Annotated in this window: 48 protein-coding genes and 1 pseudogene (2 of these 49 cut by a window edge); 26 read left to right on the top strand and 23 right to left on the bottom strand. The window is 65.7% G+C overall.

Annotation, left to right across the window (positions count from 1 at the left end):
* Both leuS and GGR62_RS04145 read right to left on the bottom strand, forming a co-directional pair.
* Positions 1–2672, bottom strand: the 5' portion of a protein-coding gene (gene leuS, locus GGR62_RS04150) for a leucine--tRNA ligase (RefSeq protein ID WP_184406712.1). Its footprint begins 97 nt before the window's first position; 2672 of the gene's 2769 nt are visible here — the first part of the coding sequence; the start codon lies at positions 2670–2672; its stop codon lies off the left edge, out of view.
* A gap of 72 nt (positions 2673–2744) precedes the next feature.
* Positions 2745–3356, bottom strand: a complete 612-nt coding sequence (locus tag GGR62_RS04145) for a DUF998 domain-containing protein (protein WP_184406711.1) — start codon at positions 3354–3356, stop codon at positions 2745–2747.
* 248 nt (positions 3357–3604) lie between these two features.
* Between GGR62_RS04145 and trxA the strand changes: the two genes are divergently transcribed.
* The 5 genes and pseudogenes from trxA to GGR62_RS21400 all read left to right on the top strand — a co-directional run bounded on the left by trxA (position 3605) and on the right by GGR62_RS21400 (position 9105).
* On the top strand, positions 3605–4462 hold the full coding sequence (trxA, locus tag GGR62_RS04140; RefSeq protein ID WP_184406710.1) for a thioredoxin: 858 nt from the start codon (positions 3605–3607) through the stop codon (positions 4460–4462).
* Between the two features lie 504 nt (positions 4463–4966).
* Positions 4967–5416: a DUF4442 domain-containing protein gene (locus GGR62_RS04135; RefSeq protein ID WP_184406709.1), complete on the top strand. Its 450-nt coding sequence runs from the start codon at positions 4967–4969 to the stop codon at positions 5414–5416.
* A 404-nt stretch (positions 5417–5820) separates the two neighbouring features.
* Positions 5821–6726 (top strand): peptidylprolyl isomerase, encoded by a 906-nt coding sequence (locus GGR62_RS04130; protein WP_184406708.1) that lies wholly within the window; start codon positions 5821–5823, stop codon positions 6724–6726.
* Positions 6727–6973: 247 nt separating this feature from the next.
* A complete protein-coding gene (locus GGR62_RS04125; RefSeq protein ID WP_184406707.1) occupies positions 6974–7612 on the top strand; it encodes a hypothetical protein in 639 nt (212 codons plus the stop codon).
* Between the two features lie 293 nt (positions 7613–7905).
* Positions 7906–9105 (top strand): annotated as a pseudogene (locus GGR62_RS21400) (XVIPCD domain-containing protein).
* Between the two features lie 222 nt (positions 9106–9327).
* Here the strand turns inward: GGR62_RS21400 and GGR62_RS04115 are convergent.
* Positions 9328–10215 (bottom strand): DMT family transporter, encoded by an 888-nt coding sequence (locus tag GGR62_RS04115; RefSeq protein WP_184406706.1) that lies wholly within the window; start codon positions 10213–10215, stop codon positions 9328–9330.
* 170 nt (positions 10216–10385) lie between these two features.
* Between GGR62_RS04115 and GGR62_RS04110 the strand changes: the two genes are divergently transcribed.
* The 4 genes from GGR62_RS04110 (at position 10386) to GGR62_RS04095 (ending at position 13806) form a co-directional block, all read left to right on the top strand.
* A complete protein-coding gene (locus GGR62_RS04110) occupies positions 10386–11348 on the top strand; it encodes a LysR substrate-binding domain-containing protein (RefSeq protein WP_184406705.1) in 963 nt (320 codons plus the stop codon).
* A gap of 321 nt (positions 11349–11669) precedes the next feature.
* Positions 11670–11984, top strand: a complete 315-nt coding sequence (locus GGR62_RS04105) for a metalloregulator ArsR/SmtB family transcription factor (protein WP_184406704.1) — start codon at positions 11670–11672, stop codon at positions 11982–11984.
* A 117-nt stretch (positions 11985–12101) separates the two neighbouring features.
* Positions 12102–13436, top strand: coding sequence for a DUF2867 domain-containing protein (locus GGR62_RS04100; RefSeq protein WP_184406843.1), 1335 nt, complete (start codon positions 12102–12104; stop codon positions 13434–13436).
* Positions 13437–13512: 76 nt separating this feature from the next.
* Positions 13513–13806 carry a hypothetical protein gene (locus GGR62_RS04095; RefSeq protein ID WP_101361512.1) on the top strand — a complete coding sequence of 98 codons (294 nt, stop codon included), beginning with the start codon at positions 13513–13515 and terminating at the stop codon, positions 13804–13806.
* Positions 13807–14000: 194 nt separating this feature from the next.
* On the opposite strand, the gene GGR62_RS04090 is transcribed toward GGR62_RS04095, so the two are convergent.
* Complete coding sequence (locus GGR62_RS04090; protein WP_184406842.1) at positions 14001–14840, bottom strand: DUF4349 domain-containing protein; 840 nt, start codon at positions 14838–14840, stop codon at positions 14001–14003.
* A gap of 425 nt (positions 14841–15265) precedes the next feature.
* Between GGR62_RS04090 and GGR62_RS04085 the strand changes: the two genes are divergently transcribed.
* A complete protein-coding gene (locus GGR62_RS04085; protein ID WP_184406703.1) occupies positions 15266–17071 on the top strand; it encodes a DUF885 domain-containing protein in 1806 nt (601 codons plus the stop codon).
* Between the two features lie 263 nt (positions 17072–17334).
* Here the strand turns inward: GGR62_RS04085 and GGR62_RS04080 are convergent, their stop codons facing one another.
* From GGR62_RS04080 to GGR62_RS04055, 6 genes are all read right to left on the bottom strand, one after another.
* On the bottom strand, positions 17335–19167 hold the full coding sequence (locus GGR62_RS04080) for an ABC transporter ATP-binding protein (RefSeq protein ID WP_184406841.1): 1833 nt from the start codon (positions 19165–19167) through the stop codon (positions 17335–17337).
* Between the two features lie 427 nt (positions 19168–19594).
* Positions 19595–20191, bottom strand: coding sequence for a plasmid pRiA4b ORF-3 family protein (locus GGR62_RS04075; RefSeq protein WP_184406702.1), 597 nt, complete (start codon positions 20189–20191; stop codon positions 19595–19597).
* Between the two features lie 219 nt (positions 20192–20410).
* Positions 20411–23482, bottom strand: coding sequence for an efflux RND transporter permease subunit (locus GGR62_RS04070; protein ID WP_184406701.1), 3072 nt, complete (start codon positions 23480–23482; stop codon positions 20411–20413).
* Positions 23479–24585, bottom strand: coding sequence for an efflux RND transporter periplasmic adaptor subunit (locus GGR62_RS04065; protein ID WP_184406700.1), 1107 nt, complete (start codon positions 24583–24585; stop codon positions 23479–23481). Before GGR62_RS04065 ends, GGR62_RS04070 begins: the two co-directional genes overlap by 4 nt.
* A 22-nt stretch (positions 24586–24607) precedes the next feature.
* Positions 24608–25444 (bottom strand): MipA/OmpV family protein, encoded by an 837-nt coding sequence (locus GGR62_RS04060; RefSeq protein ID WP_184406699.1) that lies wholly within the window; start codon positions 25442–25444, stop codon positions 24608–24610.
* Positions 25445–25462: 18 nt separating this feature from the next.
* Positions 25463–26917 carry an efflux transporter outer membrane subunit gene (locus tag GGR62_RS04055; protein WP_184406698.1) on the bottom strand — a complete coding sequence of 485 codons (1455 nt, stop codon included), beginning with the start codon at positions 26915–26917 and terminating at the stop codon, positions 25463–25465.
* Between the two features lie 106 nt (positions 26918–27023).
* Between GGR62_RS04055 and GGR62_RS04050 the strand changes: the two genes are divergently transcribed.
* Positions 27024–27713 (top strand): response regulator, encoded by a 690-nt coding sequence (locus GGR62_RS04050; protein WP_184406697.1) that lies wholly within the window; start codon positions 27024–27026, stop codon positions 27711–27713.
* Positions 27710–28903: an ATP-binding protein gene (locus GGR62_RS04045; RefSeq protein ID WP_184406696.1), complete on the top strand. Its 1194-nt coding sequence runs from the start codon at positions 27710–27712 to the stop codon at positions 28901–28903. Before GGR62_RS04050 ends, GGR62_RS04045 begins: the two co-directional genes overlap by 4 nt.
* A 51-nt stretch (positions 28904–28954) precedes the next feature.
* Here the strand turns inward: GGR62_RS04045 and GGR62_RS04040 are convergent, their stop codons facing one another.
* The 3 genes from GGR62_RS04040 to rraA form a co-directional block, all read right to left on the bottom strand.
* Positions 28955–30220 carry a cation:proton antiporter gene (locus GGR62_RS04040; RefSeq protein WP_184406695.1) on the bottom strand — a complete coding sequence of 422 codons (1266 nt, stop codon included), beginning with the start codon at positions 30218–30220 and terminating at the stop codon, positions 28955–28957.
* Between the two features lie 290 nt (positions 30221–30510).
* Complete coding sequence (locus GGR62_RS04035) at positions 30511–32106, bottom strand: serine hydrolase (RefSeq protein ID WP_184406694.1); 1596 nt, start codon at positions 32104–32106, stop codon at positions 30511–30513.
* 22 nt (positions 32107–32128) lie between these two features.
* Positions 32129–32635, bottom strand: a complete 507-nt coding sequence (rraA, locus tag GGR62_RS04030) for a ribonuclease E activity regulator RraA (protein ID WP_184406693.1) — start codon at positions 32633–32635, stop codon at positions 32129–32131.
* Positions 32636–33222: 587 nt separating this feature from the next.
* Between rraA and GGR62_RS04025 the strand changes: the two genes are divergently transcribed.
* Positions 33223–34056 (top strand): DUF72 domain-containing protein, encoded by an 834-nt coding sequence (locus tag GGR62_RS04025; RefSeq protein WP_184406692.1) that lies wholly within the window; start codon positions 33223–33225, stop codon positions 34054–34056.
* A 174-nt stretch (positions 34057–34230) separates the two neighbouring features.
* Positions 34231–35178: a DMT family transporter gene (locus tag GGR62_RS04020; protein ID WP_184406691.1), complete on the top strand. Its 948-nt coding sequence runs from the start codon at positions 34231–34233 to the stop codon at positions 35176–35178.
* A gap of 90 nt (positions 35179–35268) precedes the next feature.
* Here GGR62_RS04020 and GGR62_RS04015 read toward each other — a convergent pair whose 3' ends face one another.
* From GGR62_RS04015 to GGR62_RS04000, 4 genes are all read right to left on the bottom strand, one after another.
* Positions 35269–36339, bottom strand: a complete 1071-nt coding sequence (locus GGR62_RS04015) for a sensor domain-containing diguanylate cyclase (protein ID WP_184406690.1) — start codon at positions 36337–36339, stop codon at positions 35269–35271.
* Between the two features lie 127 nt (positions 36340–36466).
* Positions 36467–37189, bottom strand: a complete 723-nt coding sequence (locus GGR62_RS04010) for a pseudouridine synthase (RefSeq protein ID WP_184406689.1) — start codon at positions 37187–37189, stop codon at positions 36467–36469.
* A 166-nt stretch (positions 37190–37355) separates the two neighbouring features.
* A complete protein-coding gene (locus tag GGR62_RS04005) occupies positions 37356–39764 on the bottom strand; it encodes an EAL domain-containing protein (protein ID WP_184406840.1) in 2409 nt (802 codons plus the stop codon).
* A gap of 258 nt (positions 39765–40022) precedes the next feature.
* Positions 40023–41948 carry a DEAD/DEAH box helicase gene (locus GGR62_RS04000; protein WP_184406688.1) on the bottom strand — a complete coding sequence of 642 codons (1926 nt, stop codon included), beginning with the start codon at positions 41946–41948 and terminating at the stop codon, positions 40023–40025.
* A 172-nt stretch (positions 41949–42120) separates the two neighbouring features.
* Here GGR62_RS04000 and GGR62_RS03995 point away from each other — a divergent pair, with 172 nt between their 5' ends.
* The 5 genes from GGR62_RS03995 to GGR62_RS21085 all read left to right on the top strand — a co-directional run bounded on the left by GGR62_RS03995 (position 42121) and on the right by GGR62_RS21085 (position 44257).
* Positions 42121–42621 carry a sigma-70 family RNA polymerase sigma factor gene (locus GGR62_RS03995; protein WP_184406687.1) on the top strand — a complete coding sequence of 167 codons (501 nt, stop codon included), beginning with the start codon at positions 42121–42123 and terminating at the stop codon, positions 42619–42621.
* Positions 42622–42646: 25 nt separating this feature from the next.
* Entirely contained in the window at positions 42647–43294 is a 648-nt protein-coding gene (locus tag GGR62_RS03990; protein ID WP_184406686.1) for a hypothetical protein, read from the top strand.
* Between the two features lie 161 nt (positions 43295–43455).
* Positions 43456–43698, top strand: a complete 243-nt coding sequence (locus tag GGR62_RS03985; RefSeq protein ID WP_042598248.1) for an RNA-binding S4 domain-containing protein — start codon at positions 43456–43458, stop codon at positions 43696–43698.
* Positions 43695–44015 (top strand): hypothetical protein, encoded by a 321-nt coding sequence (locus GGR62_RS03980; protein WP_184406685.1) that lies wholly within the window; start codon positions 43695–43697, stop codon positions 44013–44015. The genes GGR62_RS03985 and GGR62_RS03980 overlap by 4 nt, the downstream gene beginning before the upstream one ends.
* Before the next feature lie 107 nt (positions 44016–44122).
* Positions 44123–44257, top strand: a complete 135-nt coding sequence (locus GGR62_RS21085) for a hypothetical protein (RefSeq protein ID WP_260287895.1) — start codon at positions 44123–44125, stop codon at positions 44255–44257.
* Positions 44258–44447: 190 nt separating this feature from the next.
* Here GGR62_RS21085 and GGR62_RS03975 read toward each other — a convergent pair whose 3' ends face one another.
* The 4 genes from GGR62_RS03975 to GGR62_RS03960 form a co-directional block, all read right to left on the bottom strand.
* Entirely contained in the window at positions 44448–44849 is a 402-nt protein-coding gene (locus GGR62_RS03975; protein WP_184406684.1) for an MAPEG family protein, read from the bottom strand.
* Positions 44850–44874: 25 nt separating this feature from the next.
* Positions 44875–45387, bottom strand: coding sequence for a DUF4019 domain-containing protein (locus GGR62_RS03970; RefSeq protein WP_184406683.1), 513 nt, complete (start codon positions 45385–45387; stop codon positions 44875–44877).
* Between the two features lie 112 nt (positions 45388–45499).
* The gene (locus GGR62_RS03965; RefSeq protein WP_184406682.1) at positions 45500–45748 is read right to left on the bottom strand and encodes a hypothetical protein; all 249 of its coding nucleotides are present in this window, start codon (positions 45746–45748) and stop codon (positions 45500–45502) included.
* Between the two features lie 65 nt (positions 45749–45813).
* Positions 45814–46980, bottom strand: coding sequence for a hypothetical protein (locus GGR62_RS03960; RefSeq protein WP_184406681.1), 1167 nt, complete (start codon positions 46978–46980; stop codon positions 45814–45816).
* A gap of 144 nt (positions 46981–47124) precedes the next feature.
* Between GGR62_RS03960 and GGR62_RS03955 the strand changes: the two genes are divergently transcribed.
* The 3 genes from GGR62_RS03955 to GGR62_RS03945 are packed head-to-tail and all read left to right on the top strand — an operon-like array spanning position 47125 to position 50468.
* Positions 47125–48588, top strand: coding sequence for an AlkA N-terminal domain-containing protein (locus GGR62_RS03955; protein ID WP_184406680.1), 1464 nt, complete (start codon positions 47125–47127; stop codon positions 48586–48588).
* A complete protein-coding gene (locus GGR62_RS03950; protein WP_184406679.1) occupies positions 48585–49130 on the top strand; it encodes a methylated-DNA--[protein]-cysteine S-methyltransferase in 546 nt (181 codons plus the stop codon). Before GGR62_RS03955 ends, GGR62_RS03950 begins: the two co-directional genes overlap by 4 nt.
* A gap of 36 nt (positions 49131–49166) precedes the next feature.
* Positions 49167–50468, top strand: a complete 1302-nt coding sequence (locus tag GGR62_RS03945) for an ectonucleotide pyrophosphatase/phosphodiesterase (protein ID WP_184406678.1) — start codon at positions 49167–49169, stop codon at positions 50466–50468.
* Between the two features lie 142 nt (positions 50469–50610).
* On the opposite strand, the gene GGR62_RS03940 is transcribed toward GGR62_RS03945, so the two are convergent.
* Together GGR62_RS03940 and GGR62_RS03935 are read right to left on the bottom strand one after the other, a co-directional pair.
* Entirely contained in the window at positions 50611–50793 is a 183-nt protein-coding gene (locus tag GGR62_RS03940; RefSeq protein ID WP_184406677.1) for a 30S ribosomal protein THX, read from the bottom strand.
* Positions 50794–51016: 223 nt separating this feature from the next.
* The gene (locus GGR62_RS03935) at positions 51017–51433 is read right to left on the bottom strand and encodes a MerC domain-containing protein (protein ID WP_184406676.1); all 417 of its coding nucleotides are present in this window, start codon (positions 51431–51433) and stop codon (positions 51017–51019) included.
* A gap of 157 nt (positions 51434–51590) precedes the next feature.
* Here GGR62_RS03935 and GGR62_RS03930 point away from each other — a divergent pair, with 157 nt between their 5' ends.
* The 4 genes from GGR62_RS03930 to GGR62_RS03915 all read left to right on the top strand — a co-directional run.
* Positions 51591–53657: a TonB-dependent receptor gene (locus GGR62_RS03930; protein ID WP_184406675.1), complete on the top strand. Its 2067-nt coding sequence runs from the start codon at positions 51591–51593 to the stop codon at positions 53655–53657.
* A gap of 868 nt (positions 53658–54525) precedes the next feature.
* Entirely contained in the window at positions 54526–56301 is a 1776-nt protein-coding gene (locus GGR62_RS03925; protein WP_184406674.1) for a S8 family serine peptidase, read from the top strand.
* A 1-nt stretch (position 56302) separates the two neighbouring features.
* Entirely contained in the window at positions 56303–56914 is a 612-nt protein-coding gene (locus GGR62_RS03920; RefSeq protein WP_184406673.1) for a hypothetical protein, read from the top strand.
* A gap of 134 nt (positions 56915–57048) precedes the next feature.
* Positions 57049–57671, top strand: partial view of a S8 family serine peptidase gene (locus GGR62_RS03915; protein ID WP_260305494.1) — the beginning only. The gene runs 1162 nt beyond the window's last position; only the first 623 of its 1785 coding nucleotides appear in the window; the start codon lies at positions 57049–57051; its stop codon lies beyond the right edge, outside the window.

Genomic DNA, 57671 nt, shown 5'->3' with positions numbered 1-57671 from the left:
GCCAGCGCTTCGATCTGCTCGCGTCCGGCATCGGCGGCCACCTCGATGGTGCCGCGCAGCTTGCCGTTGATCTGCACCGCCAGGGTCAGCGCATCGCGCACCAGCGCGGCGGCATCGACCTGCGGAAACGCCACGTTTTCCAGCAGCGTCTCGCCACGGCCCAGCACCTGCCACAGCGCGTGGCTGGCATGCGGGGTGATCGGGTTGAGCAACAGCACCATCGCTTCCAGCGCTTCCTGCCGCACCGCCCTGCCCTGGTCGCTGGCGTCGTCGAACTTGGCCAGCGCGTTGGACAACTCCATCACCGCGGCAATGGCGGTGTTGAAGCTGTGGCGGCGGCCGTAGTCGTCGCTGACCTTGCCGATGGTCTCGTGGGTCTTGCGGCGGATCGCCTTCTGCTCGGCGCTCAGCGCGGCGGCATCCAATGCAGCGGCAGCGCCTTCGCCCACATGCTTGTGCACCTGCACCCACAGCCGGCGCATGAAGCGCGCCATGCCGTCGACGCCGGCCTCGTTCCATTCCAGCGACTGCTCCGGCGGTGCGGCGAACATCGAGAACAGGCGCACGGTATCGGCGCCGTACTTGGCCACCATCGACTGCGGGTCCACGCCGTTGTTCTTGGACTTGGACATCTTCTCGGTGCCGCCGATAACTACCTGCCGTCCGGCAAATAAGAACTTTCCTGGCTCACCTTTTGCGTTTTTAGTCGAAACCATATTTAGGTTTGCTGCAAAAACGCCAACCTTATTAAGGTTTCCTTTACCTTCGACCAAATTCCCATCTAAATCCAAACTTCCTTCAGGGATCCACGCCGTTTTACTTCCATCAGCGTGAGTGTGAACACTTACTTCCGAGGGATTGATCCACTCTTTGTTCCCATCGGCTAATTCGATGTAGTACGACGGAGCGATGACCATGCCCTGGGTGAGCAGGTTGGTCACCGGCTCGTCGCTGTCCACCAGCCGCGCGTCGCGCATGAGCTTGTGATAGAAGCGGAAGTACATCAGGTGCAGGATCGCGTGCTCGATGCCGCCCACGTACAGGTCGGCCGGCATCCAGTAATTGGCGCGGCGGTCGACCATGTCGCGGGCATTGGGGCTGGTGTAGCGCGCCACGTACCAGCTCGACTCCATGAAGGTGTCGAAGGTGTCGGTCTCGCGCTCGGCCGGGCCGCCGCACTCCGGGCAGGTGGTCTGGCGCCAGCTCGGGTCGGTCTTGATCGGCGAACCGGTACCGGCAAATTCCACGTTCTCCGGCAGCACCACCGGCAACTGGTCTTCCGGCACCGGCACCGCGCCGCACTTGGCGCAGTAAATCACCGGAATCGGGCAGCCCCAGTAGCGCTGGCGGCTCACGCCCCAGTCGCGCAGGCGGTAATTGATCCGGCGCTGGCCCTGGCCCTTGCGCTCGAAGCGCTCGGCCAAGGCCTCGAACGCGCCACCGAAATCCAGCCCGTCGAACTCGGCCGAATTGATCAGTTCCAGCGGGCGGCTCTTGTCGGTGTACCAGTCGCGCCACTCGGTGGCGTCCCAGCGCTGCTCGTCGTCGTTGCGCGGCTCGCGCAGCTTGACCACCTGCACGATCGGCAGGGCGTACTTGTTGGCGAACTCGAAATCGCGCTGGTCGTGGCCCGGCACCGCCATCACCGCACCGGTGCCGTAGCCCATCAGCACGAAGTTGGCCACCCACACCGGCACCTGTTCGCCGCTGATCGGATGCACCGCGGTCAGGCCGGTGGCCATGCCGCGTTTTTCCTGGGTTTCCAGCTCGGCTTCGGAGACGCCGCCGTGCTTGAGCGTTTCCAGCAGCGCGGCCAGCTCCGGGTTGGATTTGGCCGCATGCAGCGCCAGCGGGTGCTCGGCGGCGATCGACACGAAGGTCACGCCCATCAGCGTGTCCGGGCGGGTGGTGAACACACGCAGCGGATCCAGCGTAGCGCCGTTGGTGTCGCGCACGTCGAACTGGATCTCCAGCCCTTCCGAGCGGCCGATCCAGTTGCGCTGCATGGTCTTGACCGAATCCGGCCAGCCGTCCAGCTGGTCGAGACCGTCGAGCAGTTCCTGCGCGTAATCGGTGATGCGCAGGAACCACTGCGGAATCTCGCGTTTTTCGACCAATGCACCGGAGCGCCAGCCGCGGCCGTCGATGACCTGCTCGTTGGCCAGCACGGTCTGGTCGATCGGGTCCCAGTTCACCACCGCGTTACGGCGATAGGCCAGGCCCTTGCGCATCAGCCGGGTGAACATGCGCTGCTCGTGCACGTAATACTCGGGCGTGCAGGTGGCGAACTCGCGCGACCAGTCGATGGCGTAGCCCAGCGACTTGAGCTGACCGCGCATGTGTTCGATATTGGCATAGGTCCACTTGGCCGGCGCGGTCTTGTTCTTGATCGCGGCGTTTTCCGCCGGCAACCCGAATGCGTCCCAGCCCATCGGCTGCATCACGTTGTGGCCGGTCATGCGCTTGTAGCGGCTGACCACATCGGAGATGGTGTAGTTGCGCACATGGCCCATGTGCAGCGCACCGGACGGGTACGGCAGCATCGACAGGCAATAGAACTTGGGTTTCTCCGAGTTCTCGTCGACCTGGAAGGCGCGGGTGGCATCCCAGAACTGCTGGGCGGAAGTTTCGACCTGCTGCGGGTCGTAGGCGTTCGGTTCGACGGTGGACATTGGGAGCGGATGCTCGGGCGGTGCAAAGCGGAACAGGGTACCGCAGTGCGGCAGGCGCTCCAAACCGCAGACTCAGCCGGGCGCCCTGGCCGGCCAGCGCCAGGCGGCCACCGCCAGCCAGCCGACCCAGGCCAGAAACGCCAGACGCTGGGCGATGGCCTGCCGCAACAGCCCCGGCGGGCCGAACGCCAGTACCGCCACCAGCAACCCGGCGCCCAGGCTCAGCCAGGCCAGCGCGCGGGTGCCGGGCTGGTTGAGCAGCGCGGCGGCGATCAGCAACATGCCGGGAACGAACGCCACCGCCCACAGCAACCAGGCGCTGGCATGGGCCTGACTGGCACGGCCATCCAGGTCGGCAGGATCCAGCGGCAACGCGCCCATGCCGACAAAGGCCAACCCGGCCAGCACGATCAACTGCCCGCCCACGCGCAAGCCCCAACCCGACTTGGCCGGCATGCGCGCCAGCAGGCTGACCCCGGTGGCCATGCCAAGCGCACCTACCATCACGAACGCCAGCAGGTTGAAGCCCAGCGCATGCGGAACGCCGTCTGCGCCCAGCAGCGCCACCGGATGGCTGGCCTGCAGATAGCCGGGCAGCGCCACGCCGAAACCGGCCACCGCCAGCACGAACACGGTCGCTGCGATCAGCCCCAGGTAACGTTGGGCGCCCTCGATACTTGCCATCGTCTTGCTCCGACACGGGGCGCACGCTGCGCCGCCAGGACGCGGCATTGTCGTGCCGGGCGCGCGCGGCGTGAACCCCTGGCCTGGTGATGGCTGGCCTGGCTGTGGCCAGTCGCAGCATGGTCGGCCTGGTCATGCGCGAGTTGGTGGCAGCAGCCCGTGCCCGTTGGCCTGGGCAGGGCAACCTTGTGTCGGCCGGGTTTGCCACCATTACGTCCCACTGTTGCCGTCATCTCTTCAGGAAGCCCATGTCCGACAAGCCGCACGTATTCGATGCCACCACCGACACCTTCGAGACCGAGGTCCTGCAGAAATCGTTGACGACACCGGTACTGGTGGACTTCTGGGCCACCTGGTGCGGTCCGTGCAAGTCGCTGACGCCGATCCTGGAAAAGCTCGCCGCCGACTACAACGGCGCGTTCGAGCTGGCCAAGGTCGATGTCGACAAGGAGCAGCAGATCGCCGCCGCCTTCCAGATCCGCTCGGTCCCCACCGTGTTCCTGGTCAAGGGCGGCGAACTGGTCGATGGCTTCCCCGGCGCGATGCCGGAAGGCCAGGTGCGCGAATTCCTGACCCAGCACGGCGTGCTGCCGGCGGAGCCGCAGGTGGCCGAAGAGCTCCCGCCAGCACCGCTCGACCCGCAGGCGCAGGCTGCCGCACTGCGCGAGGCGATCGCTGCCGAGCCGGACAAGGACGAACTCAAGCTGGATCTGGCGCTGGCGCTGCTCAAGGTCGGCGACACGGTCGAGGCCGAGCAGCTGATCGATGCCCTGCCCGCCAACCTCGCCACCGACGACCGCGCGGTGCGCGCCAAGGCGCGCCTGAGCTTTGCCAACGTGCTGAAGGACGCGCCGGATGCCGATGCCCTGCAAGCCACCCTGGCCGCCAATGGCGCCGATCTGCGTGCGCGCCATCTGCTCGGCGTGCGCCACCTGCTCGACGGCAACGACGAGGCCGCGCTGGAGCAGTTCCTGGAAATGCTGCGACAGGACAGCAGCTTCGACGACAACCTGCCGCGCCGTAGCCTGATCGACGCGTTCCGCGTCATCGAAGACGAGGACCTGGTCGGCCGCTACCGCCGCAAGATGTCGGCGCTGGTGTTCTAGAGCGGCCGGCAAGATGGCGTAAGCGGTCGTCGGGGGTGCGTGCGGACGGCGCGCCCGGAACCGAAATCCACGCGGAGCACCTGCCGCTCCCGAGCACCTGCCGCGCCCGCCTGACGCCTGCGCAGTTGTCTTGTCAGCCGCTCTTCAGCGGATTGGGCGATCGGGCATCCGATCCGGCGGAGGTCGAGCCGGATTGCGACAAGGCGGCCAGGACTATCGGGCACCCCGCTGCAGTCGTGCGCGCTCGATGGCCTGCGCGGCTCGCTTCGGCGCCGTGCGGGGTTGTCCCAACGCGACGCGGACCACTGCGACGGACACGGTTCGCTCCGGAACTGCGCCAATGACCGGCGCACAAAGCGCATAAAAGCAGAGAAAAACGCCGCGATATCGACCTGAAGCGCACACACGACTTCTGGCAAACAGGCCGACCCTGGCGGCCCGCCTGCCATCCATACGCATGCGAATGTTATGCTGCGCGCCCGCCCTGCCATGGAACCTGGCCGCATGCGCGCTTCACTGTTCAAGCTCGGCATCAACCTGTGGCCGCCCTACCTGTTCGCCGGTATCCACGTCACCGTGTTGTCGGCCGATTACCGCTACGCACGCGTGGAGCTGCGGCAGCGCCCGTGGAACCGTAACTACGTCGGCACCCATTTCGGCGGCAGCCTGTTCGCGATGACCGACCCGTTCTGGATGCTGCTGACCATGCAGAACCTGGGGCGCGACTACTACGTGTGGGACAAGGCCGGCAGCATCGAGTTCGTCAAGCCCGGACGCGGCACGGTGAGCGCGGATTTCGTCATCGAAGACAGCGTTCTGGCCGAATTGCGCGATGCCACCGCCGGCGGCGAAAAATATCTGCGCTGGTTCGAAAACGAGGTACACAACCGCGATGGCGAGGTCGTCGCGCGCGTGCGCAAGCAGCTGTACGTCAAGCGCAAACCGGCACGCTGAGCATGTCGCGGGCCATGTGCTTTGAGGCGAGTGCAAAGCGGCCAGTGGCGCGCTGCCACAAGGCGAGCGCTTTCCAGCCTGGCCTGGGCAACGCGCACAGCGCAGTCTCGGCGCGCCATGGGCCACGTCCCCGCGGACAACAGGCCTGCTGCCGGGTGTGACCCATCTGCTGGTCGGCATCTGCGCTGTGTCTGTTGGTCCCGCTGTTCCGCAACGACCACGGCGCCACCGATCACCACACCAGCCGCATGTGCCTAACAGCCGGTAAGCGCGCAGCGGCTGCAAGCGACGGACTGACATCACCATGCCGGCGCACGCTGCCGGCGTTGCGATATGCGCACACGCGCTTTGCGTCCAGGCGCGTGGTCGGCAAGAATCGGGTCTTTCCTCCGCTGGCCGCTTTCATGCTTCTGCGCACCGTTGCTTCTGCCTGCCTGCTCGCCCTGGTGTTCCCCGCTGCAGCCGACGCGGCCTATCGCAGTCCGCAACAGATCCTGGAGGCATCGCCGCCCAGCGACTGGCGCGTGCTCGACCCGGACCGCGCGCTGTACATGGAACTCGATGGCGGGCGGGTCGTCATCGAACTGGCGCCGCAGTTCGCGCCCGCGCACGTGGACAACATCCGCACGCTGGCGCATGAGCGCTTCTGGGACGGACTCAGCATCTATCGGTCGCAGGACAACTTCGTGGTGCAGTTCGGCGACCCCGATGGCGAAACCCCGGCCAAGGCCAAGTCGCTAGGGTCGGCCAAGACCCATCTACCTGCCGAATTCGAACGCCCGTCGCAGGGCCTGAACTTCCAGCGCCTGCCCGACAGCGATGGCTGGGCGGCGCAGGTGGGCTTTGTCGATGGCTTCCCGGTCGGGCGCGACAACGCCAGCGGCAAGACCTGGCTTGCGCATTGCTACGGCACGCTGGGCGCCGGCCGCAACAACGACGAAGACAGCAGCATCGGCGCCGAGCTGTATGTGGTCACCGGGCAGTCGCCACGCCAGCTGGACCGCAACATCACCGTGGTCGGCCGGGTGGTCAAGGGCATGGAGTTACTCAGCGTGATTCCGCGCGGGCCGGAGCCGATGGGCTTTTACGAAGACACCGCGCAACGCACACCGATCCGCGCGATTCGCCTGGCCAGCGAAGTGCCGCTGCCCGAGCGCACGCCCTTGCAGCTGTTGCGCACCGACAGCCAGACCTTCCGCGATGTGGCCGAAGCGCGGCGCAATCGCAAGGACGATTTCTACAAACGCCCGGCCGGGCATATCGATCTGTGCAATGTACCGTTGCCGGTGCGGGCGCCGCCGGCTGGTTGATTCGGGATTCGGGATTCGGGATTCGGGAATCGGAAAAGCAGCGCCGGGCTCTGACATTTCGGACCTGCGAGCATGCTTGGTCCATTGCGTCATTGAAATTGGATGCATGGTCCTCCGAGGCTCAGCATATCCCGCACGATACTGATCGCGTGCGGCGGTGATGGCGCGGCTGCCAGAGACCTTGCGATTGACCTCGGTGCCGGATACCACTAGCGTCGCAGCCACACCAGCGCACTACGGACGCTTCATGCTCGCGCGCCCCCTCTACGCCTTGCTCGCGACCCTCGCTCTGGGCGCATGCGCCCACACGGCCGCCACCCCAGCCCCGGCAACCGTCACGGAGACATCTGCCATGAGTTCCTCATCAGATTCCGCAGTCACTCCCGCTGGCAGCGAACCCAGCGGACCGATACGAACGGCAGAAGATGCACTCACCCGCATGCTTGCCTTGATTCAAGCAATTCACCAACTGGACGATCTGACGCCTGACTACCTGCAGTCCAAAATGGGGGTTCCGGTGACGCGTGCGGCAGCTGATGCCAAGCGCTATGGTGCCAGTGCTCCGCTTACAAGTGAGTGGGGTTACAGCTTTGGCATGGACCAGACGCCTACTGCGGGGCGTTGGTTCGAGTTCACGTTTATTCCAGCGCAAGCGGGTGCTTCCCCCCCGATGACGGAGATCTGCAGGATCGATTTCGATACGTTTACCAAGAAGCTGGAAAACATCGGGTTTGTACGTCAACGAAACATAGTGGAAGACGGGCGATGGATGAGTGACTTCTTCAGCCGCCCAGGCATGCGCGTGGAGGTGTTTCCACGAGGTGAGGCTGATGCACCGCCGGAGAGGCCGGAGCACCACTGCGTTGAATGGATCTACATTCGTTGATCCAAGGAACGGCCATGCCATTGAGTCCACAGGCGCAAGCTATTGTTGATGACTTCGGGCACCAGCCAGGCGTCGCCCCCGAACATGTCACCAATCTGTAGGGTGTGCTAGCCGCATCGCCCGTTCTGCTTGACCAATTCAATGATGCGGTTGCCAAGCAACGCGTACTCAGTCTAAAACCTCTGACTGATCCGAATGCAGGCGGGACGTTCACGCCGGATGAGCGTTCCATCCGACTACCGCTGTCCAGGCTGTCCAATGGACATGGTGGCAAGTTGCTTGATTCCGGTGACATGACGTTTGTGCTGGGGCATGAACTGCAGCACGCCATGTACAGCCCAACCGCAGCTGTCTCCCGTAAGGCGTTCGAAACCGCTGCGGTGCAGATAGCCAAGACCACGCACGATTATTCGGACGCAGCGGAGAAGGTTTTATCAAGCAACCGTGTAGATGAAGCAAGTGCAGAAATTGCAGGCTGGAATGCAACCGTCAGCAGGGTAAAGCAAGCAAGGCCGGATGCCTCCCTGGAAGATATTTTTCGGGAAGCACCCGGCCGTATGCACGACTTCATTGATCGAACTGACGGAATGCCGCAATTCAATTACGCGCTCAAGTCCAACCTTACCTTGAACGCAGATATGACGATGCCCGTCACTCCTGCCAATGTCGAGGCAATGGGGGCAAATTTCTTCGACAAGGATGCCAAAAGCACCCGTATCGGCCACGCGGGTCAGTCCGACTACGCCAACCACTACGGTCCGTGGGTGGTTGGAACAGCTGCCATCTAAGAGCGTCACTACAACAAGTCAAAGCCCTGCGAGCCAGAGCAGCCAATGATCCTGGACATGCAGCGCTTGGGATTAAAGGAAGAAATCCTGGAGCGCAACGGCATCGATCTGGGCAGCAATACCCGTTCCATGCCTTACCTCGACAGCAGCACGCAGCCACCGACGCCCGGCCTGTTCCAGCACAGCAAGACGACGCACCTGCACGTGTCGCCTATCACTGCGCGCGAACTGGAACAGCAGCTGCGGGAGCGCGATCCGCAGTCGCCAGGGCAGTCAGCCCAGCTTCTCCCGTCAGACCCAGGCCATGCCGATCACCCGTTGTACCAACAGATCAGAGATGGGGTGCAAAAGCTCGATGCCCAGCATGACAGGGAGTGGGATGCATCAAGCCAGCGCATGACGGCCAGCCTGCTTGCGCTGGCAAAAGAGGAAGGGCTGTCGCGGGTGGATCATGTCGTGCTCAACAACCCAACAGCTCAGTTGGCCGGCAGCGAGAAGGTCTTCGTCGTCCAGGGGGCTCTCAATGACCCGGCACACCAGCGTGCACACATGCCGACCGTGGACGCCGTGCAGGCGCCAGAGAGCCAGTCGTTCGATCGCCTGCAAGCGATCAACCAGACTCAGGCCCAGACGCGCGAACAGCAGCAGGCGCTGGAGCAGTCGCAGCAAGCCGTTACCCAGGCCTGTCCGTCGATGACGCGCTGAGGTTCAACAGAAGAACACAGTTGCGTGCTGCCTTGGACGGACAGCGCCGCGTAGACAGTGTCTTCGTCTCTAGCAAGGACCTTGACAACAAACCCATGCACTACATCCGTGCGTACAACAAAGATCCCAGACACTCCACATGGATCTACTCCGATCCAACGCGACGCATCACCTCCGATGCGTCGGATTCAGTGCACCAGCACGCTTGCCTGGCGCACCTGTTCAGCGGGCGCGCTGACTGAAAGCCACGCTGCCCAGGATCAACACCGCGGCCACCAGCATGGTCCAGGTCAACGGTTCGCCAAGCAGCGACCATGCCAGCAGCGCGCCGAACACCGGGACCAGATAGGTCACCGTGGACGCACGCGCCGGGCCGATGCGCTGGATCAAACGGTAATACATCAAGAACGCCAACCCGGTGCACACCACGCCCAGCGCGGTGGCGCAGGCCCAAGCTACCGCCGGCACCGGTGTGGTCGGCCACTGCCACCAGGCCAGCGGCGCCAGCAGCAAGGCGCTGCAACCCAGCGTGGATGCCGCCGATGCGGCCGGTGGCAAATCGCCCATGTGGCGCTTCACCAGGTTGTAGCCGATGCCGTACAGCAGCGATGCCGTGGCACCGGCGAGCGCGGCCGGCCCCACGCTCAACCCGGCCGACTTGCCGGTGGCCAATACCAGCACACCGATGAAGCCGACCAGCAGCGCCAGCGCACGACGCGTGCCGATGCGTTCGCCGAAAAACAGGAATGCGATCAATGCGGTGAACAACACCGTCATCGCATTGCAGATCGCACCCACCGCCGCCGGCGCGTGTTGCGCGCCCCAGGCGAACAGCAGGAACGGCAGTGCAGAGTTGAGCACGCCGATCGCCGCCAGCATCGGCCAGCGATGCAGTGGGAAGCGTCCGCGTGCCAGCCACAGGAATGGCATCAGCACCAAGGCGCCCAGCGCCAGGCGGATTTCCACCAACACCACGGTGCCGAACATCGGTGCGGCCACGCGCATGAATAAAAACGAGCAGCCCCAGACAATGCCGAGAAACCCCAGTTCCAGCGGGGTGCGCCAGTCGCGCGGTGCAACGGCCGGTTGCATCGCCGGTTGCGCGCTCATTGCACTGCCTGCGCAGCGTGCCGTGATGCGTTGAAACCGCGCAGGACACCAACAGGCAAGCAAGCGGACATGGCACGATCATCGCTAAGGGGTGATGCAGCATCGGCTGCAACGGCGGGCGTCACAAGCGCGTAGTATCAGGGTGAGCCACAAATCTCATTCATGCCTCGATGAATCTGCGCCCCACCCTGCTGCCTGCGCTGGGCGTGTTTGCCGCCGCCGCACGCCATCAAAATTTCGCGCATGCCGCCGAAGAGCTGCACCTCACTGCCAGTGCGGTCAGCCACCATGTGCGCAAGCTGGAAGCGCTGCTTGGGGTCATCCTGTTCCAGCGCTTGCCGCGCGGGGTCAAACTCACCGCCGAAGGCCGGCAACTGGCCGATGCCGCCAGCGCCGCATTGGCCGAGATCGCCGCAGTGGCCGGCAACCTGCATCCGCGCGAAGACGCCATCCCGCTGCGCGTGACCACGCTGCGCTCGCTGTCGTATTGCTGGCTGTTGCCACGGCTGCCGCGCTTTTGTCGCGCGCATCCGCATATCCGCATGGATCTGCAATCGGACAGCGCGTTCTCACGCTTCGAAGAAGGTGGCCCGGAGGTGGGCATTCGCTACGGCCAGGGCGCGTGGCCGGGATTGACCTCGCATCATCTGATGGACGACGACTTGTTTCCGGTGGCCTCGCCGTCCTTGCCGGAAGTGGCCGCCTTGCGTACGCCGGCGCAGATCGCGCAATTGCCCTTGTTGAGCGACCTGTCCCCGCAAGGGTGGCGCGACTGGTTTCGTGCCGCCCAGGTGCGTGGCATCACGCCGCCGCCGATGCATACCTTCAACGACAGCACCGACGCGATGCGCGCTGCGGTCTATGGTCTGGGCGCGGTGCTGGCGCGCAAGCACATCGCGCAGCCCTACCTGCAACGCTACGAATTGGTGCGCCTGCCTGGACCAACGCTCAAGGCACGCTACGCCTACTACATCGTGCACCCCAGCCATCGCGTCCCCAGCCCTGCAGCAACGGCGTTCATCGACTGGCTCAAACGCGAAGCACTGGACGAACGTACCCCGATGCCGGCACTGCCGGCCGAACTGCGCACGTTGCAGGAAGGGGCGGATGCGGGCGCGAGCGAAGCCCGATGACGTTTGGGCGCACGTGGGCTTCGCGTCCGTAATCTCTCCCGGCGGAAGCGGAGGCTTTTGATCGACTGAGCGCAGCTACTTGGCCACTGCCTTCTCCCGCCTGCGGGAGAAGGTGCCCCAGAGGGGCGGATGAGGGCGCGCGCAAAGCCCGATGAAGTTTGGGAGCACAAGGACTTCGCGTCCGTACCCTCTCCCCACTCCCTCTCCCGGCGGAACAGGGGCTTTGAAGCAGGCCGCTCCACCAGGCGGCGCAAACGACTTGACAACCCACCCAAGCAAGATCATTAATTAGCTAATTCGTTAATTAGCTAAAACCTCTCCATGTCCATCGATCGCATCTTCGAAGCCCTTGCCTCGCGGCCGCGCCGGGAAATCCTGGCCTATCTGTCCGCGCAGGAGCTGACCGCCGGGCAGATCGGCGAACGCTTTGCAATGAGCGCGCCCGCCATTTCGCGCCACCTCTCGGTGCTGGCCGCAGCGGGCCTGGTCAGCAGCGAGCGACGCGGCCAGTTCGTGGTGTATCGGCTAACCCCCGACAACATGGTCAACACCCTCAGCGGGTTCGCGTTCGAGGTCTGCCCCACGGCCGGGCCGCTGCAACGCGAATCGCGCAAGCTGGCCAAGAAAGCCGGCTGACCCTGCCGTACTCTCCTGCCGTAAGGACTCGTCATGGACCAGCAACGGATCGTCGCAGAAACCAGTTTCCCCCGCGTATCGCTACCCTCCCATAGCGGCGGCCGGCCGGTGGAAGTCATGCTGATCGCGCAACTCGACCCCGGCGCAGGCGATAGCCTGATCGCGCAGGCCGGCGAGCGCCAGCGGCAGCATCCGGCCCATCACGATGCGCTGGACGAGCCATCCGCGCAGCTGTCGGCGCCGGACTTCGGCCATGACGATCCGGCCTCGCTGTTTTCGTTCTCGGTGGGTCCACAAGGTCATCCCTTTCACTGCCATGCCGGCAATCGCGTGGTCACTGCAATCACCGGCAGCGGCGGCGCGCAGCTGCGCTTCTGCACCGCCTCGCTGCAGCAGCTGGAGCAGGATCCGCACGTGTTCTTGCGCACGTTGCGCCATGTGGATCTGCCGGGCGACAGCTTGTTCACCGTGCGCTTCGGTGGCGGCACCTGGCACCAGTTCGCGCCTGCGCAAGACAATGCGCCGCACTCGGCGTTCTTCGCGTTGTCCTGTCACCCGGACGAGACCGGCGGCGCCCTGAGCGCTGCACAGCAGGCGCTGGTCGGCCAGGGTCAGGCCACCATCGCCAGTTTGACCGAGCTGCTGCCGGCGTCGGTCACCGCGCTGCTGCAAGCGGCGCCGTTGCGCGCCGCCGATGTGCCCACGGTCTGGCTGTCGTTCCATGTCAAACCGCAGAGCTGGCAGCAACGTGCGTGTAGCCGCATGCGTCGCTGGAGCGGGCGCTTGCGCCAGTTGCTTTCCCGCACCCAGCGCCCCGGCTTTGTCGCCACCAGCGTGGCGCCGCTGCGTCTGCGCACCTTGCAGACACTGCCGGCCGATGCGCTGCTGCGCGAGCAGTTTCATCGCGACGTGCATTTCGAAGATGCTCATCAGCTGCGCCTGGACACCCGCCAACTGCGCACCGACGGCCTACACGGCGTGCTGTGCGATCTGCTGCAGGCCTTCGTCGATCAGCCACCCGGTACGGTGAGCGGCTTGATGCGCCTGCGCAATCTGCTGGTCAAGCCGCTGGGGCTGCGTACCTCGCACCTGGGGTGCCCGGTCTCGTCCCTGCTCGACCCCAACGCCAAGCAGTTATTTGCCGGCCGTTTTCCGGTGCTGGCACAGCGTAGCGATGCCGATGGGCAACAGGTGCAGATCGTGCTGGGCGCCGATGACAAGCATCTGCGCTTCCGTTCGTCGATTGCGCTGCGGCGCGTGAACGACCACGAGATCGAGCTGACCACGGCCACGCGGGTGTCGTGCCGCAACTGGTTCGGTCGTGTGTACATGGCATCCATCCACCACGTTCACCACCACTACGTCATGCCCACCATGCTGCGTGCCGCAGTGCAACGCATGCGACATGCCGAACAGGTCGCGCCTGAAGCGGCGCTGGCACAGTCGGCGTGACTGCGCGCACGCACCATCACCTCGTTTTGTCCTGTCGGTGCCTAGGCTTTAGCTCCCCAATCCCTAGGACACGTCCATGCCTACTCTTCGCATGCGTATCACCGGCACCGACGACGACGCGCGTGCCATCGCCAATCTGTTGCAGAGCATCGACGGCATCGAGCACGTCGAAGAGGTCGATGATCTGATGCCGCACCTGGATGACGACGATTCCAGCTCGGCCGGTCTGTCCGACGACGAAGGTCCGGGCAGCCACGAGTTCGAAGTGGAGGCCGGCAACGAAGCGACCGCACAAAAGGTGCGCGACGCGGTGCAGGAACTGGCGCTGCAGCTGGACGTCTTCGTGGAATACGAGTTCGACGAGGGCTAAGCGCAACGGCGCCACTGCGTTGGCATGAGTGCATGCAGTCGCTGCCTTGCTGCCTCGCTGCCAGGCAGATCTCCACGGTCGCAACGTCGCTGCGCCGCCTGTTTTCGCAAGGCGGCAGCGGCATCCAACGCCTGCGACATTCGCCTTCGAACACCGAGCGGCTGACCGGCATTGCCGGCCAGCCGCTCGGTATTTCAGGCCATCCTGCGTCGGCGCGCGCGCCACCGCCACGCCTGCAACAGCAGCCAGCCGGCGATCAGCGCCAATACCGCAACCGGCAGCAACGCTGCAACCGCGCGAATGACGAAGGCCACGCTGGAAGAAAGATCCTGGCCGAACTCGGCCGCCGCTTCGGCGATCTCTCCCCTGCCCTGCTCGCCGCTCGTGCTGCGGAAGTTGAGCGTCAGCAACTGGGTGCGAATACGGCGCTGTTGTTGCGCCGCCTGTTGTTGCGTCTGTTGCGATTCTGCCTCGATCTCGGCAAGACGCTTGGACAACGCCAACAGATCGGTCACTGCCAGATCGCGGCGCTGCTGCAATTCCAGCAGGCGCGCATGTTCTTTTTGCAGCCGCGCCTGGGCCAGCCCGGTATCGGCAATCTGCTGGGCCAGATCTTCGGCGCGGGTGCTGCGTGCGGCAACATCGCCATCCTGTCCGCCCAGTTGCACCAACGGCTCGATTCCCTCTGGCACCACACGCACGCTCACGCTGCCGCTGGCGTTGCGCCCACCTTCCTGCTCGACCGACAACAACGTGCAAGTGCCGACCTGCTCGCTTTGGCACGCATTCCGCACCGCCGCGATGCGCTCGGCGATCTGGCCGGCAGGCAGTTCGATACGCACGTCATGCTCATAGGCCAGCGCATTGCCTGCAGACGCCGAGAGCTGTGGTACTGCTGGTAATGCAGGTAATGGTGCCGGTGCCGGCGCCGCGCCGCCGCCATCGGCGGCCATGTCCGCGTGCTGTCGCCCGCAACCGCCCAGTGCCAGCCCAAGCAGCAGCAATGCTGCATGCCGCTTCACGTCCCGCCGGATCGGCTGCCTGCCTTGTTCGCATACGTCGTGCATGGTGGTCCTCCTTGGAAAGCCGTCACTCCAGGTGAGTGACGGAGAAAACAGAGCGATACAGCCGCAGAATGGATGTGTGCGGCGCACGTGCCATCGGCATGGGCGAGCCCTATGTCAGGATTCTGCCACGGACCGCATCGGCCTGACCGCGCCCATCGGCTGACTGCATCGCCCGAAAGCGCGTCACCACCGTTGAACGGCATGCATTGATGCTCGGCAGTGCGTGGCCTGCACCAGGCCTGGCCGGAAGAGACGGGCGCGGCGCCCAACCCAGCCACGGCGGCGCGCCATCGCCCGCTCGGCCCAAGGCCACCGCGCGCCGTTGACCGATGGCAGGTGCGGACAGAGGCGCAGATGCCTATGCTGGTGGATTGTTTCCATCAGGATCCACGATGCGTCAACGCCTGCTCGTCCTCGCCCTGCTCGCCGGTCTCAGTGCCTGCCAGCAACAGCCCGAATCACCGCGCGCCAGCAGCGCCGATGCCAGCAGCCAGAAGGCGCAGACGCCGGACGCACGCTTTGCGGACCTGTCCAGGCGCGCCCTGGACACCTGGATGCAGCTGTCGCCGGTCACCGCCACCCAGACAGGCGACCACCGCTTCGATACGCAGATCGACGACCTCAGCACCGCCGGGCGCCAGCGCAGCCTGGATGCCGGCAAGAAGCTGCTGGCCGACCTGGATGCGATCGACGTCGCCACGCTGTCGCGCGAGAACCAGGTCGATGCCGCCATCCTGCGTAACCAGCTGCAATCGGAAATCTGGAACACCGAGGTATTGCAGAGCTGGGCGTGGGATCCGCAGGTCTACAACGGCCTGGCAGGCAGCGCGCTGTACGGACTGATGGCGCGCGACTTCGCACCGTTGCCCGAGCGCCTGACCTCGGCCACCCAGCGCATGGAAAAGATTCCCGGCATCTTTGCGCAGGCGCGCGCGAACCTGGACCCGGCACGCGTGCCGAAAATCCATGCCGAGACCGTGGCCAAGCAGAACAAGGGCATCCTCAGCATCGTCGACACGTTCATCGCGCCCAATATCGCCCAGCTCGGGCCGATTGAAGCGGCGCGCGCGCAGGCGGCCATCGACAACCTGCGCAAGGCCGTGACCGAACAGCAGACCTGGCTGGACACCGTGCTGGTGCCCAATGCCAAGGGCGATTTCCGTATCGGTGCGGAAAAGTACGACCAGAAGCTGAAATTCGCGCTGCTGTCCTCGCTGTCGCGCGCCGACATCAAGCAACGTGCCGAATCCGAACTCAAGCGCGTGCGCAGCGAGATGTACGGCATCGCGCGCACGGTGCTCAAGGACACGCCCGGCGCACCGAAACTGCCCGCTGCCCCCAACGACGATCAGCAGCAGGCTGCGATCGAGGCGGCGCTGGAACTGGCCTATGCCGAGAAGCCGGCCCGCGACAAGGTGGTCGATGCCGCCAAGGCTGCGCTGGCGCAATCCACCGAATTCGTGCGGCAGAAGGATCTGATGACGCTGCCCGATTCGCCGGTGGACATCATCCTTATGCCGGAATTCCAGCGTGGCGTGGCGGTGGCCTATTGCGATTCGCCCGGCCCGCTCGACAAGAACCTCAAGACCTTCTACGCGGTGTCGCCGATTCCCGACGACTGGAACGACAAACAGGTCGATTCGTTCCTGCGCGAATACAACACCCGCATGATCCAGCTGCTGAGCATCCACGAGGGCACGCCGGGCCATTACCTGGAAGGCTGGCACTCGGCCAAGTTCCCCTCCACGCTGCGTGCGGTGCTGCGCTCGGGCATGTTCGCCGAGGGCTGGGCGGTGTACACCGAACGCATGATGCAGGAACAGGGCTATCTGGATAACGACCCGCTGTTCCACCTGGTGCAGCTCAAGTTCTACCTGCGCACCATCGCCAACGCCATCCTCGACCAGGGCGTGCAGGTGGACGGCTGGGACCGCGACAAGGCGATGCACCTGATGACCCACGACACCTTCCAGCAGGAAAGCGAAGCCTCAGGCAAGTGGGTGCGTGCGCAGCTGTCGTCGGCACAGCTGCCGACATACTTCGTCGGCGTGCAGGAACATCTGGATACGCGCAAGGCGGTGCAAGAGAAGCTGGGCAAGGACTTCAACCTGAAGGCCTACCACGACCAGATGCTGTCCTACGGTGCGCCGCCGGTGCGCTTTGCGCGCGAACTGATGCTGGATCAGCCGATCAAGTGATCGATCCTTCTCCCGCGTGCGGGAGAGCGGGCTACTGCGGCGTTTGATGCATCCCCCCTTCTCCCGCACGCGGGAGAAGGTGCCCCGCAGGGGCGGATGAGGGCGCGAGCGAAGCCTGGTGTACTAAACACATACGCACCGGGCTTCGCCGCACCCTCACCCCAACCCCTCTCCCGCACTCGGGAGAGGGGCTAGATGTCGACTTCCTACGCCCGCGTGCGACCGCCCTTCTCTCGCATGCGGGCACTCGCGCATCGTCCCCCTCATCCATCCGCCGCAACGAACCCTCCGGTTTGCCGCGCCCACAGGCGTGCATATAGCCCGCCCTGTGCGATAAGTTGCGCATGCGTGCCGGTTTCCACGATGCGACCGGCATCCATCACCACTAATCTGTCCATCCGCGCGATGGTGGAGAGGCGGTGCGCGATCGCGATGACGGTCTTGTTGCCCATCAATGCGTCCAGGCTGTCCTGGATCGCCGCTTCCACTTCCGAATCCAGCGCCGAGGTAGCCTCGTCCAGGATCAGGATCGGCGCGTCCTTCAGCAGCACGCGCGCGATGGCGATGCGCTGACGCTGTCCGCCGGACAGCTTGACCCCACGTTCGCCCACATAGGCATCGAACCCGCGCCGGCCTTCGCCATCGACCAGCGTGTCGATGAAGCCTTCCGCGCGTGCCTTGCGTACGGCGTCCATGACCTGCGCGTCGCTGGCCTGTGGGCGGCCATACAGCAGGTTCTCGCGGATCGAGCGATGCAACAACGAGGTGTCCTGGGTGACCAGGCCGATCTGGCCGCGCAGGCTTTCCTGCGTGACCTGCGCGATGTCCTGCCCATCGATGAGAATGCGGCCCTGCTCCAGGTCGTACAGCCGCAACAACACGTTGACCAGGGTTGACTTGCCCGCGCCCGATGGCCCCACCAGGCCGATCTTCTCGCCTGCGCGCACCTGCAGATCCAACCCGGCGATCACGCCCCCGCGTTTGCCGTAATGGAAATGGATGTGTTCGAACTGCACCTGGCCGCGCGTCACCTGCAGCGGCACCGCATCCGGGGTGTCCTGCACGTGCACCGGCTGGGAAATGGTCTGCATGCCGTCCTGCACGCTGCCGATGTCTTCGAAGATGCCGTTGACCGTCCACATGATCCAGCCGGACATGTTGTGGATGCGGATCACCAGCCCGGTCGCCAGCGTGATCGCGCCCACGCTGATTTGCCCGCGGTTCCACAGCCACAGCGACAACGCGCAGGTGCCTACGATCAGGAAACCATTGGCCACCGCAATGGCGGTATCCATCGCGGTGGTCACCCGCGTCTGCCGGCGATGTTTCACGGCCAGCTCGTCGATCGCATCGCGCACATAGGCTTGTTCGTGGCCGGCATGCGCGAACAGCTTGAGCGTGGAGATATTGGTGTAGCCATCGACGATGCGGCCGGTGGCCTTGGAGCGCGCATCCGATGCGACCCACGCGCGCGCCTTCATGCGCGGCACGAAGAACGCCATCAACGCCACATACACCACCAGCCAGAGCAGCAGCGGCGCCATCAACCAGGGGTCGGCCTGCGCAAACAGCCACAGCGCGCTGCCGGTGTAGACCACGATGTACCAGAGCGCATCGACCATCTGCACCGCCGATTCGCGCAGCGAGGTGCCGGTCTGCATCACGCGGTTGGCGATACGCCCGGCAAAGTCGTTGTTGAAAAAGCCCAGGCTCTGCCGCACCACGTAGTTGTGCATCAACCAGCGCGAGCGATTGCTCAAGCCCGGCACGATCGCCTGGTTGACCAACAGATTGTGCAGGCCGGTGAACAGGGGCCGCGCCACCAGCGTGATCGCCGCCATCCACGCCAATTCGCTGGCATGACGACGGAAGAAGTCCGGTCCCGGTCGCTCGGCCAGCATGTCCACGATGCGACCGAGGAAGTCGAACATCGCCACTTCCACCAGCGCCAGCAACAGCCCGGCGATCAAGGTAGCCAGCAAAATCGGCCACAACGGCCGCAAATAATGCAGATAGAACCGCCATACGCTACGCGGCGGCATGTCCCGCTCGATGGGCGGGAAAACATCGATCAGGGATTCGAACCAGCGGAACATTGCAGACACTTTGTAAAACCGGGCGATCAGGCTAGCCGATCGGGCGTCAGACTGCTGTGGCGCCGCTGACAGGGCGCCTGCGCGATTGAGCGGCCAATCCGCGTGGAAGCGATGCGCGCAACAACCGCAAGACCGTCACAGTGAGCCGCCTCCAGGCTCATGGCGCTAACCCGGCTATCCGAGGACGACACGGCGCTGAGGCCAACGCGCCCGATGCATAAGGCAGCTGGCGGCGCTGACCCACCGCCCGCCCTCGTCCATCCGACGATCGGCCGCCCCCTGTGCGACGCGGCCAACCGCAAGTCGCAACCAGACAGCCAGGCGCATGCAGCCGGCGCGGACCAGCACCGCACTGGGAATACATGCCGATTCCGGACACAGGCCACGTGCGCACGACGGTGCGCGCAGTGATTGCCGTCACGCGCTGTTACGCGCGGACACGCGCAAGCAGGCGATTGACCTCGGCCAGATCGAACTGGCCCGGATCGAAGCGCCCACCCAAGGTGGCCAGCTCCTGCACGTGTTGCGCATGATCCGGGTCGGCGATGATCTGCAGCAGTGTCTGGTAGTGCGCAATTCCCTCGCTGTTTTCCGGCGGGCAGGCATTGGCACCGTCCACGCAACGGGCCACACGCACGTCCGCATCCGGCGGCAGGATCGCCTCGACCTGGATGCGATGCTGCCAGCCAGCGCCGGCGCCGTAGAAATAGTCGAACCACTCCAGCTCGCCCACCGCACTTTCCACGGTGACGCGGGCGGCATGCTTGAGCCGTGGCCGGTCCGGCACGTCCAATCCGGACTCACCATAGCGGCCGCCGCCCAGGTCGAATTCGTAAGGATGCGCACCGTTCCAGCCCATCACCGGCTGCAACACCCGATGCAGCGTGGCCAGGCGCAGCGCCCCCGTCACCAATACGCGACGCCAGATCAACGGCGCGCTATGCACCAGCGCCACATGCAGCTGGTACACCGACGCGGGCGCGGGCACCACCTGCTGTGCGGCTTTCTTTTTTGCCTTGGTCATCGTGTCTTGGTCGTCTATCGCAGTCGCCAGTATGGCGCGAGCAGCCTGCGCCTGCATCGCGATGACACTGACATGCGCCAACGACGCGGAAAACTTGCCCACACCACCGCCGCATGCAGCGCGATGCGGTATGTCGCTGGAGCGGTGATGGACGATGCCGCAGACCGTAGCGCCAGCAGCATCCAGCACACGCCACAGAACGCCCTCGCCGGCCCGGTCTCACCCAGCACCAGCGCCACGACCTGGCAAGCGCAGGCCAAACAACAGGTCGTACAGGATCGGAATCAACCCCAGCGTCACCAAGGTGCCCAAGGCCAGGCCACCGATCATGGTGATCGCCATCCCGGTCCACAGCGGGCCGGCAAACAGCATCAGCGGGATCAAGCCGACGATGCAGGTGAGCTTGGTCATCACGATCGGGCGCAGGCGCTTGACCGCTGCGGCAACCACCGCCTCGCGGCGCGGCAGGCCATCGGCCAGCTCAGCCTCGATGCGTTCCAGCAGCAGCACTGCGTTGTTGACGATGATGCCGGCCAGCGCCAGCAAGCCGAAGGTGGCCATGAAGCCGAACGGATACCCGGTGATCACCAACGCCAATGCTGCACCGATCAACACGAACGGCACCGCCGACAGCACGATCAACACCTTGCGGAACGAGTTGAACTGCCACACGAACAGCAGCAGGATCGCGCCCAGTGCGTGCGGCATGTAGTGCAGCAGGGCCTGATTGGCCTCGGCAGAATCCTCCAGCTCGCCACCGATCTCCAGCCGATAGCCGGGCGGCAGCTTGAGCGCGGCCATCGGTGCCGACATCCGCTCGACGATGTCGGTCGCGGTCAAGCCTGGATTGCGTGCGGTCACGGTGATCGCACGGCTCAGGTTGCGCCGCTGGATCGCCGAAGGCTCGCTATCGCGCAGCACCGTGGCGACCGCCGCCAACGGCACCGGCGCACCACCGGCCTGCGGATACACCCAGGTGTCGCCCGGTGTGCCGTCGGCGGCACGCTCCTGCGCACTGCCACGCAACACGATCGCCACCGAGCTGCCATCATCGCGCAGCAACGAGGCGTCCACACCGCTGTAGCGGGCCTGCAGCGCCTGCGCGACGTCCTCGCTGCTCACGCCGGCACGCCGCGCCTTGAGCTGATCCACCTGCACCACATAGCGTGGAATGCGCGCCTGCCAGTCGTCCTGCACATCCACGGTACCCGGCACGGCGCGCAGCGCCTTTGCAATGGCAGCGGCACTACTGCGCAGCACCGCCTCATCGGGACCGACCACGCGATACACCGCCATGCCGGCTTCGGTCGCGCCCAGCGAAAACCGCTTCGGTTCGGCGCTTATCGCGGGGAAATGGCTGCGTACCTGCGCACGTGCACGTGCAATCACCGCATCGATGTCGGTGCCAGGGCGCACGCTCACGGTGAAATACGCCATGTTGGCCGCCAGCAGTGGGGGATTCAGGCCCAGCACGATGCGCGGGCCACCGTCGGCGACATAACCGATGCTGTCCACCACCTCCGGGTTGACCCGGCGATCGGCCAACCAGCGACTCAGCTCACTCACCGTGCGCAGGGTTTCACGCGCATCGCTGCCTGCCTGCAAGGTCACAGGCATCTGGAACTGCAGACGATCGGACTTGGGCAGAAAATCGTAGGGAATCGACACCAGCACCGTGACCGCCACCGCCAGCATCGCCACCATGCCGGCGATGAACAGCGCCTTGTGCAGCAGCAAGCGCTCGATGACGCAGCGGTAGCCACGATAGAACCGCGACGGCGCCTGGTCGCTGCCGTGCGCGACGTGCGCCTTGGCGAAATACAGGCACAACAGCGGCGTCACCGTGATGCTGAGCAACCACGAACCCAGCAAGGTCACGCCGAGCACGGTCGCCAGCGAGCGCAGATATTCATTGGTGCTGGTCTGGCCGAAGAAAAACGGCGAGAACGCCAGCACGATCACCGACGAGGAGGTCAGCAACGGGGTGGCCAGGGTGCGGCCGGCAGCGATGCAGGCCTGACGTCGCTCTTCCCCGGCAACCAGGCGGCGTTCGATGTCTTCGGCAATCACAATGCCGTTATCCACCAGCAAGCCGAGCGCCAGGATGATCGCCGCGATCGACACCGTCTGCAGCTCCACGCTCAGCACACGCATGACGATCAGCGAGGCGAAAATGGTCAACGGCACGATCGCGCCGACGATCAAGCCGGTGCGCCAGCCCAGGAACAGCATCACCACCGCCATGACGATGACAATCGTCTCGCCCATGACGTGGTGCATCTTGCCCATCTCGCGCTCGACCACGTCGGCCTGGAACGTGACCACATGCTGCGCAAACCCTGCGGGCAACTGGTGCGCGGTCTCCTCCAGTTTGGCGCGCAGCGTTTTTCCGAAGTCGGCGATGTTGCTGCCGGGCTTCATCGCCACCGACACCACCACCGCCGGCTGGCCCTGGTAGATGGCGGCGCGTTCCGGTGGGTCGGCCGGCATCACCTGCACCTGCGCCAGCGTGCCCAACGTCACCTCGCGCACACCATTGGCGTTGGGTGTCGGCAAGGTCAGCAACAGGTTCTGCAACTGCGCAGGCGTGCGTATCTCACCGGAGGTCGCAACCGTCATCGCCAGCCCCGACACCGTGGCCTGCCCGCCGGAGGCCACCACATTCTGCGACCGCAACTGCGCCATCACGCTGGCCGGACTCAGGCCGGTGGCCAGCAGCCGCGCGCGATCGAACGACACATACACGCGCTCGTCCTGCAGCCCGTACAGCACTACCTGCTCCACGCCGGGCAAGGTGTACAGCTGCTCGCGCATGCGCCGCAGCGGCGCACGCATCTCGCTCATCGAAAAGCCTGGCGCCGTGACCGCAATCGAGGCCACCGACACCCGGCCGAAGTCGTCGTCGATCGACGGCCCGAGCGTACCCGCAGGCAGTTGCGCACCGGCTTCGGTCGCCTTGGCGCGCACGCGCTGCCACAACGCCGGCAGATCCTGCACATCGTCATAGGCGGTCAGCTGCACGATCGCGCTGCCGGGCCGCACCGTGGTCACGATGCGCTTGATGCCGGCCAGTTCGCGCAAGCGCTCTTCGATCGGGCGCGCCAGCAAGGTTTCCACCTGCTGGCTGGGCATGCCCGGAAACGACACCGACACGACGGTATCGCGGACGGTGACCGACGGCTCTTCCTGCGAAGGAAAGCCGAGAAACGCCACGATGCCGCCCACCAGAATCAGCACTGCCGCAAACAACGTCAGCCGGCTCGACGTCATCGCCATCCGGGTCAGCATCATGGCGACTGCACTCCGCCCAGCTGCGTTTGCGCCTGAAACGGCATCACCGGCTGTCCATCGCTCAAGAAGCCCACGCCCGCGCTGACCACCTGTTCGCCTGCCTGCAACCCGCGCTGGACCTGGATCCGGCCGCCGACGATCGACCCGAGTTCGACCGCGCGCTCGACCACGATCCGTTGTGCCGGCCGATAGACGAACACGCTGGCCTGTTGGCGATTGAGCCTGGGCAATACCGCCGACAGCGGCACGCTGGGCGCGCCTGCGGCATGCGCGGGCAATTGCAGCAAGACGCTGTCGCCACTGCGCAACCCTTGCGGCGCGCGCGCCACCTCAAGGATTGCCAGCGCGGTGGCGCCGTTATCCAGCCGGCTGGACACGCTGCGCAGGCGCAACGTCAACGGCGCACCGGGCTGGCCCGCCAGCGTGGCCTGCACGGTTTGCCCAGGCGTCAGCCCGGCGGCGGCAACCGGCGGCAGATTGGCGAGCAATTGCAGATGCGCCTGCCCTTCGAGCTGCAACACCGCCTGCCCCGCCGCCACATCGGCCTGCGGTTGCTGCAGGCGTGCGACCACACTGCCGTCGAACGGTGCGCGCAACTCGCCCAGGCGCGATGCGCGTCGCGCCAGCGCCAGGTCGGCCGTTGCCACCTGCAGCTGCGCGCTGGCCGCATCCGCCGCCGCGCGTGCAGCGGTCAGCGTGGCCGCAGAGCTGGCGCCATCGTCGAACAGGGTTTGCTGCTGGCGCAGTTGCAGCTGCCGCTCGCCAGACTGGGCCATCGCCGCACGCAGGTTTGCCTCGGCCTGCTGCTGGCGCAACTGGATCGGTTCTGCATCCAGACGCGCCAGTACCTGTCCTTTCTGCACGCGATCGCCCACATCCACCAGCAAGGCGGCGATGCGTCCGCCGCTCTCGAATGCCAACTCGGCGCGTTGTTCCTGACGCACCATCGCCGGCATCTGCAGCCATCCGTCGTGACCGGCACCGAAGCGTTCCAGCTTGACCGCCCGCGGTGTCTCGGCAAGCGGTGCATCCGGCTGGCTGCAGCCGGCCAGCACGAGCACCAGGCTGCACCACGCCATGCTGCGAAAAAATTGCTTCATCACGCTCTCCCCTGCCAGGCGCCGCTCAGCGGCTATAGGTCACTGCAAACGTGCCGCCGACGAAACTGCGGCGTACAACCAGCGGGCTGTCCTCGGCGTTGTCGGCATAACGCGTTCCAGTCACGCCCACCGTGGTGGCCCAGTGATCGCCCAGCGAATGCGTCCAGCTGCTCCCTACCGCAGCGGCGTACACACCCGAGCCGGCATTGAAGCCCTGCAAGCGCGTGCGCGCTGCCTGCACATCGGTGACACCGAAATACGCCTGATTGAAACGACGGTCACCGGCATGCACGTCCAGATCCAACGTCACCGTGTCGCTGGCGCTGTGCAGCAGGGTGAACTCCACCCCGGCGCGATAGCGGTTGCGCCGCGCGTCGTCCTTGAGCGCAAATTCGGCTTCCGCGTTGACGTTGACGTACGGGGTGATCTGCTGCATCACCAGCGTGCGCGCCGTGACCGATCCCGGCACATCGCCCATCCCGGCCAACACCCGCGAACCCGGACGCCAGTCGCTGTCGCGTTGCAGCCGGCCCAGGTCGTAATACACCGATTGCGACACATAGAAGCCGGAATCGCTCTGGAATTGCAGACCCGCGCCACGCGCGGTATCGAAGAACATCATGCCGCGCTGGACCACCAGCACCGGGTTGGCCTGCACGCGGGCGCGCTCGGCGCCGGCATAGCGCGGTGCCGCGACCGCTGCTGCGCCCACGGTGATATCGGTATGGTCGCCCAACAGCCGCGAGCGACCGGTCAGATCGGTCTGCGCGTGCGCAAGGCACGGCAGCAACAGGCTGGAAGCGAGCAGGCAAACGTGCAGGGTGGCGTGACGACGCAGTTGCGTGGAACACACAATGGCCATGAAAATCTCCGTCAGCGATCAAGAAAGGGATGGCAGGCAAACGCCGTAGAACGCCTGAAACAGTGCGATCCGGCTCAGCACGCGTTGGCGTGCGGTGGTCAGGTAGTCCAGTTGCGCCTGCGTCGTGCGCAGGCGCTCGGTCAACAGCGTGGTGCGATCTTCCAGGCCTGCGTCCACACGCCTGGCCATCCGCGTCACGCGTAACTGCTCACGCTCGGCTTGCGCATGCGCACGTGGTTCGGAGTCGGCCAAGGTGGCGTGTGCGTCGAGCGCATCGGCAACCTCGCGGAAGGCGGATTGAATCGCCTGCTCGTAGGCCGCGACATCGGCACGCTGGCGCACCTGCGCCAGCGCAAGAGTGGCGCGGTTGCGGCCGCCATCGAACAACGGCAGGTTCAATTGCGGGCTGAAGCTCCACATGCCGTGGCCAGCAGAAAACAGGCCATGCAAGCCGTCGCTGGCGGTGCCCACGCTGCTGCTCAAGGTGATCGACGGAAAGAACGCAGCGCGCGCGGCGCCGATATCGGCGTTTGCCGCGCGCAACTCCAGTTCCGCTTGCTGGATGTCCGGGCGTTGCAGCAACAACGACGAATCCAGCGCACGCCATGCGGTGCTGGGCGTATCTGCGGCAATCAGGCTCTGCAGATCGCCGGGCACCGGCGCGCTGTCGTAGCCGGCCAGCAACTGCAGCGCACGCAACGCCGCCGCGTGGTCGTCTGCCCCCTGCAATGCCGCGACATGGGCCTGATCGGCCTGATGCTGCTGGCTATCGCGCTGGTCGCGTGCCATCAGCCCGACCTGGTATTGCTGCTGTGCCATCGCCAGCAGCGCAGTGCTGTCGGCATCCAGTGCTTGTAGTTGCTGCAGCGCCTGGGCGCTTGCCCGTTCGGCGACATAGGCGCGCAGCACCTCGGCAATCAGCGCGCCACGCGCCGCATCGCGCCCATGGGTGCTGGCCAGATAGCGCTGCCGCGCCGCCTCGGACATCGCCTGCAGCTTGCCGAAGAAATCCAGCTCGACATTGCCGATGCCGGCGTTGGCGACGACCAGATCCTGTTGGTAGCGCGCGTCCAGGGCCGGATCGTCGAAACGCTGCCGCTGCTGTTGTGCGCTCACGCCGATGGTTGGCACACGCGCCGCCCGCTCGATGCGGTAGTGCGCCCGCGCCTGCTCCACCTGCAAGGCGGCACGACGGAAGTCGCTGTTGTGCGCCAAGGCGCGTTGCACCAGCGGCTGCAGATCGCGATCCGGCGCGAATGTCTGCAGAAATACACGTTCCTGCAGATTCAGCTCGATGCCCACCGGCGTGTTCGGTGCCGCTGCGGCCACCGCCTGTTGGCTGCCGAAGGTCCCCGGCACAGTCACCACCGGTCGCTGGTAGGTGGGCGTCAATGAACAGCCGCCCAGCAACACGGCGAGTGCTACAAAACGCAGGGCGTGGGAACAACGATGCGCGGTCATTTGTGGAATCATGGTGTCGGAGCACACGAGCCAATCTCGACCGACATCCTCGACCTGCAGCGTCCAGGTTGTTTTCGGGAATTGTCCAGATTTGATCGAGACGACAGGGCAACACGCCATGACAGGCAAAAAGGTTCTGCTGGTGGAAGACGATGCGGACAGCGCCAGCATCCTGGATGCCTATCTGCGCCGCGACGGCTTCGAGGTGGCCATCGCCGGCGACGGCGAGCGGGCGATTCAATTGCACGGCCAATGGGCGCCGGATCTGGTGCTGCTGGACGTGATGCTGCCCAAGCTCAGCGGCATCGACGTGCTATCGGCGATCCGCCGCACCAGCGACACACCGGTGATCATGGTGACCGCCATCGGCGACGAACCGGAGAAACTCGGTGCACTGCGCTATGGCGCCGACGATTACGTGGTCAAGCCGTACAGCCCCAAGGAAGTGGTCGCGCGCGTGCATGCGGTACTGCGCAGAAGCGTGGTGGTGCGTGCGCCGGGCGAGCCGTTGCGGCACGGCCGCCTGAGCGTGGACATGGCCGCAGTGGTGGCCACCGTGCAGGACGCGACCGGCGATCAGCTGGCACTGGATCTGACCCCGACCGAATTCAACCTGCTCGCCATCCTGCTCAAGACGCCGTTCAAGGCCTTCACCCGCAGCGAATTGCTCGACGCCTGCCTGCCCGACAGCGATGCACTGGAGCGGGTGGTGGATTCGCACATCCACAACCTGCGCCGCAAGCTCGAAGTGCACGGCATCACCGGCGTGCTGGTCACCGTGCGTGCGGTGGGATATCGCTTTCAATGACGGCCCTGCGCCGCTTCGACGCGTGGCGGCGGCAGGCGCCGCTGTGGATATGGGTCGGCCTGCGGATGAGCGCGCTGGCAGTGGTGACCGTGGTGGTGATCGCCTTCGGCATGTGGTGCTATTTCAATCTGCGCGACAGCCTGATCCTGGGCAAGCTGCCAGCGGCTGCACGCGCCGAAATCGAACAACTGCGCGAACAGCCCGTTGCCAACCAGGCACGTCTATGGCAACTGTTCCAGCAGTACTACGATGTGGAAAATTTTCTGCCAGGGCTCGCCAACCCGGATTGGTGGATGCTGGGCGCCATGGTGACCGTTTCCATCCCGGTCATCGTGCTCTTCGGCCTGCTCGCATCGCGTCCGTTGTCGCGGCAATTCTCCCAGGTGGCCAATGCTGCCCATCGGGTCAGCGACGGCGATTTCGGCGCACGCGCGCAAGTGGTGTCCGGCGCGCCCGACGAGCTCACCGCATTGGCGAACGACTTCAACGCCATGAGCGGCAAACTGCAGCAGTACGAACGCGAACTGCGCGAATCCAGCGCGATGCTGGCGCACGAATTACGCACCCCGCTCAACGCAGCGATGGGCCGAGTGCAAGGCATGCTGGACGAGGTGTTTCCGAGTGACCCAGAACAGTTGCGGCTGGTGCATCGCCAACTGGAACAGATCAATCGGCTGATCGGCGACCTGCACCTGGTATCGCTGGCACGCGCCGGCCAGTTGGTGCTGGAGCCGGACAGCGTCGATCTGCACGCGTTGATTGCCGAGCGGGTGGAATGGGCCGGCCCGACGATCCACCAGCTGCAGATGACGGTCACCGTTCCGGCGCCGTCCGGGCAACGCGTGCGCGCCGACCGTCATCGGCTGGGCCAGGTCTTTTCCATCCTGATCGACAACGCGCTGCGTTACGCTGCCGCAGGCAAGCTGATGGAGATCGAGGTGCACCGCGAGGGCGCAAGCGTGCGGATCACCCTCGGCGACCGCGGCCCCGGCGTGGAGCCTGCGCACCTGCCGCATCTGCTGGACCGCTTCTGGCGCGCAGACAGTTCACGCGCGCGGCATTCCGGCGGCAGCGGCCTGGGCCTGGCGATCGCCTCGGCCATCTGCCAGGCGCACGATGGCCGCCTGCTGCTGAGCAATCGTCCCGGCGGCGGCTTGCTGGCCAGCGTGCAATTGCCGCTGTCGCCCTGACCTAGCGTCCAGCGCCAGAACGTGCCTGGCGATCGACGCCGGTACGCGCCGTCAGTGCCGCTGCAGGCTCGGCACCGCATCGGTCACGTTGGCGTGGCGACGCATGATCCAGTTGAACAGCGGCGTGGCCATCAGCGTCGACAGGATCGCCATCAGCACCAGCACCGAGAACAGGCCCTGCTCGATCACCCCGGCCTGCAAGCCGATGTTGATGATGATCAGTTCCATCAGGCCACGCGCATTCATCAGCGAGCCGATCGCCATCGCGTCGCGGTTGTTCTCACCGGTCGCACGTGCGGCGGCCCAGCAGGCCACGCCCTTGCCGATGAACGACGCGGCCAGGATGGCCACGCCAGCCAGCATGATCTGCGGCTGCAGCAACACGCTCAGCTGGGTCTTCAAACCCGAATAGGTGAAGAACATCGGCAGCAAGAACACCACCACGAACGGCTGCATCATCGCGCGCAGTTTGTCGGTCAATGCGCCCTTGGGCAGGCATGTGCCAAGCAGGAAGCCGCCGAACACCGCATGGATGCCGATCGCATCCATCATCCAGGCGCTGAGGCAGAACAGCATCAGGATCACCGCCAGTACACCGTTGCCGAGCGGTTGATCCGGCACCACATGATCGGCCAGACGGCGCAGCAGATGACGGCCGACGAACAGCATGAACAACGCATACGCAACGCCGCCGCCGATCGCCAGATACGCACTGCCCCAACTGCCACCGAAACTGGCCAGCACCACGGCCAGGATGCACCACGCCGCTGCGTCGTCGAACGCACCGGCCGTCAATGCCAAGGTGCCCAACGGACTATTGGTCAGGCCGCGCTCGTGGATGATGCGCGCCAGCATCGGGAACGCGGTGATGGCAATCGCCGCGCCCAGGAACAGCGAGGCTTCCATCAACTTGGCCTTCTCCGAGAACAGGCCAGCGACGTTGATCAGCCACGGACACAGGGCAAACGCCAACGCGAACGGCACCGCGATCCCTGCCAGCGAAACGCTCATTGCACTGCGATAGCGCGCGCGGAAATGATCGCCACGGAAGTCGGTACCGACCAGGAACATGTACAGGCCAACGCCGAATTGCGCGAACACATACAGCACGTCCATGGTCTGCTTGGGAAACAGCGCCGCCTGTACATCCGGCAGCAACAGGCCGAACAACGACGGGCCCAGCGCCACGCCGGCGATCATCTCGCCCACCACCTGCGGCTGCCCGACGCGCTTGGCCAACAGGCCCACCACACGGCAGATCAGCAGGATCACCGCCGCTTGCAGAAAAAAGTAGACCGACATGTGTGGAGTGGTCATGCGTGCGACAACATCCTCGAAAAGTGCGCGGATCATAACCAGCCGTGCCGGTGCGCGATAGCTGCAGGTAAGCGCCGCAGGGACACGGCGCATGTGGCAGAGGCGACGCATGCCGGATCAGACGGCCCCGACAGCAACCACATGCGTGACCTGCCCGCTCGGGCATGCGCCGCGCCACCGCACGCGAACGACGTCATCCGCCTCGATCGTGCCGGCCGCACGTCACGGCCGCTCACCCGACGCCACCATCCGCAGCGCGCGCGGCGCGGTGGCGACCGATCAGGGACGCATCACTTCTTCGCCGCCTGCTCCGCCACCACCGGCGTCAGCACCAGATCCTGAAAGTCGAAGCTGAAATCGGTCAGTGGCGAGACCGCCTGCATGCGCATCTCACGCACCGCGCCATCCGCAGTCAGCGTGAAATTGACGAACGCGTCGGCATTCAAGGAGCGGTCGTCCCAGCGCACGATGAAGCTGTCGTTCTGCCAATGCTCCAGTGTGCCGACCAATTGCGCGGTCTTGGCGAACTGCAGCCGCAGGCGCTTGCCGTCCTGACGGATCACCACATCGCCGTACCACGGGTCGCGATAGGTAGCCGCATAGCTGCGCAACGGCAACGACGGTGTGGAGCGCGCCATGCGTGCGTCCAGGTGTTTCTTCCAGCTGGCATCGGCATCGCCGTCGGCCTTGTCCACCGCCTTCGCATAGGCCGCGGTCCAGTCGGTGGCAGGCACCTGCAAGAACGCATCCAGCACCTGCAAGGTCACCGCATTGAAGGCCGCACCGACTTCCTGGTTGGTCAGCACCACCACGCCCAGCTTCTGGTCGGGCACCAGCGTCAGCCGCGACACCATGCCGGGCCAGCCGCCGGTGTGCCACACCAGCCGATGGCCGCGATAATCGCTCAGGCTCCAGCCTTCGCCGTAGCCGGCGAAGTTGGGGCGTGCCGCCTGCAGCTCCGGCACCACTGGGTCGGCAATCGCGATCGGCGTGATCATCGACCACATTTCCTGCTGCCGTTTGGTACTGAACAGCGGTGTGCCATCGGGCAAGATGCCGCCGGCCAATTGCACGTTCATCCACAGCGCCATGTCGTGCGCGCTGGAATAGATGCCGCCGGCACCGGAGTTGTTGGACCAGGTCAGCGGCGCGACCGTGCGCAGCTCGGTGAAGTCGTACTTGGCATGGCCCACCGCCGCGTTGTCGCCGGGCTGCAGATGGTCCGCATTGAAACGCGTGCCGCGCATGCCGACCGGGGCGAAGATGCGCTGCTGCAGAAACGCCGCATACGTCTGCCCGGAGACCTGCTCGATCACCTTCTGCGCCACCGCGTACAGGATATTGTCGTAGGCGTAGCGATCGCGGAAACCGCCCTTCAACGGGACCTTGGCAAGACGCTGCACCACTTCGTCGGTGCTGTAGCTGGTGGTCGGCCAGAACAGCAGATCGCCTGCGCCCAGACTCAAGCCGCTGCGGTGCGCCAGCAGATCGCGCACGCGCATTTCGCCACTGACATACGGGTCGGACATGCGGAACCACGGCAAGTGATCGATGACCTTGTCGTCGAGCGAGAGCTTGCCTTCATCGGCCAGGATCGACAGCGACGCAGCAGTGAACGCCTTGGTGTTGGAGGCGATGGCGAACAGCGTATCGGCCTGCACCGGTGCAGGCTTGCCGGTCTCGCGCACGCCATAGCCGCGTTCCAGCACCACCTGGCCGTCCTTGACGATGGCCACCGCAAGGCCGGGCACATCGAACTGTTTGCGCACGCGTTCCATCTGCGCATCGAACTGCTGCATGCCGGCGGGCAGCTCCGCTGCCTGCGTTGTCGTCACCAGGGTCGCCAGCATCAGCGCGCCTCCACTCAGCCATCGGTTCAAGGTCACTGCCGGGTCCTCATGTGCTTGATCAATTCGATCCGCCGGCGCTGGCCAGCGACAGCGACAGCGACAGCGGAGACACCAACACGCCGTTGGCGTCGGCGTACAGCCAATGGCCGGGCACGAACGCCACGCCGGCAAAATTCACCGGCACATCCACCTCCCCCAGATCGCGCCGCTCGGTCCGGCGTGGGCAGGCAGCCAGCGCCAGGATGCCAAGCGGCAACGTGGCCAGAATCTCCACGTCGCGCACGCAGCCGTGAATCAGCGCGCCGGCCCAGCCATTGGCCACCGCCTGCATGGCGATCTGATCGCCCAGCAGCGCATGCTTCAACGAGCCCTGTCCGTCCACCACCAGCACGCGCCCGGCGCCTGGTGTGGAGGCCAGCTCGCGCACGCGCGAGTTGTCTTCGAAGCAGCGCACCGTGCAGATCGGCCCGGAGAACGCGGCGCGCCCGCCGAACGGGCGGAACAGCGGCTCGGCGATGGTCGCCTCGGGAAAGCGGTCACACAGATCGGGCGTGGTCCAGGTCATCGATGTGGTCTCGGGTGGCTGGCGCCCATGGTAGCCGGCTGCGGCGCGCATGGTTCGCCTGGCGGTGGTGCGGGGTTCCAAGCGCTCGGGAACCCGCACGAGACCGCTACCGGCCTGCACGGCACGGCGCGGCGCATCGTCCCGACGGGCGGCCTGGGCCGGTCGGCGCAGGAATGCCGCAGATACGATGCGCTCAGCATCGCGTGGGCGTCGCCGCGCTTGCCGCTCGGCCAGCCCGCGGCGCGTATGTGACATTGGAATGCATGGCATCTGCTTAGAAATGCTGTGTGCCGATGCTGGTTCAATGCAATTCCGGGGCAACGACGCTGCTGCGGTGTCGATGGCAACCACCTCCATGCGTGGCGCGCCTGTGCTGGGTGATGCGTCACCGCGAGGCGTGGCACCGTCAGCGCTGACCGCCGATCTCGGCGACGCAATCCAACGATGCGCGGTCCCCGCTGCCGTTGCCCCGCTGTCACACTCCCATCAAACAGGCGTGCGCACCCTGATGACCGTCTTCACCCCATTCGATGCCGATCGCAAGCGCGGTCGATCGGCATGCTTCCACCTTATCGAGTGCCACGGCAATGACTGATCTGTTCGCTTCCGCATCGCCAGTGCTCGACGGCATCCATGTCGGCATCGGCGGCTGGGTGTATGCGCCATGGCGCGCCGGAATGTTCTATCCGCAAGGCCTGGTGCAGCGCCGCGAGCTCGCATACGCAAGCCGCCATGTCACCGCGATCGAAATCAACGGCACGTATTACGGCGCGCAGAAACCGACCACGTATGCGAAGTGGCGCGATGAGGTGCCACCCGGATTCGTGTTTTCCGCAAAGGCGCCGCGTCGCATCACCCAGTCGCGCAAATTGGCCGGCACCCGGGCGCAGGTGGAGGACTTCATTGCCGGCATCGTCGAGCTCGGCGACACGCTCGGACCGCTGGTGTGGCAGTTCGAGCAAGGGCATCGGTTGCAGGCAGACGATCTGCACGACTTTTTGTCGCTGCTCCCCAAACGCGCGGGCACGCATGCGCTGCGCCATGTGCTGGAAATCCGCGACCACGAGGCGGTCGATGCATCGCTGCTCGGCCTGGTGCGTCATCACCGGGTCGCCACCGTGTTCACCGACTCGGAGGTGCACCCCTCGTTTGCCGACCTCTCCACCGATTTCGTGTATGCGCGCCTGATGCGCAGCCAGGCGCGCCTGCATGCCGGCTACACGGCGCCGGCGTTGGCACGCTGGGCCGAACGCGTCCATGCCTGGCGGCGCGGCGAGGATGCCGTCGATCTGCCGCACATCGATGCCACAACGCAGACCACCCGCATGCCGCGCGAGGTGTTCGTGTTTTTCATCAGTGCCGCGAAAGAGCGCAACCCGGCCGCCGCGATGGCCCTGCTGCAGACCTTGGACGCGCGGTAGTGCTGTTGCCTGGGCGTTGACCCCAGGCATGGCTGCGCAGTGTCGCCAGCACTGCGCCAACCGCGCCGACGTGTCGGACGACAGCCGATGGCCGCTGCAGAACACGCGTGCACGATGCTGGTTGCCAACGGTAGGGCAGTGGCGCGCATCCAGGCTTTTTGGCGACAATGGCCTATGCCGATGACCGACCTGCGCAAGGCGCAACTGCAAATCCATTTCTGCGTCCTGCTGTGGGGAATCACGGCGATCCTGGGTAAGCTGATCACGCTGCAGGCATTGCCGCTGGTGTGGTGGCGCATGTTGATCGTGGTGGTGGCGCTGGCCTTGGTACCACGCGTGTGGCGCGGGCTGCGCAGCTTGTCCGCACGGGTGGTGCTGGGTTATTGCGGCATCGGCGCACTGGTGGCGCTGCACTGGCTCACCTTCTACGGCGCGATCAAGCTGGCCAATGCCTCGGTGGCAGCCACCTGCCTCGCATTGGCGCCGGTGTTCACTGCGGTGATCGAACCGTGGGTGACGCAACGCCCGTTCCGCCCGCGCGAACTGCTGTTCGGGCTTGCGGTCTTGCCGGGCGTGGCGCTGGTGGTGGGGGGAGTACCCGACGGCATGCGCGCCGGTGTGGTGGTCGGTGCGATTTCTGCCGTGTTCGTCGGGCTGTTCGGCTCACTCAACAAACGCATGGTGACCCACGCCGACCCGCTCACCGTCACCGCACTGGAACTGGGCGCCGGCACGCTGACCCTGACCCTGCTGGCACCGGCCATGCCGTTGCTGCTGCCATCGCTGCACGGCGACCTGCTGATCATTCCCAGCCTGCACGACGGCATCCTGCTACTCGCACTGTCGCTGGCCTGCACCTTGCTGCCGTTCGCATTGGCGCTGGTGGCGCTGCGCCACCTCAGCGCGTACTCGGTGCAGCTGGTGACCAATCTGGAACCGGTCTACGCCATCGTGATGGCGATCGCCCTGCTCGGCGAACAACGCGAACTGACGCTGCAGTTCTATCTCGGGGTGACGATCATTCTCGGCGCGGTGTTCCTGCACCCGGTGCTGGAACGACGGCGCAAGATCGTGCACCCGGAACTGCTTGGCACCGCCGAGGCGAAAAACATCGTCGAGTAAGCCGCACGGCACCTCACAACAGCCGCTGATGCGCCCGGCAGGATGGCCGGCGGCAAGCGGGATCGCTACGCGTTTCGCTCGCATGCGGCCCTACTGCAGCGCCACCACCTGATCGCGCCCACCTCGCTTGGCCGCGTACAGGGCCTGGTCGGCACGTTTGATCACCGCATCCACGCTTTCCTGCGGATGCAGCGTGGCCACGCCGATACTCACCGTGACCGGCAATGCACTCACCATCACCGCCACGCTCCGGCGCAGGGACTCGCAGTGCACCCGCGCCTGCAGCAGGTCCACATTGGGGAGCAGCAGCATGAACTCCTCACCGCCATAACGCGCGATCGTGCCGGTGCCGGCCACCTGCGCGCGCAGCAGCGCCGACAGCTCGCGCAACACCACATCGCCCTGGTCGTGCCCATGCAGGTCGTTGACGGTCTTGAAATGATCGACGTCCAGCAACGCCACCGACAACGGCTGACCGGCGGCACGGGTCTGCTCGGTGGCTGCCGCCAGCGCAACCGAAAACGCCCTGCGGTTGGGCAGGCCGGTCAATGGATCGGTCCGGGTCTGCTCGACCAGGTCGGCATTCAATGCATCCATGGCCGCGTAGTAGCCGGCCATCTGCTGCTCGTACCAATCGCGTTCCTGCAGTTGCTGACGCAGCCGCTTGCCGGCCAGGCGCAACTCCAGCAGATGCGCGGCCTGCCGCGACAACGCCTGCAAGGCGGTGCGCTGTTCGTCGCGCAGATGCGCCGGGGTCTGGTCGAATACGCAGAGCGAACCCAGCGCCATGCCTGCGCTGGTGATCAGGGGCGCACCGGCATAGAAGCGCACGCCGGCGCTGCCGGTGACCATCGGGTTGTCGTGAAAGCGCGGGTCGAGCAAGGTGTCGTCGACCATCAACACTTCATCCGGGCGCAGGATCGCATGCGCGCAGAACGAGATGTCGCGCGGCGCCTCGCCGCGTGGCGCGCCATGCGCAGACTTGAACCACTGGCGTTCTTCGTCCACCAGCACCACCGCCGCCATCTGCGTCTCGCACAGGGTGGATGCGATCATGGTCAGATCGTCGAATGCGCGCTCGGCCGGCGAATCCAGCACCTCGTATTGACGCAACGCCGCCAGCCGCTCGGCCTCGTTGCCCGGCAATTCCGGTTTGATCACCCTGCCCGCCCCCTGCTGGCTGTTTGCGGCAGAAGTATGCGCGAGCCGTCCGGGCCGGACTATCGGGATAGCCCGGACGGCACCACGCGCCATGTCGCCTACGTTCAGCCACGTGTGGGCGCGGTTGCTACCAGTCGGTGCGCTGCGGCAGCAGGCCGCGCAGTTCCGCATCGCTGAGATTGCGCCATTGCCCCGGCTTGAGCGCAGCCAATTTGATGTTGTCGATCCGCACCCGGCGCAACTGCGTCACGCGATAGCCGAACTCGGCCGCCATCAGGCGGATCTGCCGATTCAGGCCCTGCTCCAGCACGATGCGGAAGCCGAATTTTGCAATGCGCGCGGTGCGGCACGGCAGCGTGGTCTCGTTGTGGATGCGCACGCCGCGCGCCATGCCGCGCAGGAATTCGTCGGTGACCGGCTTGTTGACCGCGACCAGATATTCCTTCTGGTGGCGGTTTTCCGCACGCAGGATCTCGTTGACGATGTTGCCGTTGCTGGTCATCAGGATCAGCCCCTCGGACTCCTTGTCGAGCCGGCCGACCGGAAAGATGCGCTGCTCGTGGCCGACGAACTCGACGATATTGCCCTTGACCGAACTCTCGGTGGTGCAGGTGATGCCCACCGGCTTGTTGAGCGCGATATAGACATGCTTGCGCCCGCCGGGCTTGCTGGCAGCGCGCGTGCGCAGCGGCTGGCCGTCCACCAGCACGGTGTCTTCCTCGCCCACCACCGCACCGGTACCGGCAGGCACGCCATTGACGGTGACGCGGCGTTCGCCGATCAGACGATCGGCCTCGCGGCGTGAGCAGAAGCCGGTTTCGGCGATGTATTTGTTGAGTCGGGTTGTCATGCGCCGATTATCGGCGATCGCGCGGGATCGCGCTTACCGGGCCGGGCACACAATGGCCGCCGCAGCCGGCTGCGCTCGGAGCGCGCACCGCAATCGTGGCGCTGACACTTCGCCCGAGCACCGCCGCTGGCCACTGGCAGCATCGGCGGCGGTGTCGATCACCGCGCTATCGCGATACCGCCAGCAACGCCAACGAGGGCTGCAGCAGATCGTCCAATGGACACGGCCGATGCAGGCTGAAGCCCTGCACCTGGCCCACCCCGGCCTCGCGCAGGCTGGGGATATCGGCCTCGGACTCCACACCTTCGGCCACCACCTCGATCCCCAGCGCTAGGCCCACCTGTGCGATCGAATGCACCGCCGCACGGTCCACCGCGTCACGCGCGTAGTTGCGCAGGAAGCCGCAATCGATCTTCAACACGTCCACGGTGAATTGCTTGAGATAGCCGAACGAGGCCAGGCCGCTGCCGAAATCGTCCAGCGCCACATGGCAGCCGCGCGCGCGCACGCTCTGCACGAAACGCCGCGCATGTTCCAGGTCGCCGATGACGGCGGTCTCGGTGATTTCCAGGCATAACTTGGGCACCAGCAGCGGATAGCGGTCGAACAAGCCGCAGACCACGTCGAGAAAATCCGGCTGCGCGATCGATTGTGCGGACAGATTGACGTGGCACAGATCCAGCGCCGCCACATGCAGCGGGTTGCCGGCCAGCTGCGCACATAGGCGTTCCAGCACATGCACATCGACCATGCGCCCCAGGCCATAGCGCTCCACTGCCGGCAGAAATTCGCCAGGGCTCAGCACGCATCCATCGCGTGCGCGCAGGCGCACCAGTACCTCGTATTGCAGCCGCCCGGGGTCGCTCAACACCTGGATCTTCTGCGCATACAGCAGCAAGCGGTCTTCGGCGATGGCCTCTTGCACCGCGCTGATCCAGCCACCGTCGTGGCGCCGATGGGCCAGCGCCAGATCGTGCTCGCCGAAGCAGCGAATACGGTTGCGCCCCTCTTCTTTGGCTGCGTGGCAGGCCAGATCGGCGGCGGTCATCAGCACGTTGACATCGCTGGCGCCCTGGCGGATTTCCACCACGCCAAAGCTGCAGCTGGGCGTCAGCGGCCGCCCGCCCTGATGGCTCCACGGCTGCCCGAGCACGCCATGCATGCCCTCCAGCAGCGCCTGCGCCTGCGCCAGGTCGGTATTGGCCAGCAGAATCGCAAACTCGTCGCCGCCCAGCCGTCCCAGCCAGTCGCCCGGACGCAGCTGCATGGTGATCACATCGGCGAAATGGCAGAGGAACTTGTCGCCCACCGCGTGCCCGAAGGTGTCGTTGACCAGCTTGAAATGATCCAGATCGACGAAGCACAGCGCATGGCACAGCTGCGGCGATTGCGGCGGCTCGAGCAGACACCGCAGCCGGCGTTCGATTTCGTGGCGGTTGATCAGCCCGGTCAGGGCATCGTGGCGTGCGTGGAAGGCCACTTCGTCGGCCAGTTCGTGCGCCTGTGACACATCTTCGATCACCGCCAGTACCAGCGTCGGCTCTTCTGCGCCGGGCTCCACCAGCGAGGCGCTCCAGCGTCCCCACATCACCTCGCCGTCCGCACGCAGAAAACGCAACTCGGCCGATTGCAGCAACTTCGGCCAATCGATCACCCCCCGGCTATCCAGCGCGATGTCGTCCGGGTACATCACCTCGGCCAGCGTGCAGTCCTGCAGCTCTCCGGGGCGGTAACGCAGGATGTTGGCCATCGAGGCATTGGCATCGAGCACGCGGCCGTGCAGGTCGAACTTGACCATGCCCAGCGCCGCCTGTTGAAACGCGGTGCGGAAGCGGCCTTCGTGCGAGAGCAGATAATCGCGGATGCGGCGCATCGCCAGCACGCAGGTGGCCAGCACCAGCAGCAAGGTGACCAGGCTGAAGACCACCATCACATCGTGCAGCAAGCGCGCACAGCGGGTGAGCAACAGCAGAAACTGGTCGGCATCGCGGCGCATGCGTCCGTCCAGCAGACGCAGTTCGTCGCGCAGGGCCTGCAGCGCGCGCGGATCCGGGTGGCCGGTCGCGTGCACGGATGCGGCGCGGTCGGCCAGGCCGCTCAGGTGCAGGATGTCGGCGTCGCTGTCCTTCCACAGCGCGATCGCTTCGCCAAGGAACGGGAATTCCTGCCCATAGCGATACAAGCGCACCATGTGCGGCATGTCCTCCCGGGCATTGCCGCCGGCGGCCAGGCCTGCGTAGACCGTCGCCCAATCGATCGCGGGCCGTTCGATGGCCACGCGGGCCGAGCGATCGCCCAGCGGCACGTCCAGCGCCCGGCAGGCCGCCTGCAGATCGGCCGTCTCGCCGCTGCCAAGGTACCGCTCAAGCCAGTACACCGCGCCCTGCTGGGCATTGGACCAGCGGCTCTGGCCGACGATCCAGGCGGTGGACCCGGACTGGATTTCGATCACCAGTGCCAAGATCACCGTCATGCTGACAGCCATGCCGATCAGCAATGCCAGGGGAAGTGTGAGCCAGCCACGCACCGTCTGCATGGTCTGCCCACCGCTGATGCTGCGTGCTGCCTGCGCCATTGTCATGCCCCCGACCGCCCCTATGCGATTCAGGCGCCCAGTGGGTGCCTGAAGCCAGTAGCGGCCGCGACGGGAGAGTCTGTATGCCTGAGTGCGCGCGCCGCGCACGCGCACGCCGCCCGTTAGCATGGCTGACGGGCGACCGCATGGAACGACTCAAGACTGACGGGAGGGCCGGTTATTGCTATGCATATTTACGCATAGCCTTTACGCGCCGGCTGCGCGCCTCACGCCGCGCAGCCGATCTGTCAGACGTGCTTACTCGCCGCGCGGCTTGGGCGGACCCTTGCGATGCGGTGCGCCGGGACGGTCCATCGGTCGATTCGGACCGTTCGGGCGACCGGACGGCTTGCCGCTACGCGGAAAGCGCGGCTTGGACGGCGATGCGGCCGCCTCGCCTGCTTCCAGCTTGCGCATGTTGAGCTGCTGGCCGGACACCCAGACTTTCTTCAGGTGCGTCAGCAACTCGCGCGGCATGTCGGCCGGCAGGTCCAGGATCGAATAGTCGTCCTGGATATCGATACGGCCGATGTAGCGGCTTTCCAGACCGGCTTCGTTGGCGATCGCGCCGACGATATTGGCCGGCTTCACGCCGTGGGTGTGGCCTACTTCGATGCGGTAGCTCTCCATGCCGAACTCCGGCTCGCCACGCGGGCCAACCGGGTCGCGACGCGGACGCTCGGTGCCAGCGCCGTCATCGGCAAACGCCGGACGCTCGGCACGAGGCGGGCGTGCAGCACGCTCGCCATCGGCACGCGGGCCACGCTCGAACTTCGGCTCGAAGCGCGGGCGCTCTGAACGCTCGCCGCGATCGCTGCGCTCGCGCGGAGCGAATTCCTCGCGCGCGCCACGCACCGGCGGGGTCAGCAGGAACGGCGAATCGCCCTGCAACAGCTTGGCCATTGCCGCGGCGATATCGATCGCCGGCACGTTGTTCTCGCTTTCGTAGCGCTGCAGCAGATCGCGGTACATCTCGATCTGGCCACCGGCCAGGGTCTCGGTGATGCGGGTCATGAAACGCGCCACGCGGGTGTCGTTGACCGCATCCACGCTCGGCAGCTGCATCTCTTCGATCGGCTGCCGGGTGGCGCGCTCGATCGAACGCAGCATGCCCTTCTCGCGCGGGGTAACGAACAGGATCGCGTCGCCGCTGCGGCCGGCACGGCCGGTGCGGCCGATGCGGTGCACGTAGCTTTCGGTGTCGTACGGAATGTCGTAGTTCAGCACATGGCTGACGCGTTCCACGTCCAGGCCGCGCGCGGCCACATCGGTGGCGACCAGGATGTCGAGCTTGCCGTCCTTGAGCTGGGCGATGGTCTTCTCGCGGGCGGCCTGCTGCATGTCGCCGTTGATGGCGGCAGCGGCCAGACCGCGCGCCTGCAGCTTCTGCGCCAGCTCTTCGGTGGCGGCCTTGGTGCGCGCGAAGATGATCATGCCGTCGAACGGCTCGACCTCGAGAATGCGGGTCAACGCGTCCAGCTTGTGCAGGCCGCTCACCCACCAGTAGCGCTGGCGGATATTGGCCGAGGTAGTGGTCTTGGCCGCGATGGTGACTTCGGCCGGATCCTTCAGATAGGTCTGCGCGATGCGGCGGATCGCCGGCGGCATGGTCGCGGAGAACAGCGCCACCTGGCGCTTCTCCGGCAACTTCTTCAGCACCGCTTCGACGTCGTCGATAAAGCCCATGCGCAGCATTTCGTCGGCTTCGTCCAGCACCAGCGTCTTGAGCTGGGACAGGTCGAGCGTGCCGCGATCCAGGTGATCGATCACGCGGCCGGGAGTCCCGACCACCACATGCACGCCGCGCTTGAGGGCACTCAGCTGCTGGGCGTAGGGCTGACCGCCGTAGACCGGCAGCACGCGGAAGCCGGGAATGGCTTCGGCATATTTCTGGAACGCCTCGGCGACCTGGATGGCCAGCTCGCGGGTCGGGGCCAGCACCAGCGCCTGCGGCTTGAGCTGATTGAGGTCGGCGTTGGACAGCACCGGCAGCGCGAACGCAGCGGTCTTGCCGGTGCCGGTCTGGGCCTGGCCGAGCACGTCGCGGCCGGCCAGCAGCGCGGGAATGGTGGCGGCCTGGATCGGCGAAGGCGACTCGTAACCGACGGCGGCAACCGCCTTCATCACAGCGTCTGAGAGGCCGAGGTCTGCAAACAGCAGCGGCGCGGGAGATTCTTGGGTCATTGGGTAACTCCGGAGGCGCCGCACGGAGCCGGCAGGCGCAAAGCAGCATAGTGTGCGCTCTCAGCCCCCCTGCTGTCGAAATTTCCGTGACAGTCCGTTCAGCTTGTGAGGATTCGCCCGCTGCGGCGAATCATCTCTTCGACCCGTGTCACCCACCCGCCCGGCCGGAGCCATGTCCCTGGAAACAGACCTGCACACGCGCTTCAACGCCTTGCTGCAGCAGCACCGCGGCATCATCTTGAAGGTCGCGGCCAGCTATTGCCGGCATCCGGACGACCGCGCCGAGCTGGCGCAAGACATCACCGTGCAGTTATGGCGCGCGTTTCCCGGCTACGACGCCGGCCGGCGCTTCTCCACCTGGATGTACCGCATCGCCTTGAACGTGGCGATCAGCGATCTGCGCGGCCGCAGCCGCACGCCGCACGACCCGCTTCCGCTGGAGGCGGTGGCCGAGAGCATCGCCGACCCGCTGGCGCGCGACCCGGCGCACGAACAGCAAGTCGCCGCGCTCCATGCCTTCATCGCGCAACTGCCGCACTTGGAACGTGCATTGATGCTGCTGTACCTGGACGCCCACAGCTACCGCGAGATCGGCGAGGTGCTCGGCATCAGCGAGACCAACGTCGCAACGAAACTCAGCCGTCTGAAAGCGCGCATCCGCGCCGAACTCTGACCCCACTTCGCCAAAGGAACACGCCATGGAACTTGACGATATGCACCGCGCCTGGCAGTCGATGCAACAGCGCCTGGACCACCACGCCGCGTTGACCACTGAGCTCATTGGCGAGGTGCGCGGGTATACAGCGCGCGTCAGCCTGCGTCCGCTGTGGATCGGCCAATCCGCGCACCTGCTGTGCGCCATCGCGCTGAGCGCCGCGATCGCACGCAGCTGGCTTGCGCACACCGACCAGGCTGCGGCCGTCATCGGCGGGGTGCTGCTGCAGTTGTGGTGTAGTGCGCTGGCAATCTCTGCAATACGTCAGCTGCACTGGGTGTCGCAACTGGACTTCGCCGGGCCGCTGCTGCGCACACAGCAAGCGCTTGCCCAACTCCGACGTTGGCGCACACGCGTGGTCCCGTGGCTGGGCGTGGCGTTCTGGGTGCTGTGGGTTGCGGTGGCAGACATGCTATGGCGCACGCTCACCGGTCTGACCCTGCCCTACGACTGGCTGGCGATCAATCTGCTGGTAGGCATCGTGGGCGGCATCGGCACCTGGCTCGGCTATCGACGGCTGCAGCGCACGCGCCATCCGTGGCTGGAACGCATCGACAACGCACACGCCGGACGCGGCGTCATGCGTGCCGAAAGCATGCTGGACGACATTGCACGCTTTGGCCTCGAATAAGCTCGCCGTCGCCGCATTGCGCCACACCGCACAGTGGATGCGGCTAACACGCCTGCGTAGCGCTGCTGTCACCATTCCAACCGCAGGTGATGCCTTTGGGGCAGTGGTGTTGTCGGCTGCGACAGGCGGATAATCGCCGTCTTCCTGCCACCGAGCGCACCATGCAATTTCTGGAATTCGACCTGGACGGCGAGTACATCGAACTCAACCAGTTGCTCAAGCTGGCCGGCATTGCCGACAGCGGCGGCCAGGGCAAGGCGATCGTCGCCAGTGGCGCGGTCAGCGTGGATGGCGTGCAGGAACTGCGCAAGACCGCCAAGATCCGCCCCGGCCAGCTGGTGCAACTGGACGATGTGGAAATCCGCGTGCTGGCGCTGGACCCTGATGCGGAGCCTGCAGAATGAGCGTGGTGCAGATCAGCTGGCGCAACAACGCGCCCTCGGCCGAAGATCCGGACCACGATGTCTATATTTTTTCGATCGATGCCGATTCGGCGACGCCGTTCTGGTTCGAGCAATCGATTCGTGGCGGCCACGCCGAGCGCGGCGGTTGCAGCATGCTGGCCTTGCACGAGCTGGAAGGCTGGCAAGGCGGCTGGCGCGCAGACGTGACCAAAGCCGGCTGCGCCTGGGTGATTCCGTTACTGGAAGAAGCCTTGCGCAGTGGCGATGCGCGCACCGCGATCGATGCGATTCTTGCGCGGGTGAACGCACCGGCCTGAGTGCTGCGTGCTGCGTGCCTAACTGTAGCGCGCCCGATGACAACCGGCCCGATGAAAGCCGATCTGATCGAGCCCGCCCAATGGCCGCACGCGCCCCGAACGAGCGAATGACCGCATTGCTCGACCGCGCGTTGAACAGTGCTGCAAGCCACGAAATGCTGCGCACAGGCCGCCACCAGCGGATAGGCATGCCGGCTGCCGTCCTGTTGCATCGGGCCAGGCTGCTGTTCAACTGCTTCTGACACTGCCGCATTGAAGTCCGTCTGGCACATCGCCAGCAGCGCCTCCACCTGTGGCGGTGGCAAAACGTCAGCACCGCACCGGCACGATTGCCATGCACCGACAACGATGCGCGCAGTAGAACCAACCTGCCATGCGCCCTTGATCAGGATGACGCACTGCGCACGCATGGCATGCGCAGACCGTCATGCGTCACCAGCCCAACAGTGCGCGCACCAGCTTGATGATGCCCCAGAACGACACCACCCAGATCGCGCTACGCAGGTAGGGAATGCCTGCCGCATAGACCGGCACATAGGCCAGCCGCGCCCATAGGTACAGCTGCACACCGAGCGCGGTATCGGCATTGGTACGCCCGGCAACACTCACCGCCAGCACGGCGGCAGCGAAGATCGGAAAGGTTTCCAGATAGTTGCGGAACGCACGATCCAGCCGCGCCGCCACGCCGGTCAACGGCTTGGCCTGCCCATCGCGTGCACCGGCATTCCACTTGGTGCCGCGCTGGGCGGTCATGCTGGCCGAGGCGGCCAGCAGTTGCACCAGACCGAGCACCATGGCCCAGCCCAACATCTGCAGTTCGATTGTCAATTCCACGCCATTCTCCTAGTCGGCCGACGCGTCACTTGACCGACGCACGCAGGCTGTAGCCGGCGAGCCGCCAGGTCTTGTCCTCATCCAGGCGGAACGACACCAGCTCACGCACCGGCTGCTGCGCCTTGGCAAAGCGGGTCGGGAAGCTGACGTTGATGTACAGGCCTTCGGGCACCTGCGCGCCGGGGCCGTACTTGACCCGCGTCACCGAGCCCTGTCCGCGCCCGACCACCGCACCGAGGCGTGCGCGCTCGGCGCCGATCTGGCTGACGAACACGTCGCGCTTGACCGCCGTCTTGGCAACCTTGGAGGCGCCATCCCATAGCGAGGCCACCTGGTTGGCATCGACCATCTGCGCCACCCGCAGCGCAGCCTGGGTCATCTCGGTGTTCTGCTTGATCAGCTGTGCCTGCTGCGCAGGGTTGGCAGGCGGCGCCTGCGTCGCCGCGGCAGCCGCCGGACGTGCGGCGGTCTGCGGCTGTTGCGCAAGAACCAGCGAGGGAGCCAACAACAGTGCGGCAAACAGACAGGGACGGAGCATGGGGCGGATGACCTTATGCGTAGCAGACGGATGGGAACCACCACACAACGTGTGGCAGGCACGGCAGTCTAGAACCAGGCGCGTGCAAAACAAGCCAACACGGCGGAACGCCTCAGACCTCGCCGCCGGGTGGCACCGCCGCGACGCTGCGCGGTCGCCACAACCGCCAGCTCACCCACAACGCGCGCGCGGTCGCGGCGATCAAGGCCAGCAGGCTCAGCCACACCGCCAACGTCGCCGGCCATTGCACGTGCTGGGCTGCGGCGATTATCTGCAACACCTCGGCCACGCCGAACCCCACCACCACCAACACGGCAGATGGTAGATACGCCAACGCAATGCCTTTCGTCTTCCCAAGCATGTCGCCCCCCGGCTCCGTTTACATGCGGCGAACATAGGCAGCAGGCGGTGCGGTGCGCGTGAAGTTCATCCCTCGCCCTGCGCCGGGTCCGGGACCGGTTCAGCAGCCGACTCGGCTGCCGGCGCTGGTGCTGGCGTCCCGGCCGCCGCCTCGGACGTCGGTGCGGCGGCGGCCGGCAGCGCGGCAGCGTCGGTTTCGGCCAGCGGGCTTTCTTCCGGGCAGGCCGCATCCGGAAACCCGAAGCGCTGCTTCAAGGCCAGACCACAGGCATTGACCGTTTCCAGATCGGCACCCTCGCCCTTGCATTTCTGATCGAACGCGACCAGAAACGCGTCCTTGCGGCGCACGAAGGCATCGCCGCACTTGCGCATCTGGCGGATGCGTTCCAGATCGTCCTGCACCGCATTGGTGCCATCCAGGCCGTACTCGCGCAGTTCCTCTACCGTGAGCAGACGCAAGCTGCGATTGGGCACGGTCATCATCAGATCGGCCACGGCTACCGCCACGCCGTTGCGCTCCAGATAATCCTTGACGTTGCCGTAGACCTCGCGCAGCTCCCGGTTGAGTTCCGCGCGCGAGGTGGCCTTGGAACTGATCCGCATCATGCGGTGGATGCCGACCTTGCCGGCCACCAGGCGGTTGTCGCCCGCCGCCAGTACGAACACGCAGGCGCTGTGGCAGATCGAGCCTTCGCGCACCCAGATGGTCCAGTTGGATTCGCCGATCACATCGCCGGCGCGGATCGCCGCTTCCACCTGCCCGCCACTGGAATCCAGGTCGAGGATGCGATGCGGCAGACGCAGTTGCTCGGCCACTGCCGCCAGCCGCCACACCAGCGCGGCGAAGCCGGCATTGATCTTGCCGGCGTAACGCACCCGCAGCAGGCCGGTGTCGCGGCACGGCACGAGTGCGGCTTCCACGCTGGCCCGATCCAGCGCCGGCAGCAACGTGCCATCGCCCACCTCGGCGCTGTAATCGGTCGCGCAGCTGATCCAGGCCTTGCCGGACTCCAGCTCGGCCTGCGGCCAGCCGGCCTCGCCGGCCTGCGCACGTGGCTGCCGCGGCGGCGGCGTCACCGGCTCGGGCGTATCCACCGACACCATGTGGTCGCCATCTCCCGCCTGCCCGGCACCGGTTTGCTGCGCTGCGGTGGCGTCGGCAGAGGTGCCGGTGCGCTCGCATGCGACCAGCAGCAACACACACGACAGGGAAAGGCAGAGCAATTTCGGCATGAGGTGGCATGGCCGCGACAAAGATCGCGTGCAGTCTATGGCTGAATGGGTCGATGGTTTGACCCTGCCATGAACACGCAGGCCTGTCGCAGTGCTGTCCGAAAACGGCCAGCCGCTTGCGGGACGAGCGCATAGACTGGTGCCATGCAGCCCGCCACGCCCGACCGACTCCAATGCGACCGCGCCCGGTTGGCGCGCGATGCGCGCTTCGACGGACTGTTCTTCACCGCCGTGCGCAGCACCGGCATCTATTGCCGTCCGGTGTGCCCGGCGCCGCCACCCAAACCGGACAATGTCAGCTACTACGCCACTGCAGCGGCGGCCAGTGCGGCCGGTTATCGGCCGTGCCTGCGCTGCCGGCCGGAGTTGTCGCCGCAGGCGCAGCAGCATCTGGGCGAAGAAAGCGTGCAGCGCGCATTGGCGATGATCAGCGATGGCCTGCTGCAGGAGCAGCCGGTGCAGACGCTGGCCGATGCGGTGGGGTTGAGCGCGCGGCAACTGCAGCGCCAATTCGTGCGACAGCTCGGCGCCACGCCGATCCAGGTGCACGGCACCCGTCGGCTGCTATTGGCCAAGCAGCTGCTCACCGAGACTGCCTTGCCGGTCACCGAGGTCGCACTGGCGGCTGGCTTCAACAGTTTGCGGCGTTTCAATACGGCATTTCTGGATGGCTGCGGGATGCCGCCGTCGGCATTGCGCAAGCAACGCGTCGAGGTGCCCGGCGGCGAGTTGACCTTGCGCCTGGGCTATCGTCCGCCGCTGGATCTGCCTGCGATGCTGGCCTTCCTGCAGCGGCGTGCGATTCCCGGCATCGAGCAGGTCGACGCTGGCAGCTACCGCCGGGTGATCGGCACGCCGGGCAAGGCGACGCTGATCCACGTCAGCGCCGCGCCGCAGCGCGCAGAGTTGTTGCTGCGCATCGGAGCGACCGACCCGCGCCAGATTCCGCAGATCGTGCGGCGGGTGCGCCGGTTGTTCGATCTGGATGCGGATCTGCAGGCCGTGCATGCCACGCTCGCGCAGGAGCCATTGCTGGCTGAAGCGGTCCAACGCCGCCCCGGCCTGCGCGTACCCGGTGGCTGGGACGGATTTGAAGTGGCCGTGCGCGCGGTACTGGGCCAGCAGATCAGCGTGGCCGGTGCGGCGACGCTGGCCGCACGTCTGGTCGATCGCCACGGTGGCCAGCATGCCGACATGCCGCCCGGATTGGATCGCAGCTTTCCAACGCCTGCACAACTGGCCGACGCCCCGCTGGAACAGCTCGGGCTTCCGCGTGCACGCGCGGCCACACTACGCGCGCTGGCACTGGCCTGTGCGCAAGGACGGCTGCATTTCGGTGCCGGCCAGCGCCTGCCCGATTTCATCGCCGCCTGCACTGCGTTACCCGGCATCGGTCCGTGGACCGCGCAGTACGTGGCGATGCGCGCGCTATCGCACCCGGATGCATTTCCGGCCGGCGACCTGATTCTGCAGCAAGTGCTCGGCACGCCGCAGCGCCTGAGCGAGCGCGCCACCGAAACACGTTCGCAGGCATGGCGGCCATGGCGCGCCTATGCCGTGCTGCACCTGTGGCATCTGGCCAACGATCGCAAGGACACCCGCGCATGAGCACATTGCAGTACGACACATTCCCGTCGCCGATCGGCGCACTCACCGTGGCCGCCGACCACAACGGCGTGCAGCACATCCTGTTCGCGCAGAACCGCTACGATGCGCCCGGTCGCGCACACTGGACGCATGATCCCGACGCGCCGCTGGTGCACGAAGCGCGCACGCAATTGCTCGACTATCTGCACGGCGGGCGACGCCGTTTCGATCTGCCGCTGGCACCGACCGGCACCCCGTTTCAGCTGCAGGTCTGGCACACGCTGGCGCAGATTCCGTTCGGGCAGACCTGGAGCTATGCGCAGCTTGCGCATGCCGTTGGCCGGCCCGCCGCCAGCCGCGCGGTGGGTGCCGCAAATGGCCGCAATCCGCTGCCGATCGTGCTGCCGTGCCATCGCGTGATCGGCGCCAATGGCGCGTTGACCGGCTTCGGTGGCGGCCTGCCGGCCAAGCAGGCGTTGCTGCAACTGGAAGGCTGGTCGCCACGCCAGTGCGCGCGCGCCGACGACCTGTTCGCCACCGTTGCGGCAACGCATACGCCCTGACTTCGCGACGTCACTGCCACGCCGTAAACTGGCGCCATGATCGATCGACGCGTTGTGTTCACCGCAGCAGCCATTGCCCTGCTCGCAGCCTGTAGTTCCCGGTCCCCGTCACGCAGCGCGCAACCGCAGTTGCCGGCAACATCGGTATCGACTGCCGCTGCGCCCAGTAGCGCGCCGCATGCATTGCTGCTGATTTCCATCGACGGCCTGCGCGCCGACATGCTCGATCGCGGCATCACGCCCCACCTGTCGCAGCTGGCGCGCGATGGCGTGCGTGCGCGCTGGATGACGCCGTCGTATCCGTCGCTGACCTTCCCCAATCACTACACCCTGGTCACCGGCTTGCGCCCGGATCACCACGGCATCGTGCACAACAGCATGCGCGATGCGGAGCTGGGCGGTTTCTGGCTGAGCAAGCGGGATGCGGTGACCGATGCGCGATGGTGGGGCGGCCAGCCGGTCTGGGTGGGCGTGGAAAATGCCGGAATGCACGCGGCCACCTGGTCGTGGCCGGGCAGCGAGGCGGCCATCCAGGGCGTGCGCCCGACCCATTGGCGCCATTACGAAGAAGGCGTCGCCATGGACGCGCGCGTGGACACCGTCCGGTCCTGGCTCAAGCGCTCCGGTGCCGAGGCCAACCGCCTGGTCACGCTGTATTTCGAACACGTGGACGAGGCCGGGCACGACCACGGCCCGGAATCGCGCGCGTACGCCGACAGCGTACGCGCCGTCGATGGCGCCATCGGCCGCCTGCTGGCCGGCATGCAGCGCGACGGCACGCGCGAGCGCACCAACATCATCGTGGTGTCAGACCACGGCATGGCCGAAGTGCCACCAGGGCATGCGATCAGCGTGGAAGACATCGCACCGCCGGGCCTTGCCACCGCCACCACCGACGGACAGGTGATCGGGTTCGAGCCCAAGCCGGGCCAGCAGGCCCACGCCGATGCCACCCTGCTCGGTGCGCATGCGCACTACGACTGCTGGCGCAAGGCCGCGTTGCCGGCGCGTTGGCATTACGGCACGCACCCGCGTATTGCGCCGATCGTGTGCCAGATGCACGAAGGCTGGGATGCGCTGTTCCCCGACAAACTGGCCAAGCGCACACACGCGGGCATGCGCGGCTCGCACGGCTTCGACCCGGCCCTGCCCTCGATGCGCGCGGTGTTCCTGGCGCAAGGCCCGGACCTGGCGCAGCACACGACCTTGCCCGGCTTCGACAATGTAGACGTGTATGCGTTGATGACACGGCTGCTGGGCATTGCCGCCGCGCCCAACGACGGCAACCCGGCCACCTTGCTGCCGGCCTTGCGCGCGCCGCCGGCCGATACGCACTGAACCCGGCGCGGATCCACGCAATCCGCTCTGCCGCGTGTCTCATGGCCCGGATCGATCGTCGGGCAACCACATAGCGACCGACACGCGGACATAAAAAACGCGGCGCAAGCGCCGCGTTTCGGTGTCGCGAAGTGGGCTGGGATCAGCCGGCCTTGGCAACGGTCTTCTTGGCAACGGCCTTCTTGGCCGGGGCCTTGACCACGCCCTTCTTGGCAACCGGGGCAGCTGCACCCACGACAACCTTGCTCACCGCGTGCAAACGCGAATTGCCGTAGCTGGAATTGTAGCGCTTGCCCTTGGCGGTCTTGCGGTCACCCTTACCCATGTTCGTCGACTCCTGAATGTGAATACAAAATCCCCGTGCTGGCACGGGTCTGGCGAGGTTTACGCCGGCGGCGCCCTCGCGCAAGGCCGGCAAGCCTATCACGTCGGCCTCGGCCAGCGCAGCTTGGCGAGCCCGGCAGCGCTGTAGGGGCGTACGAACTTGTGCAGCAACAGCGAACGACCGGCAGCGCTGACCGCCACGCAGGCGCTTGCCTGGTGACGGGTTAGTGCGCGCAGTTGGCGTCGTGCACGTGCACATGCCCGTGGTTCAAGCGCAGATTGACCAAGTGGGCGATACCCACCAGCGCCCCGCCCAGTGTCATCACCACTGCGTGCGGCACCACCGAGTGATGCAACGGGTCATACAACAGGCCAACCCACAGCAACGCCAGACCCGGCAGCAGCAGCGCCAGCGCATGCAACGCCTTGTGCCGGCGATAGCCCAGCACCAGGCTGAAAAGGCCCAGCAAGGTCACGAACACCACGATCGCCAGCTCCACGCCGTCGCCCAGCCAGAACGACAGGCCCAGCGAGGGGGCCAGGGCCAGCACCAGCGGCAGCACCGCGCAGTGCACGGCGCACAGCAGCGAACCGGTCGCGCCGAAGCGGTCGAGCAGGTGACGAAGGGACGGTAGAGGCATGACTTCCAGCAGGTGCTCACAACGACGTGGAATAATATAACATATTCCTCACTTCAGACTTGTGCCACTGCGTTGCGCGGTGCAGGTCTTGTCCTCGGCGCAGGCGAACTGCGCCTTACCATTGATATAAAGTAACAATTACAGAGTCAGGCCCGCCATGCATTCTCGCCTCGTTTCGTCGTTCCGCCGCACCACCCTCTCGCTGGCATTGACCAGTCTGCTGACTCCTGCCCTGGCCATGGCCGAGGACGCGCCGGCCGTTGCCGACCCGCAGACGCCGCCCAGTTCGGACACGCGTCACGACGCCACCCATTCCAGCGGTCGCCACGTGAAAGACCTGGACAAGGTCGTGGTCACCGCCAGCCCGTTGCGCGATGCGGCCGGCGAGTTGAGCCGCCCGGTCGAAGTGCTGGCCGGCGAACGTCTGGACGAAGTGCGTAGCGAGAGCCTGGGCGAAACCGTGTCCAGCCTGCCCGGCGTGCAGAGTTCCAATTTCGGCCCCGGCGTTGGCCGGCCGATCATCCGCGGCCTGGACGGCCCGCGCGTGGCGGTGCTGCGCGATGGCCTGTCCACCCAGGACGTGTCGACGGTCAGCCAGGATCACTCGCCGGCGATCGAACCGTTCCTGGCCAACCAGATCGAAGTGCTGAAGGGTCCGTCGACATTGCTCTACGGCTCCGGCGCGATCGGCGGCGTGGTCAACGTGGTCGACGGGCGCATCGCCGAAACCCCGGTGGACGGCTTCAGCGGCCGCGCCGAAGTGCGCTTCGATGGCGGCGACAAGGACGGCAACACCGACATGTTCCGCGTCGATGCCGGCAATGGCAGCGGCCTGTCGATCCACGCAGACGGCGTGTATCGCAACCAGAACAACTACGACACCCCGGAAGGCCCGCAAGCCAACTCGTGGATCGATTCCAAGGTGGGTTCGGTCGGCGCCTCGCTGTCCGGCGACTGGGGCTTTGTCGGCCTGTCGGCCTCGCGTTTCCGCGACAACTACGGCAATCCCGGCGAACCGGGCGACCTGTCGATCGGCGAGCGCGGCGTGTCGTTGAAGCTGCAGCAGGACCGCTACGACCTCAAGGGCGGGCTCACCGATCCGTGGGGCGAGGGTAGCGCGCTGCGTTACAGCTTGGGCCACACCGATTACGCGCATACCGAGTTCGAAGGCGAGGAAGTCGGCACCGTGTTCACCAAGCGCGCCAACGAAGGCCGCGTGGAAGCCTCCTTCACCTTCGGCGGCGGTTGGCAGACCGCGTTCGGCCTGCAGGGCAGCGACACCACCTTCCAGGCAGTGGGCGAAGAATCCTTCGTGCCCAAGACCGACACCCGCTCGCTCGGCGTGTTCGGCGTTGCGCGCAACAGCTGGGACCGCGTCACTGCCGAAGTCGGCGCGCGCGTGGACAAGGTCAAGTACACCACCGACATCGGCGTGGACCGCGACTTCACCCCCACCAGTTTCTCGCTCAGCAGCGGCTTCCGCTTCAACGAACAATGGCGTTTGACCGCCAACCTCGACCACGCCGAACGCGCGCCGGCCGAAGAAGAGCTGTTCGCCAATGGCCCGCACATCGCCACCCTCGCCTTCGAGATCGGCGATGCCGACCTGAAGACCGAAAAGGCCAACCAGGCCGAGCTGGGCCTGAACTTCCAGAACGAGTGGGTGGATGCCAAGGTGGCGGCGTACTACAACCGCTACAACGACTTCGTCTACATCGTCGATACCGGCAACCAGTGGTTCAACGAGGAAGACAACGACTTCCTGCCGATCCGTCAATGGACGCAGAACGATGCGGTCTTCCATGGCTTCGAAGGCGAGGCCACGTTCCATCTGGCCAACAACGACACCGGCGCCTGGGATCTGCGCGTGTTCGGCGATACCGTGCGGGCGCGCCTGAAGGAGGGCGGCAACCTGCCGCGCATCGCACCGGGCCGCGTCGGCGCGCAGATGCGCTGGAATGCAGATGCATGGCGTGCCTCGCTCGGCGCCACCCGCACCATGAAGCAGGACAAGGTGGCAGTGAACGAAACCGCCACCGACGGCTATACGTTCGTCGATGCGCATCTGGCCTACCACGTGGATCGCGGCAGCAATGCGTGGGAAGTGTTCCTGGACGGCAACAACCTGACCAATCAGGACGCACGCGTGCACACCTCCTTCCTCAAGGACGATGTGATGCTTCCCGGCCGCAGCGCCTCGTTCGGCGTGCGCATGTTCTTCTGACGGCGCTCTCTCTCCCGCCGTCATAAGCGAGGCCGCCTTCGGGCGGCCTCGTCATTTTTGGCGGCAGGCCTGCCGGCATCGGCGCAGGGCAACGAACCACCTAGCGGCGCTGCGAACGCAGCGGGACGACGCAAGATGCATGGATGTTGGCGCAGACGACCTCGTCGGTCTCTTTTCACAAGGCACCTCGGCAGGCAATCGCATCACTGCGCATCCTGCGCACGACCATCGCAGTCGGTGTGGCGCGCCGCCCCGGATGCGAAGCAGGTCAACGCACCACGATGCGTTCTGCCTATCGCCATTCAATGGATCGCAACATATCGCGGCGAATCCTGTGCCGAAACCGTCGCATCGCGTGCGTGGATCGGCATGCCATGCAGAAACTGTGCAAAAGGTCACGCGAGTGTCGCCCGACGCTTGGCTTGCGAGCGCGGATTGCACCATCTTTAATCGGTGCAGCATCGATCGACAGGCATTACCAGCGTCGGCTGTGCGAACGCGCACTTGGGGGGAACCGACAGATGACCCGTTCGCATCCATCAGCGGTTCGGGCAGACGCGCTTCACTGGTTCTTTGGCAATGGACAGACATGGACCCTACTGCATGCTTTGCGCGTTTTTCCTGTTGCACGCAGCGTGCGCTCTCGCCTTGCACCGACGGCATGTTTTCGGCGTTGCTCGAGCGGACGTGATGCGCGCGGCCACTGCCGCGCGGATCTACTTTCAACTTCTGCTGGCTCTTCTGCTTCCGGCTCGATAGGCAAGGCCCGAATGTGTTGAGGCAGTTGCACCGACCGATCGCCTGATCGGCCGGAAGTGGGGACTGCGTCGTATCGCTCGTGCCTATCCTCTGACTGGAATCAAACGGAATGAACTGTTTTCGCAGGCACCCTCTCGCGCTCTTGATCGGTACCCTACTGATCACCGGGGCACCACTGTCGGCAGGGGCCGCCACACCGGCGGCCTCTGCCACCGCCACCGCCGCTTCCAAGGACAAGGCCGGCGATCCGCTGCTGCGCTACCAATGGCATCTTTCCAACCAAGGACAGGCGGTGATCAGCGACAGCCGCCCGGTACCCGGTGTGGATATGGACGTGGACATCCTGCATTCCTTGCAAATCCGTGGCCACGGCGTACGCGTCGGCATCGTGGACGACGGCCTGGAACTGCGCCACGAAGATCTGGCCGACAACGTCTTGCCGAACGGCTCGCACAACTTCGGCGATGGCTCGCACGACACCACTCCAATCGACTCCGGCAACGGCCATGGCACCTCGGTGGCTGGGATCATCGGGGCGGTCGGCTGGAACGGGCGGGGCGGACGCGGCGTCGCGCCGGAAGCACTGCTGGCCGGATTCGATCTGCTCGCGCGCGATTCGTCCGACACCGATGCAAACATCCGCTACGCATGGGGCGACGGACCGGAGGCGCGCAACATCGATATCTTCAACAACAGTTGGGGTGCTCTTGCGTACAACTACGTGGACATGCCCAGAGAGGATCAGCGCTCCTGGGAAGCATTGATGGCCTCGACCCGCAATGGCCTGGGCGGCATCTATGTCAAGGCCGCAGGCAACGGCTTCAATTCTGTGTTGACCACTGACGACAAGGGCAACACTGTCGATATATGCGGTGCCGCCACGCGCGCGTTGAATGTCGGCTGCTCACAGGCCAACACCGATCCAACGAACAACCTCATCGGCATCATCGTGGTCGGTGCCATCAATGCGAAAGGGGTGCGCTCGTCTTACTCCTCCAGCGGCTCAGCGCTATGGGTCTCGGGAATCGGCGGAGAATTCGGGTTTCAGAGCAAGTTTTTTCCTGGTCTCGATGAGCCGGGCATCTACGATCCGGCGATCGTCACCACCGACCTGACCGGCTGCAGCGCCGGGGCAAATTTGGACGGTGTCCTGCCCGTCAACGCACTGGATACCAGTGCATCCAAGATCGACGCGTCGTGCAACTACACCGCGCTCATGAATGGCACTTCCTCAGCGACTCCAACGGTCTCCGGCGTTGCGGCGCTGATATTGGGTGCCAACCCGGGCCTGAGCGCCCGCGATGTCAAATACATCCTGGCCACCACCGCACGCCAGATCGATCCTTACCAGCCGCGCGCGACGTATCAAGGCAGCGTGATCGACCCGGGCTGGATCACCAACGCGGCCGGACACCGCTTCAGCAACTGGTACGGCTTCGGACTGGCCGATGCCGCGGCAGCGGTGTACAAGGCCGGCAACTTCACTCCGCTGCCGCCGATGCGCGACACGCAATGGATCGCGTCCACCGATGCACCCAGCCAGATCGGCGGGCCGGCAAGGCCAGGCACGTTGCGCATCCGCATCGAGCAGGCGATGAAGATAGAAGCGGTGCAGTTGTCGCTGCGATCGGCGCATCTGACCCCGAGCAATCTGCGCGTGGTACTCGTCTCGCCCAGCGGCACCCGCAGCGTGGTGGCCACGCCGTTCTCGGTCCTGGACCCGGCGGCCTATGCCAAGACCGGCTTCTATATCGATCTCACCTCCAGCAATGCCTTTCTGGACGAAACCTCACGCGGCATCTGGACACTGGAAGTCACCGACATGAGCGAACCCGGCAAGACCGCCGCGCTCAAGACCTTCAATCTTCGCATCGTGGGGCACTGACATGAAGATCGCTCTTGTTGTTTCCCTGTTGCTGGGCTGCAGCGCTGCGAGCGGCATTGCGCATGCAGCGCAGGCGGCCGACCCGCAGACCCTGTCGGCGGCGGCCACCGGCGCACGCTTCCGCTCCGGGACCGAGACATTCCGCATGTTGCCCGCCACGGTCATCACGCAGAAGATATCCGCCGTCGATGCCAAGCCGAGATCGGGGCCTTCCGGCGTGGCGCGTGCGGGGTCTGCCACGCCGTCGCCGGGCGGCAAGGTGCTCGCACGCATCGGCAACTTCCTGGTGGTGCTCGACCCGCCTGTCAGCGCGGCCCGCAGTCAAACCGCCACGCCAGAACGCACGCTCGCTGCCGCGGTGAACGAGCGCAACGACCGGGTCGTGCTGGTCAGGCCGCAGGTGAAGCTGACCGGCACCACGCCTGCCACGGCAACCGCGCTGGCCGGAAGGACCGGCGGCAACATCGTCTACGCCTCCCGGGTGGACGGCAGCGCGGTGATCGCCTACGACTCGATCGAGCAGGCACAACGCGCTGCGACCCAGCTGCAGGGCAGCAACGGCATTACGCAGGCATCGCTGGTGGTGATGCAGTCAGTCAGGCAGCCGATGTGACACCCGACGGCCGCAGGCAGACACCTGCGACCGTCGTCTCTGGCGCGCTGTCATCGGCGCCATCACCGCAGTTTTTCTTCTGATGAGGGGACATGATGATTTTTTCCTCGCAGCGCTCCGCGCTGTCGTCTGCGCTGCTGCTGGCACTGTGCCTGTGTACCGGTGCGGCCAGTTCGGACAAGGTAGCCGCGCAACCCGCTGTAGGCGTCGCGGTCAAGCAGAAAACGCAAGGCGACGATCCGCTGTTCCGCTACCAATGGCATCTGCTCAACCAAGGCCAGCCGGTGTTCGGCGACGGACGTCCACTGCCCGGCGTGGACATGGACGTGGACATCCTGCACGCGCAGGGCATCCGCGGCGCAGGCGTCAACGTGGCGGTGGTCGATAACGGGCTGGAGATTGCGCACCCGGATCTTGTCGACAACATCCTGCGCAACGGTTCGCACAACTTCTTGAACGGTTCCAACGACCCCACTCCGCCGGCGAGCGACATCGACGGCGATCATGGCACCGCAGTGGCAGGCATCATCGCTGCGCGGGGATGGAACGGCATCGGCGGGCGCGGCGTTGCACCGGAAGCGAAACTGGCCGGCTTCAACGCCAGCGACACCACCGATGGCAGCACCCAGTACGTCAACACCCGCTATTCCTGGGGCGATGGGCCCGAAGCCCGCGTGATGGATGTCTTCAACAACAGCTTCGGGGTCTCGGCTGCGTTCTATCAATACAGCGACACCGACGAACAACGCTCACTGGA

The sequence above is a fragment of the Xanthomonas sp. 3075 genome (assembly GCF_014197275.1).
In the GTDB taxonomy this organism is placed as follows: Bacteria; Pseudomonadota; Gammaproteobacteria; order Xanthomonadales; family Xanthomonadaceae; genus Xanthomonas; species Xanthomonas campestris_B.
Note: the sequence above shows the minus strand (reverse complement) of the source record. Positions and strands in the feature narration are given on the sequence as shown.

What these genes read in the sequence shown, in the direction of transcription:
- GGR62_RS21085 (WP_260287895.1), top strand. Translation starts at nt 44,123, where the DNA reads ATGACCGCATTGCTCGACCGCGCGTTGAACAGTGCTGCAAGCCACGAA.
- GGR62_RS04000 (WP_184406688.1), bottom strand. Translation starts at nt 41,948, where the DNA reads ATGACCCAAGAATCTCCCGCGCCGCTGCTGTTTGCAGACCTCGGCCTC.
- GGR62_RS03985 (WP_042598248.1), top strand. Translation starts at nt 43,456, where the DNA reads ATGCAATTTCTGGAATTCGACCTGGACGGCGAGTACATCGAACTCAAC.
- GGR62_RS04070 (WP_184406701.1), bottom strand. Translation starts at nt 23,482, where the DNA reads ATGATGCTGACCCGGATGGCGATGACGTCGAGCCGGCTGACGTTGTTT.
- GGR62_RS04080 (WP_184406841.1), bottom strand. Translation starts at nt 19,167, where the DNA reads ATGTTCCGCTGGTTCGAATCCCTGATCGATGTTTTCCCGCCCATCGAG.
- GGR62_RS04135 (WP_184406709.1), top strand. Translation starts at nt 4,967, where the DNA reads ATGCGCGCTTCACTGTTCAAGCTCGGCATCAACCTGTGGCCGCCCTAC.
- GGR62_RS04055 (WP_184406698.1), bottom strand. Translation starts at nt 26,917, where the DNA reads ATGATTCCACAAATGACCGCGCATCGTTGTTCCCACGCCCTGCGTTTT.
- GGR62_RS03930 (WP_184406675.1), top strand. Translation starts at nt 51,591, where the DNA reads ATGCATTCTCGCCTCGTTTCGTCGTTCCGCCGCACCACCCTCTCGCTG.
- GGR62_RS04085 (WP_184406703.1), top strand. Translation starts at nt 15,266, where the DNA reads ATGCGTCAACGCCTGCTCGTCCTCGCCCTGCTCGCCGGTCTCAGTGCC.
- GGR62_RS03970 (WP_184406683.1), bottom strand. Translation starts at nt 45,387, where the DNA reads ATGCTCCGTCCCTGTCTGTTTGCCGCACTGTTGTTGGCTCCCTCGCTG.
- GGR62_RS03935 (WP_184406676.1), bottom strand. Translation starts at nt 51,433, where the DNA reads ATGCCTCTACCGTCCCTTCGTCACCTGCTCGACCGCTTCGGCGCGACC.
- trxA (WP_184406710.1), top strand. Translation starts at nt 3,605, where the DNA reads ATGTCCGACAAGCCGCACGTATTCGATGCCACCACCGACACCTTCGAG.
- GGR62_RS03960 (WP_184406681.1), bottom strand. Translation starts at nt 46,980, where the DNA reads ATGCCGAAATTGCTCTGCCTTTCCCTGTCGTGTGTGTTGCTGCTGGTC.
- GGR62_RS03995 (WP_184406687.1), top strand. Translation starts at nt 42,121, where the DNA reads ATGTCCCTGGAAACAGACCTGCACACGCGCTTCAACGCCTTGCTGCAG.
- rraA (WP_184406693.1), bottom strand. Translation starts at nt 32,635, where the DNA reads ATGACCTGGACCACGCCCGATCTGTGTGACCGCTTTCCCGAGGCGACC.
- GGR62_RS04010 (WP_184406689.1), bottom strand. Translation starts at nt 37,189, where the DNA reads ATGACAACCCGACTCAACAAATACATCGCCGAAACCGGCTTCTGCTCA.
- GGR62_RS03980 (WP_184406685.1), top strand. Translation starts at nt 43,695, where the DNA reads ATGAGCGTGGTGCAGATCAGCTGGCGCAACAACGCGCCCTCGGCCGAA.
- GGR62_RS04045 (WP_184406696.1), top strand. Translation starts at nt 27,710, where the DNA reads ATGACGGCCCTGCGCCGCTTCGACGCGTGGCGGCGGCAGGCGCCGCTG.
- GGR62_RS04020 (WP_184406691.1), top strand. Translation starts at nt 34,231, where the DNA reads ATGCCGATGACCGACCTGCGCAAGGCGCAACTGCAAATCCATTTCTGC.
- GGR62_RS04060 (WP_184406699.1), bottom strand. Translation starts at nt 25,444, where the DNA reads ATGGCCATTGTGTGTTCCACGCAACTGCGTCGTCACGCCACCCTGCAC.
- GGR62_RS04105 (WP_184406704.1), top strand. Translation starts at nt 11,670, where the DNA reads ATGTCCATCGATCGCATCTTCGAAGCCCTTGCCTCGCGGCCGCGCCGG.
- GGR62_RS03990 (WP_184406686.1), top strand. Translation starts at nt 42,647, where the DNA reads ATGGAACTTGACGATATGCACCGCGCCTGGCAGTCGATGCAACAGCGC.
- GGR62_RS04125 (WP_184406707.1), top strand. Translation starts at nt 6,974, where the DNA reads ATGCTCGCGCGCCCCCTCTACGCCTTGCTCGCGACCCTCGCTCTGGGC.
- GGR62_RS04050 (WP_184406697.1), top strand. Translation starts at nt 27,024, where the DNA reads ATGACAGGCAAAAAGGTTCTGCTGGTGGAAGACGATGCGGACAGCGCC.
- GGR62_RS03945 (WP_184406678.1), top strand. Translation starts at nt 49,167, where the DNA reads ATGATCGATCGACGCGTTGTGTTCACCGCAGCAGCCATTGCCCTGCTC.
- GGR62_RS04130 (WP_184406708.1), top strand. Translation starts at nt 5,821, where the DNA reads ATGCTTCTGCGCACCGTTGCTTCTGCCTGCCTGCTCGCCCTGGTGTTC.
- GGR62_RS04025 (WP_184406692.1), top strand. Translation starts at nt 33,223, where the DNA reads ATGACTGATCTGTTCGCTTCCGCATCGCCAGTGCTCGACGGCATCCAT.
- GGR62_RS04075 (WP_184406702.1), bottom strand. Translation starts at nt 20,191, where the DNA reads ATGACCAAGGCAAAAAAGAAAGCCGCACAGCAGGTGGTGCCCGCGCCC.
- GGR62_RS04040 (WP_184406695.1), bottom strand. Translation starts at nt 30,220, where the DNA reads ATGACCACTCCACACATGTCGGTCTACTTTTTTCTGCAAGCGGCGGTG.
- GGR62_RS03950 (WP_184406679.1), top strand. Translation starts at nt 48,585, where the DNA reads ATGAGCACATTGCAGTACGACACATTCCCGTCGCCGATCGGCGCACTC.
- GGR62_RS04115 (WP_184406706.1), bottom strand. Translation starts at nt 10,215, where the DNA reads ATGAGCGCGCAACCGGCGATGCAACCGGCCGTTGCACCGCGCGACTGG.
- GGR62_RS04005 (WP_184406840.1), bottom strand. Translation starts at nt 39,764, where the DNA reads ATGGCGCAGGCAGCACGCAGCATCAGCGGTGGGCAGACCATGCAGACG.
- GGR62_RS04110 (WP_184406705.1), top strand. Translation starts at nt 10,386, where the DNA reads ATGAATCTGCGCCCCACCCTGCTGCCTGCGCTGGGCGTGTTTGCCGCC.
- GGR62_RS03925 (WP_184406674.1), top strand. Translation starts at nt 54,526, where the DNA reads ATGAACTGTTTTCGCAGGCACCCTCTCGCGCTCTTGATCGGTACCCTA.
- GGR62_RS03920 (WP_184406673.1), top strand. Translation starts at nt 56,303, where the DNA reads ATGAAGATCGCTCTTGTTGTTTCCCTGTTGCTGGGCTGCAGCGCTGCG.
- GGR62_RS03955 (WP_184406680.1), top strand. Translation starts at nt 47,125, where the DNA reads ATGCAGCCCGCCACGCCCGACCGACTCCAATGCGACCGCGCCCGGTTG.
- GGR62_RS04100 (WP_184406843.1), top strand. Translation starts at nt 12,102, where the DNA reads ATGCTGATCGCGCAACTCGACCCCGGCGCAGGCGATAGCCTGATCGCG.
- GGR62_RS04095 (WP_101361512.1), top strand. Translation starts at nt 13,513, where the DNA reads ATGCCTACTCTTCGCATGCGTATCACCGGCACCGACGACGACGCGCGT.
- GGR62_RS03965 (WP_184406682.1), bottom strand. Translation starts at nt 45,748, where the DNA reads ATGCTTGGGAAGACGAAAGGCATTGCGTTGGCGTATCTACCATCTGCC.
- GGR62_RS04145 (WP_184406711.1), bottom strand. Translation starts at nt 3,356, where the DNA reads ATGGCAAGTATCGAGGGCGCCCAACGTTACCTGGGGCTGATCGCAGCG.
- GGR62_RS03940 (WP_184406677.1), bottom strand. Translation starts at nt 50,793, where the DNA reads ATGGGTAAGGGTGACCGCAAGACCGCCAAGGGCAAGCGCTACAATTCC.